The 54,986-nt window shown below is 68.7% G+C and carries 56 protein-coding genes and 4 tRNA genes (2 of these 60 running past the window's edge); 35 read left to right on the top strand and 25 right to left on the bottom strand.

All coding sequences use genetic code 11. From position 1 onward, the window contains the following. Positions 1 to 706 carry the 5' portion of a fatty acid desaturase family protein gene (locus ACK5NO_RS03690; protein WP_416811316.1) on the bottom strand. It extends 368 nt beyond the left edge of the window, so the window shows 706 of its 1,074 coding nt (coding positions 1-706); it begins with the start codon at positions 704 to 706; its stop codon lies beyond the left edge, outside the window. Positions 707 to 881: 175 nt separating this feature from the next. Between ACK5NO_RS03690 and ACK5NO_RS03685 the strand changes: the two genes are divergently transcribed. The 10 genes from ACK5NO_RS03685 to rdgB all read left to right on the top strand — a co-directional run bounded on the left by ACK5NO_RS03685 (position 882) and on the right by rdgB (position 8,716). Then, positions 882 to 1,847, top strand: coding sequence for a calcium/sodium antiporter (locus ACK5NO_RS03685; RefSeq protein ID WP_416811315.1), 966 nt, complete (start codon positions 882 to 884; stop codon positions 1,845 to 1,847). 42 nt (positions 1,848 to 1,889) lie between these two features. Then, positions 1,890 to 2,666 carry an ABC transporter ATP-binding protein gene (locus ACK5NO_RS03680; protein ID WP_416811314.1) on the top strand — a complete coding sequence of 259 codons (777 nt, stop codon included), beginning with the start codon at positions 1,890 to 1,892 and terminating at the stop codon, positions 2,664 to 2,666. Further along, entirely contained in the window at positions 2,648 to 4,285 is a 1,638-nt protein-coding gene (locus ACK5NO_RS03675; protein ID WP_416811313.1) for a hypothetical protein, read from the top strand. Before ACK5NO_RS03680 ends, ACK5NO_RS03675 begins: the two co-directional genes overlap by 19 nt. A gap of 92 nt (positions 4,286 to 4,377) precedes the next feature. Beyond that, positions 4,378 to 4,662 (top strand): DUF3039 domain-containing protein, encoded by a 285-nt coding sequence (locus tag ACK5NO_RS03670; RefSeq protein WP_416811312.1) that lies wholly within the window; start codon positions 4,378 to 4,380, stop codon positions 4,660 to 4,662. A gap of 20 nt (positions 4,663 to 4,682) precedes the next feature. Then, positions 4,683 to 4,970: an ATP-dependent Clp protease adapter ClpS gene (clpS, locus tag ACK5NO_RS03665; RefSeq protein ID WP_416811311.1), complete on the top strand. Its 288-nt coding sequence runs from the start codon at positions 4,683 to 4,685 to the stop codon at positions 4,968 to 4,970. A gap of 7 nt (positions 4,971 to 4,977) precedes the next feature. Next, positions 4,978 to 5,670, top strand: a complete 693-nt coding sequence (locus ACK5NO_RS03660; protein ID WP_416811310.1) for a DUF2017 family protein — start codon at positions 4,978 to 4,980, stop codon at positions 5,668 to 5,670. Next, complete coding sequence (murI, locus tag ACK5NO_RS03655; protein WP_416811309.1) at positions 5,663 to 6,463, top strand: glutamate racemase; 801 nt, start codon at positions 5,663 to 5,665, stop codon at positions 6,461 to 6,463. The genes ACK5NO_RS03660 and murI overlap by 8 nt, the downstream gene beginning before the upstream one ends. Beyond that, positions 6,460 to 7,230 carry an MBL fold metallo-hydrolase gene (locus tag ACK5NO_RS03650; RefSeq protein WP_416811308.1) on the top strand — a complete coding sequence of 257 codons (771 nt, stop codon included), beginning with the start codon at positions 6,460 to 6,462 and terminating at the stop codon, positions 7,228 to 7,230. Before murI ends, ACK5NO_RS03650 begins: the two co-directional genes overlap by 4 nt. A gap of 139 nt (positions 7,231 to 7,369) precedes the next feature. Next, positions 7,370 to 8,104, top strand: a complete 735-nt coding sequence (rph, locus tag ACK5NO_RS03645) for a ribonuclease PH (protein WP_416811307.1) — start codon at positions 7,370 to 7,372, stop codon at positions 8,102 to 8,104. 3 nt (positions 8,105 to 8,107) lie between these two features. Beyond that, complete coding sequence (gene rdgB / locus ACK5NO_RS03640) at positions 8,108 to 8,716, top strand: RdgB/HAM1 family non-canonical purine NTP pyrophosphatase (protein WP_416811306.1); 609 nt, start codon at positions 8,108 to 8,110, stop codon at positions 8,714 to 8,716. Between the two features lie 79 nt (positions 8,717 to 8,795). On the opposite strand, the gene ACK5NO_RS03635 is transcribed toward rdgB, so the two are convergent. Next, the gene (locus ACK5NO_RS03635; RefSeq protein WP_416811305.1) at positions 8,796 to 9,338 is read right to left on the bottom strand and encodes a DUF4916 domain-containing protein; all 543 of its coding nucleotides are present in this window, start codon (positions 9,336 to 9,338) and stop codon (positions 8,796 to 8,798) included. Between the two features lie 130 nt (positions 9,339 to 9,468). Between ACK5NO_RS03635 and trxA the strand changes: the two genes are divergently transcribed. Continuing rightward, the gene (gene trxA / locus ACK5NO_RS03630) at positions 9,469 to 9,849 is read left to right on the top strand and encodes a thioredoxin (RefSeq protein ID WP_416811304.1); all 381 of its coding nucleotides are present in this window, start codon (positions 9,469 to 9,471) and stop codon (positions 9,847 to 9,849) included. A 76-nt stretch (positions 9,850 to 9,925) separates the two neighbouring features. Here the strand turns inward: trxA and ACK5NO_RS03625 are convergent, their stop codons facing one another. The 4 genes from ACK5NO_RS03625 to bcp all read right to left on the bottom strand — a co-directional run bounded on the left by ACK5NO_RS03625 (position 9,926) and on the right by bcp (position 12,090). Continuing rightward, positions 9,926 to 10,966 (bottom strand): permease prefix domain 1-containing protein, encoded by a 1,041-nt coding sequence (locus tag ACK5NO_RS03625; protein WP_416811303.1) that lies wholly within the window; start codon positions 10,964 to 10,966, stop codon positions 9,926 to 9,928. Continuing rightward, the gene (locus ACK5NO_RS03620) at positions 10,963 to 11,307 is read right to left on the bottom strand and encodes a PadR family transcriptional regulator (RefSeq protein ID WP_416811302.1); all 345 of its coding nucleotides are present in this window, start codon (positions 11,305 to 11,307) and stop codon (positions 10,963 to 10,965) included. The genes ACK5NO_RS03625 and ACK5NO_RS03620 overlap by 4 nt, the downstream gene beginning before the upstream one ends. A 171-nt stretch (positions 11,308 to 11,478) precedes the next feature. Continuing rightward, positions 11,479 to 11,560: transfer RNA gene (locus ACK5NO_RS03615), tRNA-Leu, on the bottom strand. 59 nt (positions 11,561 to 11,619) lie between these two features. Beyond that, complete coding sequence (gene bcp, locus ACK5NO_RS03610; protein WP_416811301.1) at positions 11,620 to 12,090, bottom strand: thioredoxin-dependent thiol peroxidase; 471 nt, start codon at positions 12,088 to 12,090, stop codon at positions 11,620 to 11,622. A gap of 101 nt (positions 12,091 to 12,191) precedes the next feature. Between bcp and ACK5NO_RS03605 the strand changes: the two genes are divergently transcribed. Beyond that, entirely contained in the window at positions 12,192 to 16,169 is a 3,978-nt protein-coding gene (locus ACK5NO_RS03605) for an SCO7613 C-terminal domain-containing membrane protein (protein ID WP_416811300.1), read from the top strand. Between the two features lie 78 nt (positions 16,170 to 16,247). Continuing rightward, a tRNA-Lys gene (locus tag ACK5NO_RS03600) sits at positions 16,248 to 16,320 on the top strand. A 160-nt stretch (positions 16,321 to 16,480) separates the two neighbouring features. Here the strand turns inward: ACK5NO_RS03600 and ACK5NO_RS03595 are convergent. From ACK5NO_RS03595 to ACK5NO_RS03585, 3 genes are all read right to left on the bottom strand, one after another. Beyond that, positions 16,481 to 17,488 carry a glycine betaine ABC transporter substrate-binding protein gene (locus ACK5NO_RS03595; RefSeq protein WP_416811299.1) on the bottom strand — a complete coding sequence of 336 codons (1,008 nt, stop codon included), beginning with the start codon at positions 17,486 to 17,488 and terminating at the stop codon, positions 16,481 to 16,483. A gap of 111 nt (positions 17,489 to 17,599) precedes the next feature. Beyond that, positions 17,600 to 18,343: an ABC transporter permease gene (locus ACK5NO_RS03590; RefSeq protein ID WP_416811298.1), complete on the bottom strand. Its 744-nt coding sequence runs from the start codon at positions 18,341 to 18,343 to the stop codon at positions 17,600 to 17,602. Beyond that, positions 18,340 to 19,005: an ABC transporter permease gene (locus tag ACK5NO_RS03585; protein ID WP_416811297.1), complete on the bottom strand. Its 666-nt coding sequence runs from the start codon at positions 19,003 to 19,005 to the stop codon at positions 18,340 to 18,342. The genes ACK5NO_RS03590 and ACK5NO_RS03585 overlap by 4 nt, the downstream gene beginning before the upstream one ends. 53 nt (positions 19,006 to 19,058) lie before the next feature. On the opposite strand from ACK5NO_RS03585, the gene ACK5NO_RS03580 reads away from it, so the two are divergent. Beyond that, positions 19,059 to 19,811, top strand: a complete 753-nt coding sequence (locus ACK5NO_RS03580; protein ID WP_416811296.1) for an ABC transporter ATP-binding protein — start codon at positions 19,059 to 19,061, stop codon at positions 19,809 to 19,811. On the opposite strand, the gene ACK5NO_RS03575 is transcribed toward ACK5NO_RS03580, so the two are convergent. Next, entirely contained in the window at positions 19,808 to 20,632 is an 825-nt protein-coding gene (locus tag ACK5NO_RS03575) for a DUF4126 domain-containing protein (RefSeq protein WP_416811295.1), read from the bottom strand. The genes ACK5NO_RS03580 and ACK5NO_RS03575 overlap by 4 nt on opposite strands. Before the next feature lie 172 nt (positions 20,633 to 20,804). Here ACK5NO_RS03575 and ACK5NO_RS03570 point away from each other — a divergent pair, with 172 nt between their 5' ends. Then, entirely contained in the window at positions 20,805 to 21,089 is a 285-nt protein-coding gene (locus ACK5NO_RS03570) for a GlsB/YeaQ/YmgE family stress response membrane protein (RefSeq protein ID WP_416811294.1), read from the top strand. Between the two features lie 46 nt (positions 21,090 to 21,135). Here the strand turns inward: ACK5NO_RS03570 and ACK5NO_RS03565 are convergent. Both ACK5NO_RS03565 and orn read right to left on the bottom strand, forming a co-directional pair. Next, a tRNA-His gene (locus ACK5NO_RS03565) sits at positions 21,136 to 21,208 on the bottom strand. 67 nt (positions 21,209 to 21,275) lie between these two features. Beyond that, the gene (gene orn / locus ACK5NO_RS03560; RefSeq protein WP_416811293.1) at positions 21,276 to 21,878 is read right to left on the bottom strand and encodes an oligoribonuclease; all 603 of its coding nucleotides are present in this window, start codon (positions 21,876 to 21,878) and stop codon (positions 21,276 to 21,278) included. Between the two features lie 137 nt (positions 21,879 to 22,015). On the opposite strand from orn, the gene ACK5NO_RS03555 reads away from it, so the two are divergent. Genes ACK5NO_RS03555 through ACK5NO_RS03545 form a run of 3 tightly spaced genes read left to right on the top strand, consistent with a single transcriptional unit; the run spans position 22,016 to position 24,014 of the window. Then, complete coding sequence (locus ACK5NO_RS03555; protein WP_416811292.1) at positions 22,016 to 22,372, top strand: GntR family transcriptional regulator; 357 nt, start codon at positions 22,016 to 22,018, stop codon at positions 22,370 to 22,372. Next, complete coding sequence (locus tag ACK5NO_RS03550) at positions 22,369 to 23,256, top strand: ABC transporter ATP-binding protein (protein ID WP_416811291.1); 888 nt, start codon at positions 22,369 to 22,371, stop codon at positions 23,254 to 23,256. The genes ACK5NO_RS03555 and ACK5NO_RS03550 overlap by 4 nt, the downstream gene beginning before the upstream one ends. Further along, entirely contained in the window at positions 23,253 to 24,014 is a 762-nt protein-coding gene (locus ACK5NO_RS03545; RefSeq protein WP_416811290.1) for an ABC transporter permease, read from the top strand. The genes ACK5NO_RS03550 and ACK5NO_RS03545 overlap by 4 nt, the downstream gene beginning before the upstream one ends. Before the next feature lie 79 nt (positions 24,015 to 24,093). On the opposite strand, the gene ACK5NO_RS03540 is transcribed toward ACK5NO_RS03545, so the two are convergent. Next, on the bottom strand, positions 24,094 to 24,561 hold the full coding sequence (locus tag ACK5NO_RS03540) for a hypothetical protein (protein WP_416811289.1): 468 nt from the start codon (positions 24,559 to 24,561) through the stop codon (positions 24,094 to 24,096). Between the two features lie 145 nt (positions 24,562 to 24,706). On the opposite strand from ACK5NO_RS03540, the gene ACK5NO_RS03535 reads away from it, so the two are divergent. From ACK5NO_RS03535 to ACK5NO_RS03525, 3 genes are read left to right on the top strand one after another with little or no spacing between them, the layout of a single operon-like run. Then, entirely contained in the window at positions 24,707 to 25,237 is a 531-nt protein-coding gene (locus tag ACK5NO_RS03535; protein WP_416811288.1) for a PadR family transcriptional regulator, read from the top strand. Further along, complete coding sequence (locus ACK5NO_RS03530) at positions 25,230 to 25,934, top strand: ABC transporter ATP-binding protein (RefSeq protein WP_416811287.1); 705 nt, start codon at positions 25,230 to 25,232, stop codon at positions 25,932 to 25,934. Before ACK5NO_RS03535 ends, ACK5NO_RS03530 begins: the two co-directional genes overlap by 8 nt. Beyond that, on the top strand, positions 25,931 to 28,144 hold the full coding sequence (locus tag ACK5NO_RS03525; RefSeq protein ID WP_416811286.1) for an FtsX-like permease family protein: 2,214 nt from the start codon (positions 25,931 to 25,933) through the stop codon (positions 28,142 to 28,144). Before ACK5NO_RS03530 ends, ACK5NO_RS03525 begins: the two co-directional genes overlap by 4 nt. A 12-nt stretch (positions 28,145 to 28,156) precedes the next feature. On the opposite strand, the gene ACK5NO_RS03520 is transcribed toward ACK5NO_RS03525, so the two are convergent. Beyond that, entirely contained in the window at positions 28,157 to 29,245 is a 1,089-nt protein-coding gene (locus tag ACK5NO_RS03520) for an NADH:flavin oxidoreductase/NADH oxidase (protein WP_416811285.1), read from the bottom strand. A gap of 383 nt (positions 29,246 to 29,628) precedes the next feature. On the opposite strand from ACK5NO_RS03520, the gene ACK5NO_RS03515 reads away from it, so the two are divergent. The 6 genes from ACK5NO_RS03515 (at position 29,629) to ACK5NO_RS03490 (ending at position 36,939) form a co-directional block, all read left to right on the top strand. Then, positions 29,629 to 30,621, top strand: coding sequence for an ABC transporter substrate-binding protein (locus tag ACK5NO_RS03515; protein WP_416811284.1), 993 nt, complete (start codon positions 29,629 to 29,631; stop codon positions 30,619 to 30,621). A gap of 111 nt (positions 30,622 to 30,732) precedes the next feature. After that, the gene (locus tag ACK5NO_RS03510) at positions 30,733 to 32,271 is read left to right on the top strand and encodes a sugar ABC transporter ATP-binding protein (protein ID WP_416811283.1); all 1,539 of its coding nucleotides are present in this window, start codon (positions 30,733 to 30,735) and stop codon (positions 32,269 to 32,271) included. Next, positions 32,268 to 33,326 (top strand): ABC transporter permease, encoded by a 1,059-nt coding sequence (locus ACK5NO_RS03505; RefSeq protein ID WP_416811282.1) that lies wholly within the window; start codon positions 32,268 to 32,270, stop codon positions 33,324 to 33,326. Before ACK5NO_RS03510 ends, ACK5NO_RS03505 begins: the two co-directional genes overlap by 4 nt. Then, positions 33,323 to 34,339 (top strand): ABC transporter permease subunit, encoded by a 1,017-nt coding sequence (locus ACK5NO_RS03500; protein WP_416811281.1) that lies wholly within the window; start codon positions 33,323 to 33,325, stop codon positions 34,337 to 34,339. The genes ACK5NO_RS03505 and ACK5NO_RS03500 overlap by 4 nt, the downstream gene beginning before the upstream one ends. Before the next feature lie 58 nt (positions 34,340 to 34,397). Then, positions 34,398 to 35,912, top strand: a complete 1,515-nt coding sequence (locus ACK5NO_RS03495) for a sugar ABC transporter ATP-binding protein (protein ID WP_416811280.1) — start codon at positions 34,398 to 34,400, stop codon at positions 35,910 to 35,912. A 7-nt stretch (positions 35,913 to 35,919) separates the two neighbouring features. Then, positions 35,920 to 36,939 (top strand): LacI family DNA-binding transcriptional regulator, encoded by a 1,020-nt coding sequence (locus tag ACK5NO_RS03490; RefSeq protein ID WP_416811279.1) that lies wholly within the window; start codon positions 35,920 to 35,922, stop codon positions 36,937 to 36,939. Positions 36,940 to 37,001: 62 nt separating this feature from the next. Here ACK5NO_RS03490 and ACK5NO_RS03485 read toward each other — a convergent pair whose 3' ends face one another. Both ACK5NO_RS03485 and ACK5NO_RS03480 read right to left on the bottom strand, forming a co-directional pair. Then, on the bottom strand, positions 37,002 to 37,637 hold the full coding sequence (locus tag ACK5NO_RS03485; protein ID WP_416811278.1) for an NYN domain-containing protein: 636 nt from the start codon (positions 37,635 to 37,637) through the stop codon (positions 37,002 to 37,004). Positions 37,638 to 37,932: 295 nt separating this feature from the next. Next, positions 37,933 to 38,005, bottom strand: a tRNA-Arg gene (locus ACK5NO_RS03480). 173 nt (positions 38,006 to 38,178) lie between these two features. Between ACK5NO_RS03480 and ACK5NO_RS03475 the strand changes: the two genes are divergently transcribed. From ACK5NO_RS03475 to ettA, 5 genes are all read left to right on the top strand, one after another. Continuing rightward, entirely contained in the window at positions 38,179 to 39,768 is a 1,590-nt protein-coding gene (locus ACK5NO_RS03475; RefSeq protein ID WP_416811277.1) for a hypothetical protein, read from the top strand. Further along, positions 39,765 to 41,096 (top strand): GTP-binding protein, encoded by a 1,332-nt coding sequence (locus ACK5NO_RS03470; RefSeq protein ID WP_416811276.1) that lies wholly within the window; start codon positions 39,765 to 39,767, stop codon positions 41,094 to 41,096. Before ACK5NO_RS03475 ends, ACK5NO_RS03470 begins: the two co-directional genes overlap by 4 nt. A gap of 29 nt (positions 41,097 to 41,125) precedes the next feature. Next, on the top strand, positions 41,126 to 41,950 hold the full coding sequence (gene proC / locus ACK5NO_RS03465) for a pyrroline-5-carboxylate reductase (protein WP_416811275.1): 825 nt from the start codon (positions 41,126 to 41,128) through the stop codon (positions 41,948 to 41,950). Between the two features lie 128 nt (positions 41,951 to 42,078). Then, complete coding sequence (locus ACK5NO_RS03460) at positions 42,079 to 42,624, top strand: single-stranded DNA-binding protein (RefSeq protein WP_416811274.1); 546 nt, start codon at positions 42,079 to 42,081, stop codon at positions 42,622 to 42,624. A 206-nt stretch (positions 42,625 to 42,830) separates the two neighbouring features. Further along, positions 42,831 to 44,513 (top strand): energy-dependent translational throttle protein EttA, encoded by a 1,683-nt coding sequence (gene ettA, locus ACK5NO_RS03455; protein WP_416811273.1) that lies wholly within the window; start codon positions 42,831 to 42,833, stop codon positions 44,511 to 44,513. 158 nt (positions 44,514 to 44,671) lie between these two features. On the opposite strand, the gene ACK5NO_RS03450 is transcribed toward ettA, so the two are convergent. The 5 genes from ACK5NO_RS03450 to ACK5NO_RS03430 all read right to left on the bottom strand — a co-directional run bounded on the left by ACK5NO_RS03450 (position 44,672) and on the right by ACK5NO_RS03430 (position 47,702). Continuing rightward, positions 44,672 to 45,721, bottom strand: a complete 1,050-nt coding sequence (locus tag ACK5NO_RS03450; RefSeq protein WP_416811272.1) for an acyltransferase family protein — start codon at positions 45,719 to 45,721, stop codon at positions 44,672 to 44,674. A gap of 239 nt (positions 45,722 to 45,960) precedes the next feature. Continuing rightward, positions 45,961 to 46,398, bottom strand: coding sequence for a PTS sugar transporter subunit IIA (locus tag ACK5NO_RS03445; RefSeq protein WP_416811329.1), 438 nt, complete (start codon positions 46,396 to 46,398; stop codon positions 45,961 to 45,963). Between the two features lie 14 nt (positions 46,399 to 46,412). Beyond that, positions 46,413 to 46,643, bottom strand: a complete 231-nt coding sequence (locus tag ACK5NO_RS03440; protein WP_416811271.1) for a PTS transporter subunit EIIB — start codon at positions 46,641 to 46,643, stop codon at positions 46,413 to 46,415. A gap of 37 nt (positions 46,644 to 46,680) precedes the next feature. Next, positions 46,681 to 46,923 (bottom strand): glucose PTS transporter subunit EIIB, encoded by a 243-nt coding sequence (locus tag ACK5NO_RS03435; protein ID WP_416811270.1) that lies wholly within the window; start codon positions 46,921 to 46,923, stop codon positions 46,681 to 46,683. Then, the gene (locus ACK5NO_RS03430; RefSeq protein WP_416811269.1) at positions 46,920 to 47,702 is read right to left on the bottom strand and encodes a GntR family transcriptional regulator; all 783 of its coding nucleotides are present in this window, start codon (positions 47,700 to 47,702) and stop codon (positions 46,920 to 46,922) included. The genes ACK5NO_RS03435 and ACK5NO_RS03430 overlap by 4 nt, the downstream gene beginning before the upstream one ends. A gap of 202 nt (positions 47,703 to 47,904) precedes the next feature. Between ACK5NO_RS03430 and ACK5NO_RS03425 the strand changes: the two genes are divergently transcribed. Together ACK5NO_RS03425 and ptsP are read left to right on the top strand one after the other, a co-directional pair. Next, positions 47,905 to 49,224 carry a PTS transporter subunit EIIC gene (locus ACK5NO_RS03425; RefSeq protein WP_416811268.1) on the top strand — a complete coding sequence of 440 codons (1,320 nt, stop codon included), beginning with the start codon at positions 47,905 to 47,907 and terminating at the stop codon, positions 49,222 to 49,224. Further along, positions 49,221 to 50,894: a phosphoenolpyruvate--protein phosphotransferase gene (gene ptsP, locus ACK5NO_RS03420; RefSeq protein ID WP_416811267.1), complete on the top strand. Its 1,674-nt coding sequence runs from the start codon at positions 49,221 to 49,223 to the stop codon at positions 50,892 to 50,894. Before ACK5NO_RS03425 ends, ptsP begins: the two co-directional genes overlap by 4 nt. 31 nt (positions 50,895 to 50,925) lie before the next feature. On the opposite strand, the gene ACK5NO_RS03415 is transcribed toward ptsP, so the two are convergent. Next, on the bottom strand, positions 50,926 to 51,192 hold the full coding sequence (locus tag ACK5NO_RS03415; RefSeq protein ID WP_416811266.1) for an HPr family phosphocarrier protein: 267 nt from the start codon (positions 51,190 to 51,192) through the stop codon (positions 50,926 to 50,928). 205 nt (positions 51,193 to 51,397) lie between these two features. Between ACK5NO_RS03415 and ACK5NO_RS03410 the strand changes: the two genes are divergently transcribed. Beyond that, the gene (locus ACK5NO_RS03410) at positions 51,398 to 51,886 is read left to right on the top strand and encodes an acyl-CoA thioesterase (protein WP_416811265.1); all 489 of its coding nucleotides are present in this window, start codon (positions 51,398 to 51,400) and stop codon (positions 51,884 to 51,886) included. A 234-nt stretch (positions 51,887 to 52,120) separates the two neighbouring features. On the opposite strand, the gene ACK5NO_RS03405 is transcribed toward ACK5NO_RS03410, so the two are convergent. From ACK5NO_RS03405 to ACK5NO_RS03395, 3 genes are all read right to left on the bottom strand, one after another. Beyond that, the gene (locus ACK5NO_RS03405; RefSeq protein ID WP_416811264.1) at positions 52,121 to 53,011 is read right to left on the bottom strand and encodes a glycine betaine ABC transporter substrate-binding protein; all 891 of its coding nucleotides are present in this window, start codon (positions 53,009 to 53,011) and stop codon (positions 52,121 to 52,123) included. A gap of 123 nt (positions 53,012 to 53,134) precedes the next feature. After that, on the bottom strand, positions 53,135 to 54,064 hold the full coding sequence (locus tag ACK5NO_RS03400; protein WP_416811263.1) for an ABC transporter permease: 930 nt from the start codon (positions 54,062 to 54,064) through the stop codon (positions 53,135 to 53,137). Beyond that, on the bottom strand, positions 54,061 to 54,986 hold the 3' portion of the coding sequence (locus ACK5NO_RS03395; RefSeq protein WP_416811262.1) for a quaternary amine ABC transporter ATP-binding protein. Its footprint extends 349 nt past the window's final position; only the last 926 of its 1,275 coding nucleotides appear in the window; the start codon falls outside the window, past its right edge; its stop codon occupies positions 54,061 to 54,063. Before ACK5NO_RS03395 ends, ACK5NO_RS03400 begins: the two co-directional genes overlap by 4 nt.

Below are 54,986 nucleotides of genomic sequence, written 5' to 3'. Positions count from 1 at the left end.
CGAACACCGCCATCTGCACCCCGAGGAACGCGAACGCGAGCCCCACCGGCAACACCCAGAACAGTGCGCCCAGGTAGATCACGAAGTGCGCGGCAATCATCGGCAGTTCGGTCCACCGCTGCTTGCGCGAGCCTTGCGTGACGAGCGACGCCACGGAGCGGTAGTGCAGATTGAGTCCCTCGAAGGTGAGCAGCGGGAAGAACAGCCATCCCTGGCGCTGGGTGATCCAGCGGATCAGGCCGCGCGCCTCACGGGCGTCCTCCTCGAGGAAGGAGATGGTGTCCTTCTCAATGTCCGGGTCCGCGCCGCGCTTGTTGGGGTTGGCGTGGTGGCGCGAGTGCTTGGTCATCCACCACTGGTGGCTGATGCCCACGACCGCGGCGCTCAAGATCCGACCGAGCCGATCGTTGGCAGGGCCGGAAGTGAAGACGGTGCGGTGCGAGGCCTCGTGCCCCAGGAACGCGACCTGAGTCAGCACAATGCCGAGCGCGGCGGCCATCAGGAGTTGCAACCACGAGTCGCCCAGCAGGATGAAGCCCGTGATGACACCACCGAGCGCCAGCACGAGCGCGGCGCCATAGCCCGAGTAGAACCCGTACGCGCGGCGCAGCAAGCCCGTCTCGCGCACGGTCGCGGCGAGTTCGGTGAAGCGGTGGGTGATGGGGTTGGACGGGTATCGGGGCGCCGCGGCCGGGCTGTGGGTCATGCGTCTCCAAGTCGGGGGCGTACGACTTCCCAGCCGCGGAACAGAGCGCACCCGGGGCGCGCGGATGGCCCTACCCTACGCGACCGTAAGTTAGGTGTGTACCCCCATTGTGGGGATATGTGACAAGGCGTGCGGTGCTCGTGTTCGCAGGGCCGATGCGGTTACGCTTCCGTGCATGCTCGTCCCCATCCTCGCCACCCTGGGCGGCCTGGCCGCCCTCGCCTGGAGCGCCGACAAGTTCGTCGCGGGTGCGTCCACCGTCGCCCGCTACCTGGGTATGGCGCCACTGCTGATCGGCATGATCGTCATCGGGTTCGGCACCTCGGCGCCCGAACTGGTGGTGTCGGCTTTCGCGGCCGCCGGTGGGGAGCCGGAGCTCGCGCTCGGTAACGCGTTCGGCTCCAATATCGCCAACATCGGCCTGATCCTCGCGGTCACCGCGATCGTCCTCCCGTTGGCGGTCAAGCGAGGCATCCTGCGGCTCGAACTCCCGCTGCTGCTGGTCGTCACCGCTATTGCGTGGCTGCTGCTCAGCGATGGCACGCTGTCGAGTGGGGACGCGGGCGTGATGCTCATCCTGCTGGGAGTGCTGCTGACGTGGCAGATCCTCTCGGCACGTCAGCACGCCGACGACGACCTGGTGCACGACGTCGAGGAGAGCACCGACAAGCGGGCGATGTCGCGCCGCGCGGCGTGGACCTGGCTCATCGTCGGACTGGTGTTGCTCGTCGTGTCGTCGCGAGTGTTGGTCTACGGCGCGGTCGAGATCGCCCAGGCGCTGGGCTGGTCGGACCTGGTCATCGGTCTGACGGTGGTGGCGGTGGGCACTTCGGCACCCGAGCTGGCCTCGGCGCTCGTGGCCGCGCGCCGTGGCGAGAACGAACTCGCGCTGGGCAACGTGATTGGCTCCAACCTCTTCAATACCTTGGGCGTGGTGGGTGTCGCGGGCCTGATCGCACCCGCGACCGTCAGTGACGAACTGCTATACCGCGACCTACCGGTCGTGGCCCTCATGACCTTGCTGGTCATCGCCTTCGGGTTCCGTTGGCGCCGCGACGGCCGCATCAACCGTGTCGAGGGCGTCGTACTGCTGGTCCTGTGGCTGGCCTACACCGCCTACCTCGTGCTCAACCCGTCCTAAGACGCGGCCGGGCGAACACCGGCCCGGCCGTAGGCTTTCCGCATGTCTGCCCCTGAGCCAGCCAGCGCATCGGCCCTGTCCCTGAGGGGGCTGAGCAAGCGATTCGGCGCGACCATTGCGGTCGCGGGGATCGACCTCGACATCCCCGCTCAGTCGTTCTACGGCGTGGTGGGGCCTAACGGGGCCGGCAAGACGACCACGTTGTCGATGGCGACGGGTCTGCTCGAGCCGGACACGGGCGTGGTGTCGGTCCACGGCGTCGACCTGTGGCGCGAGCCCGAGCGCGCCAAGCCGATGCTCGGCGTACTGCCGGACGGCCTGCGCACCTTCGACAAGCTCACCGGCGCCGAGCTCATCTCGTATGCGGGGCTGCTGCGCGGCATGGACCGCGACGTGGTGCGTGAACGCAGGGACGACCTGCTCGCGGCGCTTGACCTCGCGGGGGCGGGCTCGACGCTCGTGACGGACTATTCGGCCGGCATGGTGAAGAAGGTGGGGCTGGCGTGCGCGCTTGTGCATGCTCCCCGAGTGCTCGTGCTCGACGAGCCCTTCGAGGCCGTTGACCCCGTGAGCGCAGGTGCCATCCGGCGTATCTTGACGGCGTTCGTCGAGTCGGGCGGCACCGTCGTGCTGTCCTCGCACGTCATGGCGCTGGTCGAGCGGCTGTGCGATCACGTGGCCGTCGTGGGCGCTGGCCGGGTGCTCGCCGCGGGGACCCTCGACGAGGTGCGCGCGGGCAAGGACCTTGAGGACCGCTTTGTGCACCTGGTGGGAGACGTCACCGACTCTCGGGACCTGGCGTGGTTGCGACAGTCCTAGGCCTCAAATACCGGGTGGTGCGCCACCAACTCCGGCGCGAGTGGTGGCGTGCGCTCATGCTCATCGCGGGCGGCATTTGGGCGCTCACGCTGATCCCGTCGGTGGTGTGGATGGCCGTCGAACTGTCCACGCAGACCTCTGACTCCCGTGAGCAGATTCTCGTGGGAGCGGCCGCGCTGTGCGTGCTCGGCTGGACTGTGGTGCCGCTGCTGGTGACGGGGCTTGAGGACACGCTCGACCCCGGGCGCTTTGCCATTTTCGGGGCCCCGGTGCGCGCCCTCATGCCGGGCCTGACCATCGCCGCGTTCCTCACGATTCCCGCGCTGTTCTTCCTTGTGGTGTTTGCAGTGTTGGCGCAGTCGTGGAGCTCGGACGGTATGGGCGTGCGCCTGGTCGCGCTCGCGGGAGCCTTGCTGACGGTCGCGGTCATGGTGGTGGGGGCGCGCGTGTCCGTGGCGTGGGGAGCCCGCGCGGTGACGACGCGCCGCACGCGAACCTTGAGCGCGCTCGCGGTCGCCGCTGGAGTGGGCGCTGTGGCGCCTGCGGGGTGGATCATCGTGCGCGGCGGCCTGGAGAACGCCGCGGCCTACGAACTTCCGGTGGTCCTCGAGTGGCTCGGCCGCACCCCGGTAGGAGCGGGCATGGTCGCGCCCGGCGCGCTCGCCCGGGGCGATGAGGCCGGAGCGGCCTGGAGGCTCGCGCTCATGCTCGCCACGGTCGTGGTGCTGTACCTCGCGTGGCGCACCAACGTCGCCTATGCCCTGGTCCATCCCGTCGCGCGCGGCGGCGGACTCCAGCGCCGCGCAGACGCCATTTTGGATGCGCCCGGCACCCGCGCGTGGAGCCGAGGCGCCGCCAAGGTGACGCGCGGCGCTGACCCAGCCCGCGCATCGGCCGTCCTGGCCCGCCGTGCGGTGCGGGCGCGAGCGCTCATGTATTGGGCGACCGACCCGCGCTACCTGGTGGGCGCGATCAGCGTGCTCGTGATGCCGGTGCTGTTCTTCGCGCTCGTGGTGCCCGTGCTCGACCTCGATCCGCGGTGGTCGCTCGCGGCTCCCATCCTGCTGGCTTCGTCGATCGGGTGGGGGCGTCACAACGACCTCGCGTACGACTCGACGGCGCTGTGGATGGACGTGGTTGCTGGCCGGCTCGGGCGCGCGGTCATGGCGGCCCGCATGCAGGCGGTGCTGCTGTGGGCGGGGCCGGCCGTGGCCGTCGCGGCGCTCGCGGTGGTGTGGTGGTCGGGGCTGTGGCATGCGATCCCGGGGCTCACGGGAGCGTGCACGGGGGTGCTGGGGGCGACGCTGGGGATTGCCGCGGTGTCGTCGGTGTGGCTGCCGTACCGGGTGCCGGCCCCGGGCGAGAGTCCGTTCGGCGCCGAGGTGGGCTCCCTCGGTGCAAGCGTGCTGGCTCAGGTGGTGTCGGGAGCGGCGATGCTCGCGGTGCTGCCGCTTGCAACCCTTCCGTTGATTCTGTCGGTGACGCTCGACGCCCGCTGGGGCTGGCTTGCGCTCGTGGCCGGCGTGGGCATCGGTGTGGGGGCGTGTGTGGGCGGCGTGCGTGCGGCTGGGGCGCTGTACGACCGCCGGTCCGGCCGGCTGGTGGCGGCCGTCTCCTAACCCGTCAAATGGATCCATTTTCCTTTTGTAGGCACCCTGAGACGAGGAAAATGGATCCATTTGACGGGAAGGGGGGACGTAGACTGACGCGCATGAGTGAGACCCTCGAACCGCAGCCCGACACCGGCGCCCCGCAGGGCGGTACCGCGACCATCGAGCGCGTCGAGCAGCGCGAACTGGTCGAGCCCGGCGACGCCGAGCGTTTCTCCCATTACGTGCGCAAAGAGAAGATCATGGAATCGGCGATGTCCGGCGAACCCGTGATCGCCCTGTGCGGCAAGGTGTGGGTCCCCGGCCGTGACCCCAAGCGCTTCCCCGTGTGCCCCGCGTGCAAGGAGATCATCGACGCGGCCTTTGGCCCCGAGGGCGACGACTAACCCGGCCGTACCCTAGAGCCGTGTCCACTCAGGAGCAGCTGGGGCGCGAAGGCGCCGTCGCCACGCGGCTCGATGACGTGTGGGTCACCATCGTGTGGAACGACCCCATCAACCTCATGAGTTACGTCACTCACGTGTTCCAGACCTACTTTGGCTTCACGCACGCTCAGGCTCAGGCACGCATGCGGGAGGTGCACGAGCACGGCAAGTCCGTGGTCAGCAGCGGGGGCCGCGAAAAGATGGAGGTCGACGTACAAGCCATGCACGGTTACGGCCTGTGGGCGACGCTGCAGCGCAGCGGCGAGTGAGTGGCGCGTGAGGGCATTTGAGCTGAGCGACGGCCTGGCCGTCGCCGAACTGGACTCAGAGGAACGCGCCGTCATGGCGCGCATCGTGGCCGACGTCGCCATGCTGCTGGGCGCCGAGAACTTCGCGGACTCCGAGGGCCTGAGCAGGGCCGATGCGGGGGTTGGCTCGGGCGCGCACGTGCGCCCCGATGACCCCGATGACATCCTGCGCAGGCTCAGCGGCGCCGAGGATTCGATCGCCGAGCCCGACGATCCGGCGGTGCTGCGCCTGCTGCCGAGCGCCTCTCGGGACGAGGCCGACGTGGCCGATGAGTTCCGCCGCCTCACCGAGGGCGACCTGCGCGACCTCAAGATTTCCCGCCTGCGCGCGATGTGGGCACAGCTGCGCGAGGTGGGCCCGCAGTGGCCCATCCCCGTGGCCGAGGCGATGTCGACCGCCGCCGCGCTGACGGACCTGCGCCTGGTGCTGGGGGCGCGACTGCGCCTGGACTCCGACGAAGCCGCTGACCGACTGCACGAGGAGATCGACCTGGCCACCCACGCGCTGGCCACCGACGATGACAACACTCTGGGGGTGGACCCCGAGCGGGTGTGGCTCGGGATGCTCTACCAAGCGCTGAGCTGGCTGCAAGAGTCGATCGTGCAGTGCGCGATCGAGGCGGCCGGCGTGGCCCACGATGAGGAGGATCAGGATGAGTGACGCGCCCATTGGTGTGTTCGATTCGGGAGTGGGTGGCCTGACAGTCGCCCGCGCCATCATGGATCAGCTTCCCCACGAGTCCATTCACTACGTGGGCGACACCAAGTACGGGCCGTACGGGCCGCTGTCCATCTCCGAGGTGCGCAGCCATGCGCTCGACATCATGGATGCGCTGGTCGAGGACGGCGTGAAGATGTTGGTCATCGCGTGCAATACGGCCTCCGCGGCGGTGCTGCGCGACGCGCGCGAGCGCTTCTCGCGTGAGCGGGGCGTGCCGGTGGTCGAGGTGATCGTCCCCGCGGTGCGCCGTGCGGCGTCGCTGACCAAGTCCGGGCGGGTAGGCGTCATCGGCACCGCAGCGACCATCACGTCCGGTGCCTACGACGATGCGCTCGCCGCCGCCCCCGACATCACCGTGACCTCGCAGGCCTGCCCCCGGTTTGTCGAGTTGGTGGAGGCCGGCATCACCTCCGGCCCCGAAGTCATAGAGGTGGCCCGCGAGTACCTGGCACCCTTGCAGAACGCGCAGGTCGATACGCTCATTCTGGGCTGCACTCACTACCCGATGCTTAAGGGCGCGATCGGCTACGTCATGGGCCCCGACGTCACGCTCGTTGATTCCGCCACCGAGACGGCGATCGACGTGTACCGCGCGCTCACGGCCTCCGGCCTCGAGAGCCCAGCCGATGCGCGCGCTGAGCACCGCTTCTTTGCCACCGGGGAACGGGGTAGGTTCGAGGGGCTTGCCCAGCGCTTCTTGGGGCCGGTGGTGACCGAGGTCGCCGCGCTGTGAGCACCACGCTGACCATCGTGGGTTGTGCGGGCTCGACGGCGGGCCCCGACTCAGCGTGCTCGTCCTACCTGGTGAGCCATACGGACACGGCCGGTCGCACCTGGCGGCTGGTGCTCGACCTGGGCTCCGGGGCGATTGGCCCGCTCCAGCGCTACTGCGAACCGGTGGGGCTCGACGCAGTGTTGGTGTCACACGGACACCCCGACCACTGCGCGGACCTGGGCGCCCTCGACGTGCTGCGTCGCTACGGCCCTGGGCGCGACGTGGACCTGCCGCTGATCCCGCTGCTGGGACCCGAGGGGCTTGACAGGCGCATCGGTCAGATCAGTGGAGACCTCGATGACAGGGGGGCGGAGACGTTCGACTTCCGCCCGTTGGCTCACGGAGACGTCACGCGGATCGGACCGTTCGTGATCGAGGCCGCGCGGGCGTTTCACCCGGTGCCTGCGCTTGCGTATCTGGTGACGGTCGGGCAGTCCTCGCTGCTGTACACGGGGGATACCGCGCGGTGTGCCGAGGTCGATGCGCTCGCGGCCCGCGCGCACACGATCCTTGGCGAGGCCGGCTGGGCCCACCGTGAGATCAACCCGCCCGGCGTGCACCTCAACGGTGACGAGTTGGGCCAGATGGCCGCGCAAGCAGGGGTGTCATCGCTCGTCGTGACCCACGTCGCATCGTGGGTGGACCCCGCGCCCACCCTCGCGCAGGTGCAGCGCCACGTACCAGGTGCCGTCCTCGCCCGCCCCGGTGACGTGATCGCGCTCTGAGCCGGAGCATCGGCCGGGCGCGACGGGTGCGCCGTCGTCACTCACCCGTCCCGGGTTCGCGTAGACCTGGCCCACCTGGGGCCTCGCGGTGCGCGCTACGCGTAGACCAGGGCCATCCGCGCGCCGTTAGGCTCGACCCATGAGTGAGATCACCCGCGCCGACGGCCGCACCCCTGACCAGCTTCGTCCCGTGTCCTTCGAGCGCCACTGGCTCGACAACGCGGAGGGCTCGTGCCTGGTGACCTTCGGCGGCACCAAGGTGCTGTGCGCGGCGTCCTTCACCGAGGGCGTGCCGCGCTGGAAGAAGGGTTCAGGCGAGGGCTGGGTGACCGCCGAGTACGCCATGCTGCCGCGCAGCACCAACACCCGCAACGACCGTGAATCCGTGCGGGGCAAGATCGGCGGCCGTACCCACGAGATCAGCCGCCTGATCGGCCGCTCGCTGCGCGCGATCATCGACGTGAAGGCGCTCGGGGAGAACACGATCGTGCTCGACTGCGACGTGCTCCAGGCCGACGGAGGCACGCGCACCGCCGCCATTACCGGCGCCTACGTCGCGCTCGCCGACGCGATCGCGTGGGGCAAGGCCAATGGAGCCATCAAGCCGACCGCCACGCCGCTGACCGGCTCGGTGTCCGCCATCTCCGTGGGCATCATCGACGGCACCCCCATGCTGGACCTTCCCTACGTCGAGGACGTGCGCGCCGAGACTGATATGAACGTGGTGATGACCGGCGCCGGCGGCTTTGTCGAGGTGCAGGGCACGGCCGAGGGTGCACCGTTCTCCAAGGACGAGCTCGACAAGCTGCTCGCGCTCGCGGCCGACGGCAACGCCGAGCTGGCCCGCCTGCAGGCCGCCGCCCTGGAGGCCTGAACCGTGGCCCGCCTCGCGATCGCGACCCGCAACGCCCACAAGGTCGACGAGATCTGGGCCATCCTCGAGTCGCTCCTGCCGCACCTGCACCGTGATGAGGTCGCGTCCGCGCTGGACCTCGACGCTCCGTCGCCCGTCGAGGACGGCGTCACCTTCGAGGCCAACGCCCTGATCAAGGCCCGGGAGCTCGCGGCATCGACGGGGCTACCCGCGCTCGCGGACGACTCGGGCATCGCGGTGGACGTGCTCGGCGGCTCGCCGGGAGTGTTCTCGGCACGCTGGGCGGGCGCACACGGCGGCGACGCGGCCAACCTCGCCCTGCTGCTCGACCAGCTCGGCGACGTGCCGGACGAGCATCGCGGCGCGGCGTTCGTGTGCGCGGCCGCGCTCGTCACCCCCGACGGGCGCGAGTTCGTCGAGGTGGGCCGCATGCCCGGTCGCGTGGTGCGCGAGTCACGCGGGGCAGGCGGCTTTGGCTACGACCCGATCTTTGTTCCCGACGGATACGACGTCACCACGGCTGAGCTGTCGCCGGAGGACAAGAACGCGATCTCTCACCGCGGAGCGGCCTTCCGCGCCATGGCGCCGCACGTCGCGGCGGTGCTGACCTAGGGCAGCGGTGCTTGGCTCAGAGGCGAGGGGCGGGCCACACCCGGCCCGTGCATCGGCCGTGTGACACCCGCGGAGGGACTTAGTTCAGCACCCCGCAGTGCGCGAGGGCCTGGCGCAGGATCACGTCCTGGCCGCCCATCATGTCCTGCGCGACCTCGTCGCTCGCGGCCTCCTCGGGGCTCACCCACACGATGTCCAGCGCGTTCTGGCTGGGCTCGCAGTCACCATCGACCGGCACGATGAAGGACAAAGCCACGGCGTGCTGACGCGAGTCGTGCAGCGGCCCAAACCCTTCGGTGGGGAAGTACTCCGCGATCGCGAAGGGAGTGGGAGACAGGGGGATCCGGGGAAGGGCCACCGGCCCGAGGTCCTTCTCGAGGTTGCGGATCAGGGCGTCCCTGATGCGCTCGTGGTAGAGCACCCGCCCGGCGACCAAAGCCCGCGCAATCGCGTCGTCGTCCGCACGCAGCAGCAGGCCGATCTCGGTGACCTCGCCCCGCGCATCGATGCGCACAGGAACCGCGTTCACGTACAGGATGGGTAGTTCGCTGCGCACGTGCTTCAGTTCACGATCGCTGAGCCAGCCGGTGGGCTCGGGGGGCAACTCCGCCATGTCGGTCATGGTTCCTTTTTACCGCCGCCGGGCGCGCTGGTCAGGACGCGCGCCGAAGCATGGCAGGGTGGAGCGGAATAGCCCCGCAGGGGACCGCGTTATGCGAGCACGGGGAAGCGACACGAAGAAGGGAATCCCCATGGCTACTGTTGATCTGACACTTGACACTTTTGAAGACATTGTGACGAAGGAAGGCATCGTTCTCGTTGACTTCTGGGCGGAGTGGTGTGGACCGTGCAAGCGGTTCGGCCCCATCTTTGACCAGTCGTCCGAGAACCACCCCGACGTGGTCCACGCCAAGGTGGACACCGAGGCCAACCAGGACCTCGCGGGCCAGTTCGGGATCACCGCGATCCCCACGCTGATGGCCTTCCGCGATGGCATCATGGTGTACAACCGCGCTGGCGCGATGGCCGGCCCCGACCTGCAGAGCCTTGTGACTGCCGTCGAGGGTCTGGACATGGACGAGGTGCGCAAGCAGGTGGCGGAGCACAGCGCCTCGGAGCACGCCGAGGGTTAGTCCCGCACCGGCCTAGATGTGACGAGAGCCCGGAGCCCCTCAGGGGGCTGCCGGGCTCTCGTGCGTCGAGCCCTGCTCAGCCGCGGGAGTTGCGGTAGCCAGCGAGCGCGCTGATGCCGCCAGCGATGGCGCCGAACAACACCGCGCCGATGGGCCACACGATCCACGAGATGTGCCACGCGTTGCCGATGAAGCTCCACGCGAGGAAGCCCGCGGTGAGCAGCGGCCAGTAGAACGCTGCGATGACGCCGATGAGGTTGGAGCCGTCGTCCTCGTCGTCCTCGTCTTGGTCCTCGCCGGCGTTGAGCTTGTCCGCGACGGTGCTTGCCCAGGTGGTCGGCAGGAAGATGCCGAGACCCCCGGCGACCATGGCAAGCGTCAACGCCACGCCGAGTGTGCTCCAGAACTCGCCGTAGGCGGTTCCTTCCGTCGGGATCGACAGCGCGAGGATGGGGGTAACGGCGAGGATCCACATGGTGATCGCGACCTGGAGGGCACGAGTCCTCTTGCGCTCGTGCGCAGCGACAAGGGCGTCCGCCCACGCCGTGACCTCGGGGGAGATGGAGAACTCGCCCTCATTGATCTTGCGCAGCGCTGCGGTGTTCCAGGGGGCGCTGATGCACAGGAGCACTCCTGCGGCGACAAAGACGAGAATCGTGAGGACGCCGAGCAATTCCACGGCGCCCTCAGACCACGCCAGCAGGCCTACCTCCTGGGCCTCGGAGGCCACCATGATGGTCACGGGAGACAGGATGAACAGCGCCACCGCCACCGTCACGCGCCGCGTGCTGCGGCGCTGGGCCTGCGCAAAGTCCTGGGCATCGCCCAAGGTGAGCGGGGGAAGGGCGGGGGTACGGCGGGCGGGGGCGGCGCTCGACCCAGCCGGCGCATCGGCCGTGATGACGGACGTGATGCCGAGCGCGGGCGCCACCTCCTCGAGGTTGCCAAAGTCGCGGATCACCTGGCCCACGGCCTCGTTCTCCGTGTGGCCCTGAGCGATGAGCGACGTGTAGGCGTCCTCCATCATCCCTCGTAGCTCGGTCTTGGCCTCGCTCATCTGGGGGGTCGTGGGGTAGGCGCTGAACATGGTGTCCAGGTAGGCGATGATGACGTTCACGACGTGCCTCCTTCGGCATTCTCATCGACGAATCGGTCCACAAGGGACTTGGTGGCGCGCCACTCCTGCGCCTTGAGGCTCAGGTGCTCAAGCCCCGGCTCGGTGATGCGGTAGTACGTTCGCGGCTTGCCCGAGGGGGAGGTGCCGGGGAAGGCGTCGACGAGCCCGCCGGCCTCGAGCCGTTTCACGGCCGAGTACAGGGTGGTCTGCTTGATCGAGTACTCGTCTCCCGCCATCGCGCCGATGCGCTGGGCAAGTTCGTAGGCATAGGACGGCCCTGGGCGCAGCAGGGACAGGACCATGAGGTCCACGTAGCCCCTGATGGCGTCCGCACTGATCACTGCTGCTCCTCGAGTGGCGTGGCACGGCGTGTGTGCCGATGCCCTGCGACGCATACTACGTCTGAGATAGTACGTGTGTCCAGAGCGAGTTGCGGTGCGGAGATCGCCCCGGGTCCAGGCGCAAGCGAAAGGCCCTGCCCCGGTGATCCGGGGCAGGGCCTTTGCGTCGCGTGCGCGAGGGGGGACTTGAACCCCCACGCCCGAAGACACTGGAACCTAAATCCAGCGCGTCTGCCAATTCCGCCACTCGCGCGCGGTGACCAGGATACTGGGGCGCGGCGGCGTTGACGTCAGGCGAACCTCGCTTGAGCGTTAGTTGATGCCGAGTTCGCGGCGCAGGCGGGCGACGTGGCCGGTGGCCTTCACGTTGTGCAGCGCGAGCGCGACGTTGCCGTCCTCATCGACCACGACGGTCGAGCGGATCGAGCCCTCGATGATCTTGCCGTAGTTGTTCTTCTCGCCCCAGGCGCCGTAGGCCTGCTGGATCGCGAGGTCCTGATCCGACACGAGCGTGTAGGTCAGGCCCTCCGCCTCGCGGAACTGCGCGAGCTTCTCCGGGGAGTCCTTGGAGATGCCCACGACCTCGTAGCCCGCGGACTGGAGAGCTCCGAGCGAGTCGCGGAAGTCGCATGCCTGCGTGGTGCAGCCGGGAGTCATCGCGGCGGGGTAGAAGTACAGGATCACCTTCTTGCCGCGCAGGCTCGACAGGGTGAACGTGCCGGAATCAGTGGGGGCGGTGAAATCGGGCGCGGCGGCGCCAACGGTGAGGGTGGTGGAGGTCATCGGACAAGGCTACGCGAGTTTTCCACAGGTCCGTTGTGCCTGGTCGGCCGGGGCAGTAGCCTTCGATCGAGCCAATCGGACGTAGGGGGTACGCGGTGGGTGTGAGTGGTTCGACATGCCTGGTATGCGGTGAGAGTCTGGCGGCGCGCACGTGCCCCACATGCGGCGTCGACACGCTGGGGTCGCACTACCGGGCCATCCGCGACGCTGACGCGGCCATCGCCCAGTACGACCGGCAGTGGCAACAGCTGTACGCCGCCCGTGAGCAATGGGTCGACTATCGCGCTCGCGCGGTGGACGCCGCGAGAGCTGCCTACGCAGCGCCGGTGGCCGCGCGGGCCGCGGCCCCTGCCGCCGTCGCTGCCGCCGTCGCTGCTCCGACCGTCCCCGATAGCGCCGATGCACGCGCGGGCTCGGGCGCAACGCTCGCCACCGATGCGGATGGCGACTTCTTCTTGCCGATGCAGTCGCAGGCTCGGGTGCAGGCGGCGCCTCCTGCGGCGGCGCGCCTAGCATCATCCCGCGGTGTCCCCGAGGCGCCCTCGGCGGAAATGGGTGCGCTCAAGCGGCTGACCCCGCCCGCCTTGCTCGGCATCGGAGGAGCGGCGCTGCTGATTGTCGCGGCGATCGTGTATGTCGCAGTCACATGGGAGACCCTCCACCCACTCGTCCAGGCGGGCACGGTGGCCGGGCTCGCGGCAGGCGTGGGGGTGCTCGGATGGTGGCTGAGCAAACGTGACTTGGTGGTGACCGCCGGTGCCGTGGGCGTGGTGGCCATGGCGTTCGCGGGCGTCGCGGTCGTTGCCCTCGATAGGGACTTTGCGACGATGGGTGCCTTTGGGCCACCCGCGGCCCTGGGGGTCGTGACGGCCGCGGGTATGGGGCTAGCGGCGGCAGGGCTGCGATGGACCAAGGCCGTGTCCGCGGCGACCCTCGTGGTGGCCGCGACCTGGTGTGCGGTCGCCGCCCCGGTGGAGCTCGTGCCCGTGGGCGGTGAGCCCGCCCTGACGTTTGCGCTCGCGGCCACCGTGATGGCGGCGGTGCTGGCGGTCATCGTGTCGCGTGGTCTGTTCGCCGGTGCGAGTGTCAGGCTCATCCGGGTGTCCGCCGTGGTTCTCGCGTGTGCGGCACAGGTCGCCGCCGCGACCCCGGTCCACGGCTTGTGGCCCGTCGCGATCGGAGCCGTCCCGCTGGCCTTCTTGGTGGCGCTGGTGTGGGTGTGGCCGCGCCCGGCAGGACTCGCGGTCTCCGGCGCCGGTGCCCTGTGGCTAGGGTCGAGCGCCGCGATCGTCGCTCAGGCCATCGCTGGCGCATCGGCCTCGCTTGAACACCCTGCCACTGCTAAGTGGGGATGGGCGAGCACCGGTGTTGCGGTCGCGGCGCTCGTCGTGGTGGTCGTGGGGGCGCGCGCCGATGAGAGCCGCCGTCGCTGGCTTGGGTGGGGACTGGCGGTGCCCGCGACGGTGATCATCGCAGTCGCGGGAGTCCTGGTGTTCGCCCTGGCGGGGGCCTTGCTCCCTCCGTCGCAGGTGCAAGAGCCGTGGGAGCCGTCGCTCGGGGCGGCCTGTGCGGTCGCCGTCGCCGCAGCCGGTGCCATGCTCGCGCAGGGCTGGCGTGTGCCCTCGCGGGGGCGCGAGGCCCTCGCGACGCATGCTGCGGTCGCGCTCCTCATCGCGATCCCGGCGGCAATGCTCGCGCTCACCCCAGGGCGCATCGGTGCGGCTTACCCCATGCCAATGGCCCTCAGCGCGCTCGCCGCGGGGCTGATTCTGGTGGCGATCGCCCTGGTCGAGCGGCTGCCGCTTGCCACGGACGTGGTGCGTGTAGGCGGTTGGGTCTGGGTCTGCCTGGGCGGTCTCCTCGCCGCCACCGCCATCGACGCCAGCCCGGCGTGGGCACTGCCCGCCGTGGCGGTCGCGCTCACGGCCCTCGCGGTCGGTGCGGTGCGCTACCCCGCCATCACGGTGGGCCCAGGGGCCCTGCTCCTGACCGTGGCGGCCGGCTTTGGGGCCCACGCATGTGGGGCAGATGCGCACTGGGCCTGGGTTGTCGCGGCCGGTATCGCCGTCGCTGGTTTGGGCAGTCTCCAGCGCGCACCGCTCACGTGGCACTTGCCGGGGGTCGCGGGAGTGGTGCCCGCCGTCCTGGGAGCAGTCGGTATCGCGTTCCTCGGTGCCGGAGCTGCGGTCCCCTTGATCTTGGGCGCTACGGACGTGTCATGGTCGTGGAGCGCGGCGTCGGCGGCGGCGTGCGCGCTGGTCGCCGTCGCCATGCTGCTGATCCGTCGACTGGTGCGGGAGCGGTGGTGGCCCACTGCGGTGGAGGCCGTCGGGGCGATGGCCGCGACCATGGCTGCGCTGGTGCCGCTCGCGGTGCTCGTGGGCACCTATGTGCTCGTGCCTGGAGCAGGCGAGGGTGCACGGATCATCGCGGCCCATGCAGCATCGGGCCTGGCGGGCCTGGTGGTGCTGTTCGTGGCCGGGCTCCTTCCTGGCGGCCTGCGAGACCGCTCCCGGGTGCGGGTGGGTCTACGGTGGGCCGTCGCAGGCTGGCTTACGGTGCTCGCCGCCTCGCTGGCGGCCCGCCTCGCCTGGAGTGACGTTCCCGTCGCCGCGACTGCGCTCGCGCTGGTGGCCATCGGAGCGGCCGCGCTCGGCGCCGCGCGGTGGTGGCCCGTGCTGTCTGCGGTGCCCGCAAGCCTGGCGCTCATCTCCGTCGCGGGCGCGTTGCCCCTCGCCTTGGGAGCCGAGACCATGGCGGCCGCGGCCTGTGCCGCCATCGCGCTGAGCGTTGCGACGTGGTTCGCGGTGTCAGCCTCGCGGCGGGGCAGGGTGGGCCGGGCGGTAGCCGTGGCGGTGGTGGCTGGCGCCCTGCCCGCCTTCGCCGCTGTGGTGAGCGCGCTGACCATGGTTCTCGCTCAGCTCGTCGCGCAGTGGGCCGCGCTTGCCGGGGGCGGGGGTGTCGCTGTCACCCCATGGCAGCACGTGGTGATCGCGGCGGCCGTCGCGGCGGGTGCGCTCGCGTGGCCGCAGGTGCGTGAGCGCGGACTGCCTGCCGTGGCCGCCTGGGCGGGGCTCACGTGCGCGGGGGCGCTCCCGGTTCCGGTTGCCTGGATAGTGCCGCTCGCGCTGGGTGTCATCGTGGTCGTGGGTGCGCAGCTCCGTGGCCGGCGTGCCGCACGCACCGTCGCCCTGGTAGGCACGGCACTCATCGCCAGCGCTTTCCCGTGGGCACTGGGCTCGTGGGTGGCCTTCGGTGTGTGTAGTGCGGTGCTGGGCGCCGTCCTGACGTGGCAGGCCGCGACGTCGGACAGGCGCACGGCATTGGCCGAACTCGTCGCGGGGGCGTGCTTCGCGGGGCTTGGGGCCGGGCTTGCTGTGGGCCTGGGGTGGGGGGCCTCCGAGGCTGGTGCCGTCGCTGGTGCCGCCGTGGGCCTTGCCTTGGCTCTCGCACCGTGGCTGGCGCGCCGCGACCCTGAAGTCTCGGCGCGGTTCGGTCTGGTGATCGCCGCAACAGCTGTGCCCGCACCGTGGGCGGGATCGCTGTGGGGAGCAGGCATCGTGCTGCTCCTGTGCGCTGCGGCGTGGTGGCAACTGGGCGTGGTCGGTGCGCGATCGCTGCGCTGGGTCGCGGGAGCCGTCGGATCCATCGGAGTGGGGCTGCTCCTGGCGAGTGCCCACGTCGAGGTGATCGAGGCCTACGTGGCCGTGCCCGCCGTCATCGCGCTCACGGCCGGAGCGCGCGCCCTGCGAGCCCGCTCCGAGCTGTCCTCGGTAGCGGCGCTGACGCCCGGCCTCGCGATCGCTCTGACGCCCACCGTGGTGTTGCTTGCCGTGGCCCCTGATCATCTGGCACGAGCACTGGCGCTTACCGCCGCGGTCGCGGCGCTCGCCGTCGCGGGCGTCCTGCTGCGATGGGTTGCCCCCATCGGAGCGGCGTCCATCACGGCTGTGGCGCTCGCGCTCACGCAGGTGGCGGCGAGCGACGCCTTGGTACCGCGATGGGTGGCCTTTGCCATCGTTGGCACCACGTTGATCGTGCTCGCGGCGACCTATGAGAAGGTCCGTCAAATGCGCTGAGCGGCCCTCGTCGGACCCGATTTCACATCACGGCCAGGCCCTGCTAAAGTTGTCTCTCGCACCGCACAGCGGGGCCATGCACCTCTAGCTCAATTGGCAGAGCAACTGACTCTTAATCAGTGGGTTCTGGGTTCGAGTCCCAGGGGGTGTACTGCGAAGAAAGGCCGTCCGAGAGGGCGGCCTTTCTGCTTTCTGCCAGCGCTCGCTTGACGGGTGTTCGCTCTACGGAAGTCCGCGACGGCGCCTGAGCCAGCACGCGCATCGGCCCGGCCCCCTGGAGAGGCAAGCCGGGCCGATGTGAGGCGGGCGGGTTACTCGGTCGCGAGCGCGCCGTCGGAACTGAAGACGAGGCCCACGGCCACCTCGCCAGAGGTGAGCGCGGTCTTGGTGAGCGGGCCGCCAGCGTCGAGCGAGCGGAACTCGTTGACGGTCAGGCCGTAGGTCTCCTCAAGACCGGGCTGGCAGAAGGGGCGCTCGGGGCACTCGGGCGGTCCGCCGAGGACCACTCCGGAGCACGACTCTGCGAGTTCGGACAGGGTCGTCACGCCATAGGCGTCGATGAAGCCCTGGGTGACGGCGAAGGCGTTCTGGTCCTGCGCATCGGCTGGCGAACCCACCACGAGCCCGGCCTCCTGTGCGAGCGGCTCGAGTGCCGCGTAGGTCTCGGTGATGTCTCCGGAGGCGACGGCATTGGCGACGTCGCCCTCGAGGAACTCCGCGAAGGTCGCGGCGTACTCGGGGACGATGTCGATTTCGCCGCTCTTGAGTGCGGGTAGGTAGGTTTCGCGGTTGCCGATCTCGCGCACCTCGGTGTCGTAGCCGGCCTCGTCGAGCACGTCCGCGTAGATCTCCGCGAGCGTGATGTTCTCCGAGAAGTTGGCGGCGCCGATTGTCAGGGGGCCGCTGCCGGTCTCCTGGATGGTGATGCCGGACTGGTCGACCCATTCCTCGGCGACCTCCTCGGACGTGCGCCGGTCGATGTCGACGGCCTTGTTGAGGCTGATGAGGGTCTCGGTGTCGAGGACCGCGGAGACAGCGTCGAGGGCCGCGATCACGTCGTCGCTTGCGGCGTCGGCATTGAGGGCCGGGACGATGTTGTCGGAGGCCTGCAGCATCTGGTCGTCTTCCAGCACCACCAGTTGGTCGCCGGGGACGGGCAGGCAGTTCTGGGCGCCCGCGCCAGAGGTGGCGCCCGTGGTCGAGGTCGTCGTGTCGGTGGGGTCACCGGAGCCTGGGGTGGCGGGATCGGATCCGCTACAGCCGGCCAGTGCCAGGGTGGCGACGGCCATCGCCGCCAACGTTGCCTTGCGAGTGCGCATCGGTGCTCCTTGGGTCGAGGTCGACTGACGGGCAGGCCAACCATGCGAGGCCGGGCTTTCTTCCCGCTCCTACCCCCTCACCTTCCCGCCAAATGGATCCATTTTCATCTTCTACGAGGCGCCAGACGAGGAAAATGGATCCATTTGACGTAGGGGGGAGGGGGTGAGGGCACGCTGGATCGCGGCCATCCCAGCGTCCGTCACGAGCGCGAGGGCGCCCACAAGGATGGCCCCCGCGATGACTTCTCCATAGCGCTGGGTGGCAATGCCACGGTTGATGATGACGCCCAGACCGCCACCGGCGACGAGTGCGGCAAGCGGCACGGTTGCGACGGTCTGCACGGTCGCCGTGCGCAGGCCAGCAGCGATGAGCGGCACCGCGAGTGGCAACTCGACCCGGGTCGCCACCTGAAAGCGGGTGAGCCCTTGCCCAAGCGCCGCCTCGCGAATGTCGGGGTCCACCCCGGCCATGCCGGTGAAGGCGTTGGACAGGATGGGAGGGAAGGCGAAGATAGCCGCGGCCAGGATGACCGCCTGGTTGCCGATGCCGATCACCGATGCGGCGAACAGGGTGAGCAGCGCCAGCGTGGGGATCGCGCGGGTGAGGTTCGAGATGACCACGGTTGCCCCTGCACCCTTGCGGCGATGACCTAGCCACACCCCCAGGGGCAGGGCGAACACCAGCGCGATCGACACTGCCGCGAAGCTCATCCACAGGTGCTCAAGGGTGAGGCCGATGATTGAGTCTTGCGCGAAGCGCCAGCCGCCGTCGAAGGTGGGTGTGGTGATGCCGTTCGCACCGGTCCAACTGGCGGGGTCGGTGAGGTAGGCCCACGCATCGCTCAACGCGCTCATGCGGCGACCCTGCCCCTCGTCCAGGGCGTCGCGAGGCGTCCCGCGAGCACCAGGAGCAGGTCAAGCACCAGCGCGAGTGCAAGGCACAGCAGCGTCGCCGTCATGATCTGGGCTCGGTAGTTCGACTGCAGGCCGCGGAACATGAGCTGCCCGAGCCCGCCGTAGCCCACGACAACGCCCACCGTGACGAGCGCGACGGTACTGACCGCGGCAATGCGCAGGCCGGAGATGATCGAGGGCAGCGCGTTGGGTAGTTCGACCTGAAGCAGCAGCCGGGTGGGGGAGTAGCCCAGCCCGCGGGCGGCGTCGGTCACGTCGCGATCAACGCCTTGCAGGCCCACCACGGTATTGCGCACGAGCACGAGCAGCGCGTACGCGACCAGCCCGATGAGCACTGTCGTGCGGCCGATGCCCGTGTAGGGCGCGAGCAGGCCGAACAGCGCGAACGACGGGATCGTGTACAGCACCCCGGTGACGCCGAGGATGGGCCCAGCGAGCACAGGGACGCGGCGTGCGACCAGCGATAGCGGGAAGGCGATGGCGACCGCGATCGCGAGGGCCTGCAAGGTGAGCGACGTATGGATGACCAGTTGGTCCGCGATCTCTTCCCAGTTGCGCGTGACGTAGTCCCAGGAAAACCATGGGTTGGCGGGGACGTCCACGGGATCGACGCTAGCAGGCCGTGCCTGAGGCCAGGGCAGGATACGGTGACGGGATGGACCACGCCGGGATTGTCTTCGAGCACGTGCGCAAGCAATACCCCGATGGCACTGTCGCGGTGGGCGACCTCAGCCTCACGGTGATGCCAGGCGAGATCCTGTGCCTGGTGGGACCCTCCGGTTGTGGCAAGTCCACGACGCTGCGCATGGTCAACCGGCTGGTCGAGCCCACGTCCGGCACCATCACCGTCGGTGGGGCCGATGTGCTGGCTCAGCAAGCGGTCCAGTTGCGCCGGTCGATCGGTTACGTCATCCAGCACGTGGGGCTGTTCCCTCACCGTACGGTCGAGCAGAACGTCGCGACCGTGCCGGGCCTGCTCGGCTGGGACAAGGCCCGGACCCGCGCACGCGTGCGGGAGCTGCTCGACCTCGTGGGGCTACCTCACGCCCGCTACGGTGGCCGCTATCCCCACGAGCTGTCGGGTGGCGAGCGCCAGCGCGTGGGAGTCGCACGGGCGCTCGCGACTGAGCCGCCCGTCATGCTCATGGATGAGCCGTTCGGCGCGGTGGACCCTCAGCGACGGCGCAACCTCCAGCAGGAGTTCCGTTCGCTCCAGCGAGACCTGGGCACCACCGTGATGATGGTGACTCACGACATTCGCGAGGCGGTCATCCTCGCCGACCGCATCGCGGTGTTCTCCGAGGGTGGGGTGCTCGAGCAGCTCGGCACTCCCGATCAGGTCACGAGCGAGCCCGCAAACGCCTTTGTCGAGGACTTCCTCGCCGACTTTGGCGCGCTGAGCGACTAGGACTTGCGGGAGTCCTCGGCGGAGTCGTCCGGGCTCGACGCTGACGGCCAGGACGACGACGTCCATGACGACGGCGGCACTGACTCAGCAGCGATGCCCGTGGCAGGGGTCACAGCCGAGTCGGCGCTCTGGCGATTGCGGGTCAGGCGACCGGGCTCGCGCCACTTGGAACGCCACCAGGCCACCATGCCGCCTTCGGCCTCTTGCGCCTCGCGTTCGAGGCGCTCCTCGGCCTGACGTATTTCGCGGTGACGGCGGCGACGGCGCCCGGTCGTGACGATCCGGTAGACGGCGACGCCGATGAAGATGAAGACGAAGATGACGAGCACGGGGATGAAGATCGCGACCAGGCAGAGTGCCACCGCAATCGCGTCTTCCGCGAACGACGCCAACGGCGCGCCGGTTCCTCCCGTGGTGGCGTTCACGGCGGGCCGCGACGCGGCCTTGGACACGTGGGTGGCGAGCGCGAGCACCGCGCCGATCAGGCCGCCGATGAGTGGGTTGTCTTGCCAGAATGACGACGAGTCGACGACGGTGGCCGCCGCGGTCGCGGCGAAGATCACGCCGCCGACCAGCGGGCGCACGAGGGTCTGGATCAGATCGTTGACGTGGTCGACCCCGGGGATCTTGTCGAGGATGAGTTCGGCGGTCAGCAGCAGCAGCGAGATGATGATCGCGGGCCACGACTGGAGCCACTCGAGGTGTGCGGGCAGGTCGATGAACTCGGTGAACCGTGCAAACAGCCCGACGATCACCAGCGGAATGAAGGCGTTGAGCCCCGCCGCCGCCGACAGTCCCGCACCCGTGAGCGCTGCGAGCATCCGGTCCTCCGTTCGTGTGGTCGCGCGGCACGGCGCCACTGCAACCGCTCAACGATAGCCGTCGGTGCCCGGCGCGGGGTATTCCGCCTGGTCACGGCGCGCATCGGGCGCGGCCGCGACGTAGCCTGGCTCGAGGGGCTGCGTGCGCGGTCTCGGGCAGGGAGGCACGGTCATGGGTTTTTGGGATTTCGTGGGACTCGCGTTCGCCGGGCTCATCGTAGGCGCGGTGGCGCGGCTGTTTCTAAAGGGCCGCCAGGACATCGGGATGTGCGTGACGGTGCTGCTGGGCATGGCGGGCTCGCTCGCGGGCGGCTGGATTTGGCGTGAGGTGTTCGACGGCGATGACACGTGGGGCGTGGACTGGATCGCCTTCTTCATCGGCGTTGCCGTCGCGGCCGGCCTGATTGCCCTGGTCGTGGCCATCAAGGGCGGGCAAAAGAGAAGGGGCCCATCCTGACGAATCAGGATGAGCCCCTCGCGTCCGTCTAAACGGACAGCACACGGGTGGCTAACGGGACTTGAACCCGCGACCCTCGCGACCACAACGCGATGCTCTACCACCTGAGCTATAGCCACCATTGGCCCGTCGGAACGAGCCGTCATGAATCATACCGTGTCCCGGGCGTTGCCAGGAACCCGGGTGTCAGACGGTGTCGGTGACGGAGGTCGCGGCGGCCTTTGCGGCGTCGGAGTCGGGGCCCGGCAGGGGTACCAGGACGGTCTCACGGTAGTAGCGCAGTTCGCGGATCGAGTCCTGAATGTCGCCCAGGGCGCGGTGGCCTCCGGTCTTGGCGGGAGCGTTGAAGAACACCCGCGGGTACCAGCGACGGACGAGCTCCTTGATCGAGCTGACGTCGACCACGCGGTAGTGCAGGTGGGCCATCAGCTCCGGCATGTCGCGCTCGAGGAAGCGCCGGTCCATGCCCACGGTGTTGCCCGCGAGGGGGGCCTTGCCCGCCGCGGGGACGTGCTCACGCACGTAGGCGAGCACCTGTTCCTGGGCGTCGGCCATGGTGGTGCCAGAGGCGAGCTCCGGAAGGAGCCCGGACTCGACGTGCATGCCGCGCACGAAGTCGTTCATCTGTGCGAGCGCCTCATCGGAGGGCTTGATGACCACCTGGACTCCGTCGCCGAGCACGTTGAGCTCCGTGTCGGTGACCAGGCAGGCCACCTCGATGAGCGCATCGTTGTCGGTGTCCAGGCCCGTCATCTCGCAGTCGATCCAGACCAGGGGAGTGTCAGCCATGGCCCCACTCTATTGCGCGCCTGTGACCTCGACGGCTCCGGAAGTCCCGGCGGCATGCGCCTCAGGGGTTGACGCGCCGCCGCGATGGCGGTTAGTTAGTTACTAGACCAACTAACCAACGAAGTGGAGCGTGACCGATGGACGACGGCCGGCCCCTGTTCCTCCAGATTGCCGATGCGCTGGAGGCCCAGATTCTCGACGGCACCCTGCCCGAGGAATCCCAGGTGCCATCGATTAACGAGCTCGCCGCCTTCCATCGCATCAACCCCGCTACGGCACTCAAAGGAGTCAATCTCTTGGTCGACGACGTGATCCTTTACAAGCGCCGCGGCATCGGCATGTTCGTCTCGCCCGGTGCACGCGAACGACTGCTCGCCGACAGGCGGGCCCAATTCGCCCAGTCCCACATCCGCCCCCTCGCGGAGCGTGCCCTGTCCCTAGGGCTCACCGCAGACCAAGTGCAGGACATGATCAGGAAGGAGATGGCGCCATGACAGCCATCGTCGAGGTCTCGGACCTCACTAAGCGGTTCGGCGACGTGACAGCCGTCGACAGTGCGACGTTCGCCCTTGAGGAGGGCGGCATCCACGGCCTGCTCGGCCGCAACGGGGCAGGCAAGACCACTCTCATGCAGCTCCTGACCGGCCAGGAGTTCGCCTCCTCCGGTTCCGTCAAGATCTTCGGTGAGACCCCGGTCGAGAACGCCGCCGCATTGCGACGCGTGTGCTTCATCAAGGAGTCGCAGGTCTACCCCGACGACTTCAAGGGCAAGCACGTGCTCAAGGCGGCGCCATGGTTCTTCGACAACTGGGACCAGGGCCTCGCGGACCGCCTTGTCGACCTCTTCGACGTCCCGCTCGAGCGGCGCATGAAGAAGATGTCGCGCGGCCAGCGCAGCGCGGTCGGCGTGATCGTGGGCCTGGCCTCCCGGGCAGAACTCACCTTCCTCGATGAGCCCTACGCCGGACTCGACGCGGTCGCCCGCCGCCGTTTTTACGACGTGCTGCTTGAGGATTACGCGCTCCACCAGCGCACCATCGTCATGTCGACGCACCTGATCGACGAGGCGGCCGACCTGCTCCAGCAGATCGTCGTCATCGACCACGGCAGGATCGTCATCAACGCCGACGCGGACGACCTGCGCGGCTCCGCGACCACCCTCGTGGGCAAGGCCAGCGACGTCGAGCGCTTTGCCATCGACCGGTCGGTCATCGACCGCACCACCCTCGGAGGTATCGCCTCCGTGACCATCGCGGGGCTGAGCTCGCACGAGCGGCGCGAAGCCGCATCGGCCGGGCTCGAGACCACCACGGTGTCCTTGCAGGAACTGATCGTGAGCCGCACCGGCGGCTCCCGTGAGGAAGGAGAAGCAGCATGACTGCCATGACCGCAGGCCCCGTCCACGCGACGGCGCCCCGCAGACTCGCCTCCATCAGCCGTCTGCACGTCGCCAACCCCATGCCCACGCTCGTGCTGCCGTGGCTCATCACGGCGGCCATCTTCGCGATCAACCTGGCGATCTGGCTCATGGTGGCCAACGCCGCCGGGGGCGTCGACAACCTCGAACCCGATGCCTTCGCCTACAACGGCGGGATCTCGTGGATCGTGTTCTTCATGACGGTCGTGGCCGTCCAGGCGATGAGCCTGACGTTCCGCTTCGCGTTGGGCTTCTCCGTCACCCGGCGGGACTACTACCTGGGCACGGCGATCTACTTTGTTGCCCTGGCGCTGATCTACTCGACCGGCATCGCCGCGTTCGCCGTCGTCGAGCGTGCCACCGACGGGTGGGGCCTGGGAGCAGCGTTCTTCGCACCCTGGGGTCTGGCAAGCAAGCCCATCGCGCTCGTGTGGCTCCTGTACTTCATGGCGCTACTGCTGTTCCTGTTCCTTGGTGCTGCCGTGGCGACCGTGTGGGTGCGGTGGGGTGCGTACGGCCTGTACGCGTTCTTCATTGGCCTGGCCTTCCTCCTTGTGGGAGGGGCCTGGCTCGTGACCGTCACCGACTCGTGGGGTGATGTGGGCCAGTTCTTCGTCACCACGCCGCTCGCGCAGCTCGCCTTGTGGACCGCGCCCGTGACGCTCGCGTGCGCCGTGCTTGGCTACGTCTTCCTGCGCCGCGCTACCGTACGCGGCTGACCCGGCCGCCCACGCAGAAGGGCCGATGCGCACTCAGGTGAGTGCGCATCGGCCCTTCTCGCCGGGGAAAGTCGGGGGCTCAGGCGCCTTCGGGGGCCACCACCACGGTGAGGAAGCCGGAGTCGCCGCCGGGCTGTGCGGCCCAGGCGACGTCGACCACGTGGGTGCCGTCGCTGTAGCGCTCGCCGCCGACGGCGTCGGAGACGGACACGGAGTTGTCCTCGACAAAGCCGGCGTCGGTCAGGGCCGCGACGTAGTCGGTCATCTCGAGCGAGGAGCCGGAGGCGGCGACGGTCCAGCCGGTGCCGGTGACGGCCGCCGCGGCGAGTTCGCCTTCGGGGGCGGGCACGGTGGCGGGCCAGTCGGCGGGCAGGTTCGCGCCGTCGCCAAAGTTCACGGAGACGTCGCCCCCGGTCGCGTCTTCGACGGCCTGCTGTGCCGCATCCTTGGCAATCTGGCCGACGGCGCCGCCGAGGTCCTCGGCCGAGCAGCCGGCAAGAAAAACGGCTGACAGGGCGGTTGTCGCGGCGGTGGCGGCCAGGCGCATGGGGACTCCTTTGGTTCGATGCGTGGTGGGAGAACGCGCGTGCCGGCGGGGAGGTTCCCGGGACCAGGGGGTCGGTGCTGACGGGGGAAAGATCGGGGCGTGCCCTGATAGACACTCGGGGTATACCTTGTGTTTATAGTTGCCCATGGATCGCTCACTTGCCCTTCTGGGGCTCATGTCATCCGGGCCTACCCACGGCTACGACCTCAAGGGTCGCTACGACGCCGTCTTTGGCGCCGCGAAGGCCATCGCGTATGGCCAGATCTACTCGACGCTGTCGCGCATGACGCGGGATGGGCTCATCGAGACGCTGGGCTCGGAGCCAGGCGCGGGGCCAGACCGCAAGCGCTACGCCGTCACTGAGTCGGGGCGCGAGCGCCTGGCACAGTGGCTGCGCGAGCCCGACCTTCCCTCACCAAACCTGCAAAGCAACCTCTTTGCCAAGACCGTCCTCGCGCTGCTGCTCGACGACGACGCCGACGCGCTGCTCGACATCCAGCGCACCTCCCACCTGGCGCGCATGCGGGCGCTGACTGCCGAGAAGGCAGGCGCGCCTTTGCTTGACCGCCTCGCGATCGACCACGCGTTGTTCCAACTAGAGGCGGACCTGCGCTGGATCGACCTGACGAGCGCACGCCTGTCCGAGATGCGTCAGGAGGTCAAGCGCCATGGCTGAGTCCGTCATTTCCGCCACCAGCATCACCAAGTCCTTTGGCGCGACCCGCGCGCTGCGCGGCATCGACCTGGACGTCGAGCGCGGCGAGGTGCTCGCCGTCATGGGGCCCTCCGGTTCCGGCAAGTCCACGCTCATCCACTGTCTCGCGGGCGTCCTCGCCCCGGACCAGGGCTCGGTGCGCATCGATGGCACCGAGGTCACGGCCCTGAGTGCCGATGCGCGGGCACAGTTTCGTTTGCACCACATTGGCTTTGTGTTCCAGTTTGGGCAGCTACTGCCCGACCTGACCGCCGCGGACAACGTTGCCCTCCCTCTGCTCATGAGTGGTGTGCGTCGGCGTGAGGCGCGCGCCCGAGCCCTGGACGGGTTGGACCGGCTCGGCGTGGGGCCGCAGGCGATGCAGACCCCCGGGGACATGTCGGGTGGTCAGGCTCAGCGCGTGGCGATCGCACGTGCGCTCGTCGCGCAGCCGCCCGTGTTGTTTGCCGACGAACCGACGGGCTCGCTCGACTCCGTCGCGGCAGAGCAGGTGCTGGGCGCGATGCTCGAGGTCGTGCGCGACAGCGGCACCACCGTGGTGCTCATCACCCACGATGCCCGTACCGCAGCGCATGCGGACCGCGAAGTGATCGTGCGTGATGGCGCGCTGAGCGGCGTGGGCTCTGTCGCCCACTCGGTCCCCGGACGCGCGCGATGAAGCCCGCGGCGGCGCGCTTGCTGCTCCTGAACGGCTCCCGCGCCTACGGCCGCCTGGCCGGGATTGTCGTGGGAGTCGCAGCGGGAACGGCGATGATGCTCATCCTGCTCGCGGCCTACCTGCATTTGCCTGAACGTGACGCGAGGGCGGCGTGGCTCACTCCAGATGGCTTCGAGGCACAGCTGGACGACGAGGGCAACGCCATGCCCCGAGCACGGGACGATGCAGCGATGATCGCCTCGCCGTGGGTGGACGTCTATGAAGGCCAAGCGATTGAGGTGCTGCGGGTCGCGGTCACCGACGACACGACCGTCGAGATGCCCGCAGGGCTCGCGGCCCCGCGTGACGGCGAGTTCTACGCGTCGCCCGCAGTGATCGAGTTGCTCGAGGCGGCGCCCGACGACCAACTCGCGGACCGCTGGGGCACCCTGGTGGGGCAGTTGCCGCCGTCGATGTTGCTTGGTGGCGACCAGTTGGCGGTGCTGGCAGGCGACAACTGGGAGTCGCTCGACGCCGTTCCCCAGTCGCACCTCCAAGAGCAGATGCGCTCCACAGGCGTCAACGCCACTGCGGTGACGTTCCGCATCGTGATCGCGATGGGCGCCATCGCGCTGCTCGTGCCCATCGTCCTGCTGATCTCGATCGTGGGGGGCCTGGGAGCGGCGCAGCGCCGCGAGCAGCTGTCAACGGTGAGGCTCATCGGTGCGGGCAGGCGCGCCGTGGCGGCGATGTCCGCAGCAGAGATGGCGGTAGCCACCGGCGTGGGTGCGCTGCTCGGGGTGGGCGCGGCGTGGGTGCTGCGCCCCGTCGCGGCCGCGCTGCAGGTCAACGGCGCGAGCCTGACCGTTGCCGACGTCTCCGCACCGTGGCCGTGGGCGGTAGCGACCGTGGTGGCGGTCACCGCCGTGGGGTCGGCCACCGCCTATTGGCGAGCCTTCCGCGACGACGTGGGAGCGCTCGGCGCCGCGCGGGAGCGCCCCGAGGCGCCCGTGACCGCGTGGCGTAGCGGGGCACTGCTGGCGGGTCTGGTCTTGTTCGCGGCGTCGGCCGCAGCGATTCGCTGGGTGGACAGCCTGGCGATGTTGGGCATGTTCGGCGTCATCGCAGGCTTCGCGTTGATCGCCTTTGGCATGGTGGCGATCGGTCCGTGGCTCACCCGGGTGACCAGCGTCGTGCTGGGCAGGCGCACCTCAAGCGCGGCAGGCGTGGTTGCTGCCGGTCGCCTCCAGCGCCATCCCCGGGCCACGTTCCGCTCCGTCGGCGGGCTCGTAGTGGCGGTCTTTGCCGCGAGCGTGTTCGCGGGCGGCTCGAGCGCTGTCACACTCGCCGGTACCCCTGCCGAGTTGCCGGGCCGCCTGGCACTTGGCACCCTCACCGTCGGAGTCGACGACGGCCGTGACCGCGCTGACCTCGCCCAGGCCGTGAGGGTCATCGAGGCAGTCGACGGTGTCACCGGGACCGTCGTAGCGTCCTGGCCGGCCGATCCGAACGACATACGGGTCGTGCTCACCGCCGATGACGCGCGCGCGATCGGAGCGGTGGATGTTCCCGACTCGGCCCTGGTGTCAGTGGACCTGTATTCGATGCGTTCGGATGCGCCGATCGTGGAGGACGAGGTGCCAGGGCAGGCGCGCGCCGTCGACGGCGCCGTGAGCGACCTTGAGGACCTCGAACCGGCCTATCTGCTGATCACCACCGACGGCTCTCAAGCGGCCATCGAACGGGCACGCACGGCCGCGCTCGTGTCGCTCGAGCCGTGGCAAGTGCCCGCCACCCGCGCAGACGTAGCCGCGCTCGGAGCCACGGTTCTCAACAGCGAACTGGCGGTGATGGCCTACATCGGCATGGCGATCGCCATTGCGATCTCCGCACTGGCGCTGTCGATTGCCGCCGTGTCCGCGATGCTTGACCGCAAGCGCACGTTCGGGCTCTTGCGCCTGAGCGGCATGCCCTTGGCGCACCTGCGCCGCACGGTCATCACCGAGGCCGCCGTCCCGCTCATCGCGACCGTCGCGCTCGCCGCGTCGCTGGGCATGGCCGTCGCGTGGGGCGTACTGGAATCGCTCAGCGACGACCTCACCTTGGGATGGCCGGACGGCCGCTACTGGGCCGCGCTCGCGGTAAGCCTGGCGGTGGCCGCCATCGGCATTGGCGCCACGTTGTCCACGGTGCGGCGCTCGACCGAGGTGGAGTCCACGCGCTTCGAGTAGCGCCGATGCGCCTCAGGGCCGGGCAGCGAACGTGCCCCGTGCGTACTGGAACGGCCAGTAGTCGATGTCGTGCCCAAGCTCGTGGGCCGCACGCAAGGCGAAGTGCGGGTCACGCAAGAACTCACGGCCGGCCATGACCGCATCTGCCTGGCCGCTCGCGACAACGTGTTCGGCGAGGTGGGGGTCCGTCACGAGGCCCACCGCGCAGGTGGGCACCTGGGCGCCCTCGCGGATGGCTGAGGCGAAGGGCACTTGATAGCCGGGGCCTACCGGAATGGTCGCGTCGGCCACATTGCCGCCGGTCGAGACATCGATCAGGTCGGCCCCGGCATCTCGCAGCCAGCGCGAGACCTCGACGGTCTGGTCGAGCGTCCAGCCCTCGGGCTCCTTCCAGTCGGTGGCCGACAGGCGCACCAGCAGCGGGACTCGGTCGCCGGCCACCGCGCGCACCTCCCGGACCACCTCAAGCAGCAGGCGGGCGCGACCGGCCAGATCGCCGCCGTACTCGTCGGTGCGGTCGTTGCTCAGCGGCGACAAGAACTCGTGGATCAGGTAGCCGTGGGCGCCGTGGACCTCGAGTACATCGAAGCCGGCCTCGAGCGCGCGGCGAGCGGCCGCGCCAAAGGCGGCCACCGCATCGGCGATCTGGGTGTGGGTCATGGCCAGTGGCTGGGCGAGCCCGGGAAAGGGCAGTGCCGACGGTCCCAGCGGGTCCCAGCCACCGTGCTCAGGGGCGACGGGGCCGTGCCCCTCGATGCCGCGGTGCGTCGAGGCCTTGCGGCCCGCGTGGGCGAGCTGAATGCCGGAGGCGGCGCCCTGTGCGCGGATGAAGTCGGTGATGCGGCGCCACGCTGCGACCTGCTGGTCGTTCCACAGGCCCGTGTCCCACGGGGAGATCCGTCCCTCGGGCACCACGGCAGTCGCCTCTGCCATCACCAGGCCTGCGCCGCCGCGCGCCATGCCGCCCAGGTTGACCAGATGCCAGTCCGTGGGGACGCCGTCGCGTTGCTCGACCGAGTACTGGCACATGGGCGCGACCCACAGGCGGTTGCGCAAGGTCACGCCGCGCAGGGTCAGCGGCTGAAATAGGGCAGGGGTCATGGGGGAGGCCTTCCGACGGTGAGGGGGTGCGTGCTGCGGCGGCGCAACAGCGTCTCGTGCGACCGTACCTCTTGCCGTGCGGCTGGGAGCGCGCTGGTGGGACATGAGGGTCACTTTTGGCGCGAAAGTGGCACTCATGTCCCACTGGGAGGTGTGGGGTGGCAGGTGCGCGTGTGAGTGCTCTCAAGGGACGGCCGTCATGCACCACCTGTCCCAGTTTGTGCGTAAGTGAGGGTTCACATCTGTTATCCAAACGTGATGCTGAGGCCTTGCGGGGCCCCCAAATGTGAGCGCTAATATGACGACACGGCCCGCGCTGCGGTGCCGAGGGAAACACCGCTAACCCGGCGACGAGGCCGGGCAGAACGAGGAGGTTCTGGAGCATGAACAAGCGTTTTCTGTCCACCATCGCGATCGCGGGAGCTGCCGCCCTGGCATTGACCGCGTGCTCGTCCGACTCGGACGCCGACCCTGGTGCCACCGGTGACGGGGGCTCCGGCGACACCATCACGGTCGGCTTCGCTCAGACCGGCGCCGAGTCCGGCTGGCGTGCCGCCAACACCGAGTCCATGGAGAACGCGTTCTCCGAGGCCAACGGCTTCGAGCTGATCTTCAACGCCGCGGACAACGACCCCGCAGCCCAGATCAGCGCCGTGCGCAACTTCATCAACCAGGGCGTCGACGCCATCGTCATCGCGCCCGTGGTCGAGGACGGTTGGGACGACGTGCTCGAGGAGGCCAAGGAGGCCGGCATCCCCGTGATCCTCGAGGACCGCACCGTGTCCGCTTCCGAGGACCTGTACGCCAGCTGGGTGGGACTGGACTTCCACGCCGAGGGCGTCAAGGCCGGCGAGTGGGCCGCTGAGCAGTACGGCGACACCGCCACCAAGATGGTCGTGCTCGAGGGCACCACCGGTTCGGCGCCCGCGAACGACCGCGCTGCCGGATTCGCGGAGGCCATCGAGGGCACCCAGATCGAGCAGATCGCCACGCAGACCGGTGACTTCACCCGCGACGGCGGCAAGTCGGTCATGGAGGGCTACATCGCCCAGTACGGCATCGACGGCATCGACCTGGTCTTCGCTCACAACGACGACATGGGTCTGGGCGCCATCGAGGCCATCGAGGCCGCTGGCGGCACCCCTGGTGAGGACATCAAGATCATCACCATCGACGCCGTCAAGGACGGCATGCAGGCGCTCGTCGACGGCAAGATCAACTACATCGTCGAGTGCAACCCGCTGCTGGGCGACAAGGCCGCCGAGCTCGTCAAGCAGGTCATCGCTGGCGAGAGCGTCGACAAGTCCTACTACGTCGAGGACCAGGCGTTCGACCAGGCCGCCGCGGCCGAGGTCATCGACACCCGTCCCTACTGAGTCCAGGCCCTAGCCTGACCTCAGCGGTTCATCCGCTCCGCCGAGGGGCCGGTCGCCCAGCGATTGGTTCCTCGGCGGACGGGCCACTACAACCGAAAGACGGCCTTCAGCATGACCACGGACACTGACGTCCCCGCCCTCGTCCAGATGCGCGGCATCACCATCGCCTTCCCCGGTGTGCTCGCTCTGGACCATGTCGACTTCTTTCTGCGCCCCGGCGAGGTGCACGCGCTCATGGGGGAAAACGGAGCGGGCAAGTCGACGCTCATCAAGGCACTGACGGGCGTGTACGCCGTCGACTCGGGCACCATCGAGATCGCGGGGAAATCGCGCAGCTTTTCAGGTACGGCCGATGCGCAGGCGGCTGGGATTTCGACGGTTTACCAAGAGGTCAACCTCTGCGCCAACCTGTCGGTGGGTGAGAACGTCATGCTCGGTCACGAGCCGCGCGGCCTCACGGGGATCGACTGGAAGGCCGTCCACGTCGAGGCGGACCGCCACCTCGCGAGCCTGGGGCTCGACCTTGATACCCGCTCGCTCCTTGCCAGCCACTCGATCGCGATCCAGCAACTCGTCGCCATCGCGCGGGCGATGGTGCTCGACGCCAAGGTGCTGATTCTTGACGAGCCGACCTCGAGCCTCGACAGGGGAGAGGTCGACCAGCTTTTCGCCGTCATCCGCGACCTCAAGGCCAAGGGTGTCGCGATCCTGTTCGTGAGTCACTTCTTGGACCAGGTCTACGAGATCTCCGACCGCATCACCGTGCTGCGCAACGGAAAGCTCGTGGGCGAACACCTGGTGGCCGACCTCCCGAGGGACGCCCTCGTGACGGCCATGATTGGCCGCGAACTCACGGACCTCGCCGCCATCTCGAGCGCGGGTGAGCGGGAGATCGACCGCACCGGCCAGCCCGTGCTGCGTGCCACCGATGTGGGTCGCAAGGGCGTCATCGAACCCGCTGACATCGACGTCTACGAGGGTGAGGTGGTCGGCATCGCCGGCCTGCTCGGCTCGGGTCGCACCGAGATGGTGCGGTTGCTGTATGGCGCGGACAAGGCCGACACCGGCACCATCACGGTGCGCGGTGACGAAGCCAAGATTCACGCGCCCCGGCAGGCCATGGGCCACCGGATCGCCTTTTCGTCAGAGAATCGCCGTGCCGAGGGTGTGGTGGCTGACCTGTCCGTCGCGGAGAACATGATCCTGGGCATCCAGGCGCAGCGCGGGTGGCTCAAGCGCGTTCCCAAGGCCGAGCAGGACGCGGTCGTGGCCGAGTACATCGACGCGCTCGGGGTGCGCCCCGCCGACCCGAACACGCCCATCGGCAACCTCTCGGGCGGCAACCAACAGAAGGTGCTGCTTGCCCGGTGGCTCGCCACTCAGCCCGAGCTTCTCATCCTTGATGAGCCCACGCGCGGCATCGACGTGGGAGCCAAGGCCGACATCCAGCGCAAGGTCGCCGAGCTGTCCGCGAAGGGCCTGTCCGTCATCTTCATCTCGTCGGAACTCGAGGAGGTGCTGCGTATCGCTCAGCGCGTGGTCGTCATGCGCGACCGTCGCCGCATCGGCGAGTTGGCGTCCTCGGACGTCGATATCGACGGGCTCATCGACTACATCGCCAATGCTCAAGAAGGGAGCGTGGCCTCGTGAGGCTCATCAAGCATCGGCTGTTCTGGCCGCTGGCGGCCCTGATCACCCTGGTGATCGTCAACGTCATCGCGAACCCCTCGTTTGCCAAAGTCACGATGCGCGACGGAGACCTGTACGGCAACCCCGTGACGATCCTGCGCGAGTCCACGCCGCTGATGCTGGTGGCCTTGGGCATGACACTCGTGATCGCGACGCGTGGCATCGACTTGTCGGTGGGCGCCATCATGGCGGTCTCTGGCGCCGTGTCGCTGACCATCATCGACGGCTCCGGAGACCCCGACTCGATCGTGACGGTCGGCATCGCGATGCTCGTGGGAGTGCTCGTCGCGCTCGTGCTGGGAGCATGGAACGGCTTCCTGGTCTCTGTGCTGGGAATCCAACCCATCATCGCGACGCTCGTGCTGATGCTGGCCGGACGCGGCGCGGCACTCCTGATCACCGAGGGCAAGATCACCACGGTCAACTCGGATCCGCTCGCGTTCCTGACCGACGGCTACCTGATCTTGCTGCCCTTCGCGTTCTTCCTGTGGCTCGCCGCGGTGATCGTGGTCGGTCTCATCGAGCGCCGCACCGCGCTCGGCATGCTGACCGAGGCCGTGGGCATCAACCCCGAGGCGAGCCGCCTCGCCGGCGTGCGTTCGCGCGGGATCATCTGGACGGCCTACATCGCCTCCGGGGTGCTCGCGGGCATCGCGGGCCTGGTCTACGCCTCCAACATCAACGCGGCCGATGCCAACGCGGCCGGCTACCTCATCGAGCTGTACGCGATCCTCGCGGTCGTGCTCGGTGGCACGTCGCTCATGGGAGGCAAGTTCTCGATCGCTGGCACGGTGATCGGCGTGCTGACCGTGACGACACTCGACAAAACCCTGCAGTTCTTTGGCGTCGCGCCAGCCCAGGCGCCCGTGTACTTCGCGATCGTCGTGATCGTCGTGGTGTTGGTGCAGTCGCCCCGCGTCCACCGCTGGGGCAGGTCGCTCACGGGCAAGCGGCGCGTCGAGCCCGTCACCGACCCCACCGCGTCAGTCGAGCCCCAGAAGGAGGTTGTCCGATGACCGCCGTCGAGACCCCGCGCGCCGAGCGAGCTGGCCTCAAGGCCACGGTCGCGACCTTCACGACCCGTCACGCCTCCGTGCTGCCCACCTTTGCCGCCATCGCGATCCTGATCGTGCTGCTGTTGGGCGCGCAGGTGCGGTTCGGCAACTTCCTCAGCCCCGGCAACATCTCGGCGTTGCTGTACGACCACGCGCACCTGTTGGTGCTTGCGGTGGGCATGACGTTCGTCATCATCACCAGCGGCATCGACCTATCGGTGGGCTCGGTGATGGCCTTCACCGGCATTCTCGGGGCAAGCTTGCTCACGAGCGGCGTGCCGGTGTGGATCGCGATTCCCGCGATGCTGGTCGCTGGCGCCTTGATTGGCCTGCTCATCGGAGTGCTCGTGCAGTACTTTGACGTGCAGCCCTTCATCGCATCGCTCGCTGGCTTGTTCCTCGGGCGCGGCCTCGCCTACGTGGTGAGCCTGTCGTCGATCCGCATCGAGGACCCGGTCATGGATTGGCTGCGCACCCGCTTCGCCTTCGCGGGCTGGTACATCACCCCCACGGGCATCATCGCGGTACTCACCGTCATCGTCGGGGCCGTGATCCTGCACAAGACCCGCTTTGGCCGCACCGTGTATGCCGTGGGTGGCTCGGAGCAGTCGGCTCGCCTCATGGGCCTCAAGGTCGCCCGTACCAAGGTGATGGTGTACGTCATCTCGGGCCTGTGCGGAGGCCTTGCGGGACTGGTGCTGACGGCGTACTCGTCGGCGGGCTATCCCCGCAACGGCATCGGCACCGAGCTCGACGTGATCGCGGCAGTGGTCATCGGCGGCACGTTGCTGGCTGGAGGTCGCGGGTACGTGCTCGGGTCGTTCGTGGGCGTCATGGTCTTCGCGACCATCAACACGATCATCTCGTTCATGGGTGCAGACCAGTCGTGGACCCACATCATCGTGGGGGCACTGCTGCTGCTGTTCATCGTGGTGCAGCGCGCCATCGTGGCACGGTCCGAACGGGGGACCTGACCTGCGCGCCACGCCCCAGGGGGAACGCGTCGTGCCTCGTCCATGCCATCTTGGCGGCGTGGACGAGGCGCGGCCGCTCGTGGAGCTGAGGGGCGCGACCGTGCGCTTTGGCTCGACGGTCGCGCTCGACAACGTGGACTTTCGCATGTTCGCAGGCGAGGTCCACTCCCTCATGGGCGAAAACGGCGCAGGCAAGTCCACGCTCATCAAGGCGCTCACGGGAGTGCTCGCACCCGACGCTGGCGTGCTGATCCTCGACGGGCAGACGCTGCACCTGAGTTCGCCGCTGGATGCTCAGCGCGCGGGCATCTCCACGGTCTACCAGGAGATTGACCTACTGCCCAACCTGTCGGTGGCGGAAAATCTGCAGCTGGGCAGGGAGCCGCGACGGCTGGGCCTCATCGACGTGCGGCGCATGCGCTCCCGGGCGCGCGACATTCTCGCGGACCTGGGCCTCGACATCGACCCCACGGCGCCGCTCGGGACGTTCCCGCTCGCGGTTCAACAGTTGGTCGCGATCGCCCGCGCCATCTCCACGGACGTCAAGGTGCTCGTGCTCGACGAACCCACCTCGAGTCTCGACCTCGACGAGGTCGCCGAGCTCTTCCGGGTGATCCGGGAACTGAAGCAGCGTGGCGTCGCAATCCTGTTCGTCAGTCACTTCCTTGACCAGGTCTACGAAATGAGTGACCGCATCACGGTGCTGAGGGACGGGCGCCTGGTCGGGGAGTACCTCACCACGGAACTGCTGCGCATCGACCTCGTGGAGAAGATGCTGGGCAAGCAGATGCCCGTCCTGACCTCGCGCGAACGCGGCGAGGTCGACGACGTCGACCATGAGGCCTTTTACAGCGCCCGCGCCGTGACGACCTCGGGCATTGCCGATGCGGATGTTGACCTGGCGCCGGGCGAGGTGCTGGGCGTGGCCGGGCTTCTGGGTTCGGGACGCACGGCGCTCGCGCGCGCGCTCACCGGTGTCGACCGGCTCGGCGCCGGGATCATTCGCTTGGAACGAGAGGATGTCGACCTCGACTCGCCCCGCACGGCGCTGTCGCTTGGCGTCGTGTACTCGTCGGAGAACCGCCGCACGGAGGGTCTCGTGGGCGACATGAGCATCGCTCAGAACATCGCCCTCGCGTTGCAGGCACAGCAGGGCGCGCTCAAGCGCATCGCGCCGGAGCAGGTGCGCGAACTGGCCACCAGTTGGGTGGAGGCGCTCAACATCAAACCCGCCAATATCGACACCCCGGTGCGGACGCTGTCGGGTGGCAACCAGCAGAAGGTCATGCTCGCGCGCCTGCTCGCGGTCTCGCCGCGGCTGTTGGTCCTCGACGAACCCACGCGTGGCATCGACGTGGGCGCGAAGGTGGAGATCCAACGGCTCGTGGGTGAGATGGCGGACAATGGCCTGTCCGTGGTGTTCATTTCTGCCGAACTTGAGGAGGTCTTGCGCGTGGGAGATCGCGTGGCCATCCTGCGCGACGGCCGCATTGTCGAGACCACCCACTCGGCCGACCTCAACCCCGACACCCTGCTCGCCCTCGTGGCCCGGCCCGACCTTCCGGAAGCCTGAGGCGAGCGTGGCGGAAGCGAAGCAGCCCAGGGCGGCCAACATCTTCGATGTGGCGCGGCTGGCAGGCGTGTCCCACCAGACGGTCTCTCGCGTCATTAACGGCGTCCCCAACGTCAGGCCGGCCACCAAAGAGCGGGTCGAGAAGGCGATCGCGCAGTTGCGCTACAGCCCGTCTCCTGCGGCACGCGCCTTGGTCACCAGGCGTACTCGTGCCATCGGCCTCATCACTCCGTCGGTCACCACCTACGGGCCCACGTCGATCACGATGCACTTCACCATGGCGGCGCGGGCGGCGCGCTACTCGGTGGACTCGATCAGCACCGCGCCGGACGATCCCGCAGCGGTGCGCGCCGCCGTCGAGGCGCTGCTGCGCCAGCGTGTGGACGCGATCGTGATGGTCGTGGCCGACCTCGCGGTGCTCGAACTCGCGCGGGGCCTTGACCTGGGCGTCCCGCTGGTTGTCACGTCATCGTCAGCGACCCGCGGCCCGCACCTGGTCTCGATCGACCAGTACCGCGGCGCACGCGCCGCCGTGCGGCACCTGATCGACCTGGGACACGAGCGCATCGTCCATCTCGCCGGGCCCACGACGGCGGCCGATGCGGTGGAGCGGTTGCGGGGGTGGAAAGACGAGCTCGCCGCGCATCGGCTCGACGCGGCACCTCCGCGCCACGGTGACTGGAGTGCGGCCTCCGGCCACAGCATCGGCCTGGAACTGGACCTCAGCAACGCGAGCGCGATCTTTGTCGGCAACGACCAGATGGCGATCGGTGTGCTGTCCGCCCTGCGCGAGCGCGGGCTTGCCGTGCCGGAAGACGTGTCCATCGTGGGCTTCGACGACCTCCCCGAGGCGGGCTACCTGTACCCGCCGCTGACGACGATCCGCCAGGACTTCGAGGCGCTGGGCCGCATGACCATGCAAAAAGTGCTGGTCGCACTCGAAGAGGACCAGCAACTCACGGAGGACACCCCGCTGCCGACCGAACTCATCGTGCGGCGCTCGACGCGGGCGATCGAGATGGCCTGAACCGGCGGGCCCCTCCGCCGACGGTCGTGGAAGGCCTCACACCGGTCTCCATAGACGCGAGTTCAGGAGACCTGCTTGCTGCCCCATTTGGTAGGTCGAGACCATGAGGCCCCTGCCCTGTCCGTGACGGTCTCTGGCAACTGCGACTGGCGGATCTTCTCGTGGCCGATGTGCATCGAACGGGGCATGAGCTTGTGGAGTTCGGCTGAATAGCGCTTGGGAGGGAATGCTGCAGCAACGAATAGACGGGGATTGACTTGGCGCGCAGTCCGGATCGCCGGGGCGAGATCGCTGTCGGCAGAGATAATGATCGCGGAGTCCATTCGGCCGATGGCAGCATCGCTCACGAGGCGAACCGCGATGTTCACGTCGGTTTCCTTTTCCTCGTACCGCGTGTACGTTGCTCCGCACGTCCGGCAGGTCATCAACTTTGCCTGATAGCGACCTTGGATGACGTCAACGGCGCCCTCGCTGTGGGCCTTGAGTGCCGCCTGATAGTCGCTCTGGCGGCTGGCAGCTCCGGCGTCGTTGAGGACCGGAGCGGTGAAGTAGTTGACCTTGAGTAGCGTGCTCCGAGGGCGGAGACTGGTGGCGAGCGCATGGAGATCGAGCCACAGTTGTTGGCACTTCCACTTGTCGTGCAGCCCGTGGTAGAGGTTGAATCCATCGACGTACACGATGAGTCTGTCAGTGTCCACGTTGCCCCCGCTGTCAACATCGAAGCGCCCCGTCGATGCCGCTTGCATGCGATGCGCGTACGCGCTAACGTACACGCATACCCCGCCAGTGGCTCCGGTCACTGGCTCGACGGCCCCGCAAGGGGCCGTCTTTGTTTGTGCGGACAAGGGTCTGGCCTGATGCTCCTGGATATCGGGTGAGCCTTGCGCACCGTTGGGCCTTCTTGGGTCACTTGAGCCTGCCACATTCGATGCGCGCGTTGAGGCCTCCCAGATCGTGCCGATCGAGATGGCCTGAACCGGGCCATCGGCCAGGCGCCCCCGGCAGGACTCGAACCTGCAACCTACGGATTAGAAGGCCGTTGCTCTATCCATTGAGCTACGAGGGCATGGCGCCACAGCGCCGCCTTCAAGGGTAGTGCCGTGCGAGAGGGGTCACGCGTCATGCCTGCCAGAACGCGTGGCATGGGTCACGTCTGGCGGCGCTCGCGAGCTCGGTCACGGTAACCTGAGCAGTGCTGTGTGCGCACTCGCGCGCCCGATGACTGGAGGATTGCTGGGGATGACCATCCGGCCGATCAAGACGTGGTCGTACCCTGGCGCGCTTCTCGACGCGCTGGTCGATACTCGCGCCGTGGTCGCCGACCTTCAGTTCCCCATCCCCCTGGGCGATTCCGACGACACCGCGCGCCTGCGCGAGCACATGGTCGAACAACTCGATCACCACCTGATTCCGCGCGTGCGCGAGGAGGCCTCGCCCGCCATCGTGGTAGTGGCGGGGTCGACGGGTGCGGGGAAGTCGACCGTGGTGAACGCCCTGCTCGGGGAGCAACTGACGGCCTCCGGCGTGCTGCGGCCCACCACCAAGGTTCCGCACGTGTTCCACCATCCCTTGGATGCAGACGTGCTCAGCACGATCGCCCAAGAGGCCACCGTCATCTCGACCGAGGCCGTCCCGCGAGGGCTCGCGATCATCGACTCTCCCGACCTCGACTCGGTGCGCGGCGAGAACCGGGACATCGCGGAACGACTGCTTGAGGCCGCCGACCTGTGGATCTTTGTCACGACCGCCGCGCGCTATGGCGACGCGGTGCCGTGGGAGGCACTGCGCCGTGGTTCCGAGCGAGGGGCCTCCATCGCGATGGTGCTCAATCGCGTGACCGTCGACGTGGCCGCTCAGGTACGCCGCGAGCTCGTCGAGCGGCTCGCCTCCGAGGACCTCGAATCGTTGCCGTTGTTCGTGATTCCTGAGGACACCGAGGGCGGCATTCGCTTGCCGCAAGACGTGGTGGGCGGCCTTGGCCGTTGGCTCGACTCTGTGGCGGCCGCGTCAGCTTCGACCATCGTCGAGCGCACCATGCACGGCGCGACCGAATCGCTCAAGGAATGGCTCGAGGCGCTCGCAGAGCGCATGGACGACCAGGCCGCGGCCGCCAAGGAAGTGCGCGCCGAGGTGCGCCGCTGCGCCGCCCAGGCAGAACACATGGGCGGCGAGCAGTGGTACACCGAGATCGCGACGGGCACTCTTGGCGCGCGCTGGCGAGCCGCACGTGCGGACGGGGGGCCACTCAACAAACTCCGTCACAGCGCCTGGGGCAAGCGGCGCAGCGCGCGCGAGCAGCGCGATGCCGTGTTTGCAGAGATGCGTGCCGACCTGCTCGAGGCCGTCGAGGCCTCGTTGGCCTCGGCAGCCGCACGCGCATCGGACGCTATGGTGTTCGCCCTCAGTCGCGGCGAGGACTCTCCGGGAGCGTGGCTCGCCTCTCAGCGCGACCCGCGTGAGGCCCGTGTGGTGCGCGAACGGCGTGCGGCCGATGCGACCAGGGCTTGGCTCGCCAAGGTCGCCGAGCAGGCCATGCGTCTTCCAGGAGCGCAACGTGGCGCGGAGATGATTGGCGAGGAGGGCGTCGCGGTGGCACTGGCCTGCGCCGCGCTCGGCATCGACGAGGCCCGTGCGGTGCTCGGGGTGCTCGTCAACCCCACGCTGGGTGACGCCGTCCACCTTGCGGGAGCAGAACTGACGGGTGCGCGTCGCTACTGCATCAACCGCGAGGCGCTGGACCTCATGAAGCCCACGGACATTCCGAGCCTGCTGCCAGAGGCGTCCTCGACGGTGCGCCTGCGTCGCGCGGAGCTCAGGGGCCTGATGTGAGCATCCAGTTCGAACACCTCGCGCCGCGCGACGAGCCCACCTTGCTCCGGGAGCGGGTCGACCGCCTACGCGCGTCCATGGAGTGGGCCTCTGACGCGATTCCCGCTGACGTGCGCGTCCAGGTGGAAGAGTCCATCGCCCGCTGCGAGGAGCGCCTCGCGATGGGAGTGGACCACACGGTGGTGGCGCTCGCAGGCGGCACTGGTTCGGGCAAGTCGAGCCTGTTCAACGCCATCGTGGGACGAGAGTTCGCGGTCCCCGGCGTGGCCAGACCCACGACGTCTGAGGTGAGCGCCGCAGTCTGGGGCGGTGGCGGTGACACGCTGCTGGACTGGCTGGAGATTCGCGCCGACCGGCGCCTGAGCCGCGAGATCGACTCGCTCGACGACGCGGACGAGGCGAGCCTCGACGGCATGGTGCTGCTCGACCTGCCCGACCACGACTCCATCAATGCGGAGAACCGGGCCGTCGTGGACCGCGTGGTGCCTCAGGCCGACCTCTTGCTGTGGGTCGTCGATCCCCAGAAGTACGCGGACCACGCGCTGCACCAGTTCTACCTGCGTACCGCCTCCGAGCGCTCGCGGCCGTCGCTCGTGGTGCTCAACCATGTGGACCGACTCTCGACAGAGGATGCGTGGGCAGTGGCGCGCGACTTGCAGCGCCTGCTCGCCGTCGACGGGATGACTCAGGTGCCCGTGATGCCCGTCTCCGCTCGCACGGGGCACGGCATGGACATTCTGCGTGCCGAACTCGCTGGCGCGGTCTCCGCCCGCACCGTCGCGGCCGAGGCCGTCAGGGCCGAGCTGGTGAGCGCGGGCCGTGCCCTCACCGGCGCGCTGGCCAAGGGCGCCGAGCCCACGCTGCCGAGTGCCGATGACCTGGTCGCCGCGCTGGCTCGTGCCGCGGGCGTGGACGCGCGTGCGGAGGCGGCGGCGGCCTGGGCGCGTGGCGCCCGCGCCGACGAGCCGGGGCCGTGGCGCATCGCGGTGGCCACCGCCGAACGCGAACGCCTGGACTGGATCGACGCCGCGACGGCCGGACTGCCGCCCACGTGGCGCAAGGTCGTGGCCGAAGCCGTCGAGAGCGCGCCCGAGCTCGCCCGCCGGATCGAGGAATCCCTTGAGGACGCGCCCTGGCCGGCCGTGGCGCCGGCCCAGGGGTGGAAGGCGCTTCTGGGGCGTGCCCGACTGGCGTCCTCGGCCCGCAAGCGCACCCTTGAGGTGGGCCGCGCCGCCGTCGCGCACGAGCTGCGGCCCTCGGTCATCGAGCCGACCGAGACCATTCACCAGGCGTACCGCGCGCTCGACGAGCTCACTGAGCTCGACTGACGACCCGCCTCTCAGGGAAGGACCCCCCCATGCCCGCGACCGCATCGGCCGTTGCCATCATCGGCGCAGGAAACATGGCGGGGGCGATCGCCCGCGCGCTGCTCAGTGCGGACCGGCCGCCGCTGCTGACCGTCACGACTCGCACGTCCGTGCCAGCGTGGGCCGACGCCCCTGGCGTGACGCACCTCGCCACGAGTAAGCGGCCTGAGGCGAACTTGGAGGCCGTCCAGGGTGCCCATGCGGTGGTGCTCGGGGTCAAGCCCAAGGACCTGGTCGCGACGGCGGCGGCCATCGCCCCTGCGCTTGAGCCTGGGGCGCTGGTGATCTCGGTGGCCGCGGGAGTCTCGCTCGCCGAGCTCGCCGCCGTGCTGCCCGCCCACGCCGTGGCCGTGCGCGCGATGCCCAACACACCGGTCGCCATTGGCAGGGGAGTCACCGCCGTGACCGTGGCCGATTCCTGCCCGGCCGATGCGCTCGCTGGGGTGCGCTCTCTGCTCGCCCCCACGGGGGACGTCGAGGAGATCGCCGAGGCCGACTTCGACGCTTTCGCGGCCGTCGCAGGGTCGGGCCCCGCCTATGTGTACTTCCTGATGGAGGCGTTGCGGGCCGCTGCGGCCGACCAGGGACTCGGCGAGGATCTGGCGGCGCGGATCGTGCCGCGCATGGTCGCGGGCGCCGCAGAGTATTTGCTTGAGACCGGACGCGAACCGGCAGACCTGCGAGCCGAGGTGACCTCGCCGGGTGGCATGACTCATGCCGCGATCACGACGATGGACGAGCAGGGTATGCCCCAGGCGGTGCGGGACGGCATCGCCGCTGCCGTGCAGCGGGCGCGCACGCTGTCGCAGGGCTAAGCGCGTCCCCAGGCCGCTGCCGGTCCTGGTCTATCCCCAGTGCGCGGGTCGCCCGCGTGCATGGTCGACGCAGACGGGGGAGCGTGGCTCACAGCCGTGACACTCGCGGCGCGAGCCCGGGAGGCGACATGAACGACCTGAACCTGACGATCATCGGCTGGGTGGCCACGGAGCCCAGACTGGTGTTGTCCCGCGACATCCACGGCAAGGACATGTGCTCCTTCCGTGTCGCACAGTCCGCACGCTACTTTGACCGCAACGCCGGCCAGTGGAAGAACGGCAAGACCGAGTGGTTCTCCGTCCGAGTGTTCAAGGATGCGGCCCATCTCGTGTTGCGCTCCGTGCACAAGGGCCAGCCGGTCATCGTGCATGGACGGATGCGCACCGACGAGTGGACCGGCGCCGACGATCGGTTGCGTTGGGACCTGCAGGTTGACGCGACGTGCGTGGGCCACGACCTCACCCGCGGAGTCGCTGACTTCAGCCGTGCCACCATGAGCGACGACGAGTCGGGAGACGCCCCGCTCGACACGGACCCCGCCGACCTTGCAGGCGGCGTGCCCGATGCGACGGACGCGGAGATCGCCGCCGCGCTCGCCGCACAGGACTACGAGACCGGTGGTGCTGTGGGTGACGAAGGTGCTGACGACGAGGAGCTCGTCCCCGCCCGCTGACCCCCTCGCGCCTGGCCAGGCGCCCCCAAGCCGTCCCGCGTGCCGACACCACCCCTCAGCCGGCACGCGGGACTTGGGTGCGTGGCGCATCGGCCCTCCGGGGAAGGACAGACGCGACAGTCCTGGACGTGCGCGCGAGCGCGTAGGCTTGACCAGGTATGTCCGCAGGCGCTTGAGCGCCATTCCTCACGACCGACGGAGCAGCAGTGGCTGAGTTCATCTACTCGATGTATAAGGCGCGCAAGGCGCACGGTGACAAGGTCATCCTCGATGACGTGACCATGTCGTTCTACCCTGGCGCGAAGATCGGCGTGGTGGGTCCCAACGGCGCCGGTAAGTCGACGATCCTGAAGATCATGGCAGGGCTTGAGCAGCCCTCGAACGGTGAGGCTCGGCTGAGCCCCGGCTACACGGTGGGCATCCTGCTGCAGGAGCCCCCGCTCAACGAGGACAAGACCGTGCTGGGCAACGTCGAAGAGGGCGTCGCCGAGATCAAGGGCAAGCTCGACCGCTTCAACGCCATCTCCGAAGAGATGGCGAGCCCTGACGCCGACTTCGACAAGCTGCTTGCCGAGATGGGTCAGCTCCAGGAGGAACTCGACCACGCCGACGCGTGGGACCTCGACGCTCAGCTTGAGCAGGCGATGGACGCCCTGCGCTGCCCGCCGCCGGACGCCGACGTGAAGGTGCTCTCCGGTGGCGAGCGTCGCCGCGTCGCGCTGTGCAAGCTGCTGCTTGAGAAGCCTGACCTGCTGCTGCTCGACGAGCCCACCAACCACCTTGACGCCGAGTCGGTGCTGTGGCTCGAGCAGCACCTGTCCAAGTACCCCGGCGCCGTCATGGCCGTCACCCACGACCGCTACTTCCTCGACCACGTCGCGGAGTGGATCTGTGAGGTCGACCGCGGTCACCTGTACCCGTACGAGGGCAACTACTCGACCTACCTCGAGAAGAAGCAGGAGCGCCTGCAGGTCCAGGGCAAGAAGGACGCCAAGCTCGCCAAGCGCCTCAAGGAGGAGCTGGACTGGGTGCGCCAGAACGCCAAGGGACGCCAGACCAAGTCCAAGTCGCGACTGGCTCGCTACGAGGAGATGGCTGCCGAGGCGGAGAAGACCAGGAAGCTCGACTTCGAGGAGATCCAGATCCCGCCGGGCCCGCGTCTGGGCAACGTCGTGATCGAGGCCAAGAACCTCAAGAAGGGCTTCGATGGCCGCACCCTCATCGATGGCCTGTCGTTCTCGCTGCCGCGCAACGGCATTGTTGGCGTGATCGGCCCCAACGGTGTGGGTAAGACCACGCTGTTCAAGACCATCGTGGGCCTCGAGCCGCTCGACGACGGTGAACTCAAGGTCGGCGAGACCGTGGCGATTTCGTACGTGGACCAGTCGCGCGGTGGCATCGACCCCAAGAAGACCCTGTGGGAGGTCGTCTCCGACGGTCTCGACTTCCTGCAGGTGGGCAAGGTGGAGATGCCCTCACGTGCGTACGTCAGCGCGTTCGGCTTCAAGGGTCCGGACCAGCAGAAGCCCGCGGGCGTGCTGTCGGGCGGTGAGCGCAACCGCCTGAACCTCGCGCTCACGCTCAAGGAGGGCGGCAACGTGCTGCTGCTTGACGAGCCCACCAACGACCTCGACGTCGAGACCCTTGGCTCGCTTGAGAACGCACTGCTCGAGTTCCCCGGCTGCGCCGTGGTGGTCAGCCACGACCGCTGGTTCCTCGACCGCGTCGCGACCCACATCCTCGCCTACGAAGGCACGGAGGAGAACCCGGCCAACTGGTACTGGTTCGAGGGCAACTTCGAGGCCTACGAGAAGAACAAGGTGGAGCGCCTGGGCGCCGATGCGGCTCGTCCGCACCGCGTGACCTACCGCAAGCTCACCCGCGACTGAGGCAGGTGCGGGGGCTTCGGCCCCCGCACCCCGCGCGCGGCTCGGGTCCGGACCGCTCCGGCCCCCACACCGCCGTCCTCTCCTGCCTTAGCGCCCCACAAGGACGTGGTGGTCGGTTTTCGGCAGTGTCGTGCACCCTGGCAGGCACTCAGGTCCGCTCAGACGACTCGCGCTCGAACCCTGGCCTCGTGCAGGCCGTCGACCTGGCGGCGCCAACGGCGTTGCAGCGGCGCGTACCCGTAGTGGGTGGCCACCGCGAGACCAAAGGACACTGGATACGCCCACCACCAGATCGCGTTCTCGGTGGTGCCGAGCGCGAGTGCCCCGCCTATGAGCACGGTGGGATGCCACAGGTACAGCTCGTAGGAGATTCGGCCGACGAAGGTCAGCGGCCCAGAGCCGAGCACTCGCGACGCGGCCGTGGCCCGGCCAGTGAGGATACTCAGGATCATCGCGATCGATCCGAGAGCGGCGAACAGGGGCGCGAGTGAACCCCACACGCCATGCATGGCGACTACGCAGGCCAGCACAAGGCAGGCGAGAGCGCTCCCCGCGAGCAGGCGCGCGTTGCCGCGACGTGTCGTATGGCGCAAGACGATCGCCAGCCCGCAGCCGAGGGCGATCCCGCCTACGCGCAGTAGTTCGAGCGGCGCGTCTCGCACAAAGTACGTCGCGATGTAGGCACCGTAGAGGGCCACTCCGCCAGCGAGCATCAGGACGCCCCGGGTCTTCCAGGTGAGGCGCAAGTGCAGCAGCATCACAAAGGCCACCGGCCACGCGAGGTAGAAGTACTCCTCGAAGGCGAGGGTCCACAGGTGGCCATAGAACACCGACGGCCCCTGAATGATCTCCGCGATGGGGTTGAGGTACACGCTTGAGGCGGCAGTGGCGATGAGGAAGGCGCGAATGTCGTCGACGAGCAGCAAGCCGAGGGGAATCGTCGCGGCGAGGTACGTCAGCAGTGCTGGGTACAGGCGAATGAAGCGCCTGACGTAGAACCTTCCGAACGCGATGCGCCCCGAGCCCTCCCATTCGAGAATCAGCAGACTCGTGATGAGGTAGCCCGACAGCACAAAGAAAATGTCGACCCCAAAGCCGCCGGGCCACGAGTACGGACGCGCGCCGTGAGTCACGAGGACCAGCAGCACGCCCACGGCACGCATGCCGTCGAGCTGCGGCACATATGCCATGCGGCGCGACTCAGCCATGGCCCCCCCTTGGCACACCGGACTCGTTGACCCCTGTGTGATGTGTATCACATCAGGCGTCCACTTGGGCAGGCCCGGTCTTCACTGCCACCACGGCCGATGCGCCGGCTGGCTCGGGTGAGCACGCATCGGCCGGGCGGAACTGAGCGCCTGCCAGGGCGCCCCGGACCGCCCGAAACCGACCGCCACGTCCTCGTGGGACGCTCAGAAACGGGGGGCGGGGGAGGGGGCGCCGTGCGTCAGTTCCAGGTGAACAGTGGTGCGGCGCCGATCGAATTGCCGTCAGCAATGACGAGCGAATCCGCCGCGGCGTCCAGGGCGACCACCGGGCACACGACTGACCGTCCGGTCGCCGCGACGGCGTGGATATCCCAGGTGAGGAGCACCTGTCCGGCGGTCACCTGGTCGCCTTCCTCGACGGCAAGCGAGAAGCCCTCGCCATCGAGTTGCACGGTGTTGATTCCGAGGTGGACCAGGACGGCGCGCGTGTCCGGAGCCTGCACGACGAAGGCGTGCGCGTGGAGCTTCACCACGGTTCCGTCGATGGGACTGCGCACTTCAGCGCGCGCATCGCGGTCGGGGTCGATGGCGACGCCGGGTCCCACCAACGACGCCGAGAATACGGGGTCGGGCACCTCGCTCATGGGAATGGCGGTCCCTGTGACGGGGGAGAGCACGACCAAGGGTGCGCTCAACGCAGGTCCTCAATGTCCGAGGCGATGGTGTCGGCCTGGGGGCCCACGATCACCTGCACGACCGTGCCCTGCTGCATGACGGCGATGGCGCCCGCGGCCTTGAGCGTGGGTTCCGAGACGGCGCTCGGGTCCTCGACCTCGACGCGCAGCCTGGTGATGCACGGTTCGAGGTCAATGATGTTGGCGTCGCCGCCAAGGCCGTCGAGGATCTTCTGAGGGTCAGCCATGATGGTGCTCCTTGTGGTGGGTCGGGGTGAAGGGGTGTCAGAGGAGGTCGTTGATCTCGGCGGCCACGATGTCGACGTCGGGGCCAACGACGACTTGCACCACGCGGCCGTTGATCATGACGCCAAAGGCGCCCAGTTCTCGCAGTCGCGCGGAGTCCACCTGTGCGGGGTCATGGACGAGCGAGCGCAGACGCGTCGTGCAGGGCTCGATGTCCTCGATGTTGCTGGCGCCGCCCAGTGCCGCGAGGTACTGGGCGGCTCGCGGTTCGGATGGGGTCATGAGTCCTCCTTGGACGTCTTTGTCGGGGGTTGCTCCGGGGTGGTCGTGAGGCGAGGTCGGGGAGGGGCCAGCGGAACCCATACCTGGTAGCGGTCGCCGCGAAAGCACGCGCGGGAGAACATGATCGCGCCGTGCTCGCCATGGGTGCGCCGCGTGGTCCGCATGACGGCGGTGCGCTCGCCCATGTGCAGGAGTGCCCGTTCCTCGTCCGATGCGGTGTCGGCCGCCAGGGTCTCCTCGCCCCACGCAGGGTCTTGGCCCTGCGCGCGCAGCGCCTCGTACAGGCTGCTGGGCGGGCCCGCTTCGAACAACGTGGGGGCGACCGAGACGGGGATCCAGGCCTCTTCGATCGACATGGGGGCCGAGTCGGCGAAGCGCAGCCGTCGCACATGGTGGACAGCGGCGCCGGGGGTGACTCCGAGGACCGAGGCGACCTCGGCGGGAGCCGGGATGGCCCCAGAGTCGAGGACTTGGGTCGAGGCGCTCAGCCCCAAGCGGTGCATCTGCTCGCCGAAGGTCGACAGCCTCACCTCGAAGTCCATCCGAGGGGCGCTGACGAAGGTGCCGCGCCCTTGGACCTTCTCGAGCACGCCTTCGGACACGAGCGAGTCGATGGCGTGGCGGATGGTCATGCGTGACAGGCCGAACCGCTGGGTCAGTGCGCGCTCCGAAGGGATGGGGTCGCCGACCTTGAGCTCGTTCGCGGTGAGGGTGACGAGGTAGTCGCGTACCTGCAGGTACTTGTGTGCGGCTTGTGGCGACTCGTCTTCGGTCGGCATCGGTGCCCCCTTCGAGTTGATGTGGTCCAGTCCACGTGCGTCGATCATATTGCACCGCCGCGCTTGACAACATCATGGGGTCTAGACCACTCTGTTGGCAACTGGTCCAGACCAGAGGTCCTTCGTCAACGTCGATGGGGCCGGCGGCGCGACACTGATGGCCGTCTTGCACACAGGTGAAATACGCAACGAGGAGTGTTTCATGACTACTGCAGTCGAAACCCCGCGCCGAGGCCTTCCTGGACTCGCGCAACTACAACGCATGGGCCGCTCGCTCATGCTTCCCATCGCGGCCCTACCGGCGGCCGCTCTGCTGCTGCGCTTGGGCCAGCCAGACATGCTCGGCGCCGATGGCGTGGCGAGCTTCTGGTCGTGGATGCAGCCCGTCGCCGACGTCATCGGCGCGGCCGGAGATGCCCTGTTCGCCAACCTTCCGCTGCTGTTCGCCGTGGGTGTCGCCGTGGGCTACGCCCGCAAGGCGGACGGCTCCACTGGCCTGGCTGCGGTGATTGGCTACCTGGTCTTCACGTCCGTGACGGACGCCATGTCGCCCATCGTGCTGCCCAAGGCGGACGGTGCTGACCAAGAGCTCATCAACTACGGCGTGCTGGGCGGCATCGTCATCGGTATGACCGCCGCACTCCTGTTCCAGAAGTACTCGCGGATCAAGTTGCCCGCCTGGTTGGCCTTCTTCGGAGGACGTCGCTTTGTGCCGATCGTCACGGCCGGCGCGGCCGTGCTGATCGCGGTGGGCATGTCGCTCATCTATCCCTGGTTCGACGCGGGCTTCACGGCCGTGGGGACGTGGGTTACCGGCCTGCCCGTGATCGGCGGCTTCGTGTACGGCACGCTCAACCGTCTGCTGCTGCCCTTTGGCCTGCACCACCTGCTCAACGCGTTCCCGTGGTTCACCTTTGGCGAGTACACGGATGCCTCTGGCGCCGTGTGGAACGGCGACATTGCACGCTTCTTGCACGGCGACCCCACGGCAGGCGCCTTCATGACGGGCTTCTTCCCCATCATGATGTTTGCCTTGCCCGCCGCGGCGCTCGCGATCGTTCACACCGCCAAGCCAGCCAAGCGCAAGCTCACGGCAGGCATCATGGGCTCTGCCGCGCTCGTCGCCTTCGTCACCGGAGTGACCGAGCCGCTCGAGTTTGCCTTCGTGTATGTCGCCTACCCGCTGTACGCGATCCACGCCGTGCTGACGGGAACCTCGCTCGCTCTCGTCAACGCCTTGGGAATCCGCGACGGCTTTGGCTTCTCGGCAGGCGCGATCGACTATCTGCTGAACTTCCGGATCGCGGAAATGCCGCTGTTGTTGATCCCGATCGGGCTGGGCTATGCGGTGGTCTACTACTTCCTGTTCCGCTGGGTGATCACCAAGTGGAACCTCAAGACGCCAGGTCGGGAAGACGATGACACCTCCACAGGCTCGGACGTGCCGGTGGTCGTGGCGGAGTCCGCTGAGGCCGACGTCGTCGTGGAGGCCTCGACCACGTCGGGAGGTGACCGCAGGTGACCGAGGTGCTGCGCGGCGTCGGTGTCAACAGTGGGCGCCGCGCGGCACCGGTCGTGCGCATGGCCCCCCCGGTGACGCCTCCGGACGCCGAGGGGCCACTGGCTGCCGATGAGCGCGAGAGCGCCGTCGAGGCCATCGCGTTGGCCGGCCAGCAGGTCAGGGATGACCTGCTGGCCGCGGCCGCGGCCGCCTCGGGCACCGCGGCAGAGGTACTCGCCGTGACGGCTGCGATGGCGGCCGACCCGAGCTTGCTCGCCGGGGCCCAGGGCCTGGTGCGCGCCGACGGGCTGGCCCCCGCATCGGCCGTGTGGCGCACCGCCGATGCGCTGGCTGAGCAACTGGCCACGCTCGGGGGCAATATGGCTGAGCGGGCAACGGACGTGCGTGACGTGCGCGACCGCATAGTCGCTCACTTGACGGGGGCACCCATGCCGGGCGTGCCCCGGCGTGACCTTCCCTTTGTGCTGGTCGCTGACGATCTGGCGCCGGCTGACACCGCAACGCTGGATCCTGCGCGCGTGGTGGCGATCGTCACGAGCGGTGGAGGCCCCACCTCGCACACCTCGATCCTCGCGCGATCGCTGGGGATCGCGTGCGTGGTGGCCGTCGAAGGGGCGCAGGGCTTGCGCGACGGCCAGGTGGTACTCGTCGATGGGGGAGCCGGTACCGTCCACGTGGATCCCGACCGGCAACTCGTCGACCGCGCCTCGAAGGCTCGCGCCGTGCCGATGAAACTGAGCGGGCCTGGCGCCACCCACGACGGCCACGCCGTCGCGCTGCTGGCCAACATTGGTCGCCCCGACGATGTCCCCGCTGTGGTGGCCGCTGGCGCCGAAGGTGTGGGACTGTTCCGCACGGAGTTTTGCTTCCTGGGCAGGTCTGACGCCCCAACGGTGGACGAGCAGGTGGAGCAGTACGCCGCCGTGCTCAGCGCCTTCCCCGGTCGCAAGGTGGTGATCCGGACTCTTGATGCGGGGGCGGACAAGCCGTTGCCGTTCGTGACAGCGGACGACGAGCCGAACCCTGCGCTCGGCGTGCGTGGACTGCGCACCTCATGGGCCAGCCCTGGGGTGCTTCAGGCGCAGCTGGAGGCCATTTCGACCGCCGCCCGCGATGCCAGTGCCGAGGTCCATGTGATGGCGCCCATGGTCGCGACCATCGGAGAGACCAGGGAATTTGTTGAGGCGTGCGCCCAGCACGGCCTCGACAGGGCCGGAATCATGATCGAGGTTCCTGCCGCGGCGCTGCGGGCGCGTGACCTACTCGAGGTGGCGACCTTCGCCTCCGTGGGAACCAATGACCTGACACAATACGCGATGGCCGCCGACCGCGAGCTCGCTTCCCTCGCCGCCCTGTCGACGCCGTGGCAACCTGCCGTGCTCGACCTCTTGGCGCTCGCGGGCGAGGGTGCGCGACGTCACGGACGGCCGCTCGGCGTCTGTGGCGAGGCCGCCGCCGATCCCGCGCTCGCGCCTGTCCTGGTAGGCCTGGGTGTGACGTCGTTGTCGATGGCGCCCCGGGCCCTGGGAGCGGTGGGCGCGGTCCTCGCGACGCTCACTCTCGCGCAGTGCCAGGAACTCGCTCGCGTGGCCCGCGAGGCCGACTGCGCCGAGGACGCTCGCGTGGCCGTGCGGTCGGCCATTCCTGCGATCGATCACTGGGGACTGTGAGGTGGGGGTGCGCAGCACCCCCACCTCGCGCTCAGGACACGACGGTCTGCTGAAGAAACCCTTCGAGTGCGTCAAGCGCTGCGGCGTCCGCGTCGGTGTCGGTGGCCGTCGCCAAGCGAACGGTGTCGCCGGCCTTCGCGCCCAGCGTCATGACCGACAGGATCGACGCGGCAGGCACGGGCTCACCATCCTTCGCGATCGTCACGGGGGCGCCTGCGGCTTGTGCGGCTGCGACAAAGAGGGCGGCGGGACGGGCGTGCAGGCCCTCCTCGATGGCAATGATGACGGTGCGCTCCATAGCGTCCTCCCAAGGTTGTGTCGTCCCAGCCTACCGGTCTAGACCAGTACGGTCCAGGCGACCGGCCCCACCCCTCCCCACTCGCCCCACCCCTCCCGAATCTGAGCGCCCCACAAGGACGTGGTGGTCGGTTGTGGCCCATGCGGTGCGCCCTGGAAGGCACTCAGGTCCACGTCGGGCGCCCAGCGGCGGCTACCGTGAGGCCATGAGTCGCATCCACGTCCCCATCTCGCTGCGCTGGTCCGACATCGACGCCTACGGGCACGTCAACAATGCGGAGATGCTGCGCCTGCTCGAGGAGGCCCGCATCAGGGTCTTTTGGGCCGACGAGACGGACGATGCGCTCGCGGGCTCAGGCGAGCCCGTCCCCACCGCGGTGCTCGCCGGCGGCCCGGGTGCGAGTACCCACACGCTCATTGCCGCCCAGCAGATCGAGTACCTGGCACCCGCGCCGTTCCAGCGCCGGCCGCTCGACGTGCAGTTGTGGATTGGACGGCTCGGGGGAGCGAGCATCGAGATTTGCTACGAGGTGTTCTCGCCGCAGGACGAGTCCGAGCAGGTGCTCTACGCGCGTGCCTCCACGACGCTGGTCCTCGTCGACGCTGCCAGCGGCTCGCCCCGTCGCCTGGGTGAGGCTGAACGCGAGGCATGGTCGGCCTACCTCGAGGAGCCCGTGAGGTTCCGTAGCCGCTGAGGTGACGAGCGCATCGGCTGGACCTGGCCGGGCTGGCCGGACGGACCTGGCCGGACGGAACTGGCCGGACCTGGCATGGCGGACGTGAGTGCCTGCCAGGATGCACGACACGGCCCACCACCGACCACCACGTCCTTGTGGGGCGCTCAGGTAGGGACAGACGGCGCGGCACTCCGCGAGACGCGACAGCGCCGGCCACCCCCCCCAGGTGACCGGCGCTGTGAGCGGCAGGGCTTACGCGGTGAGCGAGTCCACCCACTCCTGGTGGGCGGCGATCCAGTCGGCCACGATCTGCTCGTGGTCGGACGAGTCCGCGCCCTGCAACTGGTTTTCAAGGTCGTACAGCAGCTCGGCGTCCATCGAGAAGTTGCCGAACCACTCGGCGACCTCGGGGAAGTCGGTGTCGATGCCGGTGCGACCGTAGGTCACGATCTGTTCGGCTTCGCCCATGACGCCCTCGGGGTCCTCGAGGTTCTTGAGGTCGTACGCGCCGTAGGCCCAGTGCGGCTCCCACAGCGTGACGATGATGTTCTCGCCGTTCGAGGTCGCGGTGTCGAGCTCCGAGAGCATCGCGGCGGTCGACGAGGTGATGAACTCGAAGTCTGACAGCCCATAGGTCTCGATGGCCGTCTCGGTCGCGGCGGTCAGACCGGCGCCGGGCTCGATGCCGACAATCTGGCCGCCCATCTCCTCGACGTACTCGGGCAGGTCGGCGATCGAGTCGACAGGGGCGTCCGCATTGACGGCGATGGTCAGCGCGGCCGAGTCGAACCACGCGCCCAGCTCGACCATGTCGTCGCCAAACTCCTCGATGTAGGCGGCGTGGGTGAGCGGCAGCCACACGTCGGTGACGATGTCGTAGTCGCCGTCGGCAACGCCCTGGAACACGACGGCGGGGTCGGCGTATTCGAGTTCGACGTCAAAGCCCTCGCCCTCGAGGATCTGCTGCCACAGTAGAGACGTGGCGAGCGACTCGTCCCAGCCGTTGAAGACGGCGAGGGTGAGTTCCTTGGGCGCCTCGGCGTCATCGCCGCCAGCGGCGTTGGAGTCGTCCGACGCGCATCCGGCGAGCGTGATGCCGGCCAGTGCGGTCACCGCGAAGGCGGTGGCGGAACGCTTGAACATGGTTCTTCCTTTCTCGGCGAGGGAATCTCCGCAAGCCGTGGAAGCGCTCCGCCGTCCGGTTCAGGCGGAGCACCCGCGGCCCTCAGCAGGCCGCGAAGTGTTGGGCAGGGCCGATGCGCGGGCTCAGGCCGCGGGCACCGGCACCTGGGAGGTGAGAGAGTCGAGTCGCGCCTGCTCCTGTGCCTCGCGCGCCGCCTTGCGGCGCCGAGCGATGGTGGAGTACAGGCCCATGCCCTTGCCGAACGAGGCGGTGAAGCGGTCCAGCAGGATCGCGAGCACCACGACCGACAGGCCTGCCTCAAAGCCAAGGCCAACGTTGAGGGCCGAGATGGACTGCATGACGTCCTGACCCAAGCCGGGTGCGCCGACCATGGAGGCGATGACGACCATGGACAGCGACAGCATGATGACCTGGTTGATGCCGGCCATGATCGACGGCATCGCGAGGGGCAGCTGGATCTGGCGCAGAATGCGGCGCGGGTGGGCGCCGAAGGCCTGGCCGGCCTCGACCACTTCCTTGTCCACTCCTCGAATGCCCAGCTCGGTGAGCCTCACCCCGGGGGCGATGGCGAACAGGAACGTCGCGATCACGGCGGGAGCCACGCCAATGCGCAGCAGCGCGATGGCGGGAGGGAGGTAGACGAAGGCGGGCAGCGTCTGGAGGAAGTCGAGGATGGGCTTGACGATCGCCGACACGCGGTCGTTCTTGGCCGCCCAAATGCCCAAGGGGATGGCTACGGCGATGGCGAGGAAGGCCGCCACCAGCACCAGGGAGAGCGACGCCACGGCGTTGTCCCACTGGTCCACGCCCACAATGAACAGCAGTCCAAGCGCGGAGCCGACAGCGAACTTCCAGCCCCGGGCAAAGAGCGCGGCGACCGCGACCACGGCGATCATCACCAGCACCGGTGGGGTGGCGAAGACCCACGAGACCGCGTCGAACATGGCTAGGAACAGGCTGCGCAGGACCTCGAAGAACCCGCCGAACACGGCGTCGACCCAGTCGAAGAAGCTCTCGATCCAGTCGCCTACGGGAATGCGGAAGTCCATCACACGGCTCCCTTCGTCGGGCTAGCGTCGAGCACCTTGTCCACCACCGCGACGGGGAGCGGATCGGGGCGCGGCGAGGCCTGGGCCGCGGCGTCTGGCTCGCCGCCGAGCGTCGCGAGCAGCGTCACGCGGGGGATGACACCCACGAGCCGTCCGCGTGCGTCGGTCACGCCGAGCGGGAGGGCGGCCTCGAGGGCGGGGATGAAGACGTCGGACAGAGCGGTGTCATGGGCGACCGCGCCATGGTCGGGGCGCACGATGGTCTCGAGCGATCCCTCGCCTCGGCGCACCGCGTCGAGGGCATCCCGGTCGTTGACCCAGCCCACGAGGGTGCGGTCGCGTCGGGTGACGTAGACGGCGGACAGTTGCTCGTCGCGCATGACCTGCAGTGCTCCGCGCGCACCAGCGGAGGGGTGCACGATCGCGCGGGGCTTGCGCATGACGGACTCGGCGGTCAGCACCTTCGACCGGTCGACGTCCTGCACAAACTGCTCAACGTAGTCGTTGGCGGGGCTGGTGAGAATGTCCTCTGGCGAGCCAATCTGGACGATCCGTCCGTCACGCATCACGGCGATCCGGTCCCCGAGGTACATGGCCTCGTTGAGGTCGTGGGTGATGAACACGATGGTCTTGCCCAGCTCGGACTGCAGTTCAAGCAACTGGTCCTGCATTTCGCGCCTGATGAGGGGGTCGAGTGCGGAGAACGCCTCGTCCATGAGGAGCACCTCGGTGTCGGCGGCGAGCGCACGGGCAAGTCCCACGCGCTGCTGCATTCCTCCCGACAACTCGCTGGGGTGCTTCTCCTCCCAGCCCTTGAGGCCCACCAGTTCGGTGACCTTGAGGGCGCGGCGCAGCCGCTCGTCCCTGGCGACACCCTGGATCTCGAGGCCGTATGCGACATTGTCGATCACGGTGCGGTGCGGAA

The sequence above is a fragment of the Demequina sp. genome (assembly GCF_047975725.1).
Taxonomy (GTDB): Bacteria; Actinomycetota; Actinomycetes; order Actinomycetales; family Demequinaceae; genus Demequina.
Note: the sequence above shows the minus strand (reverse complement) of the source record. Positions and strands in the feature narration are given on the sequence as shown.

Bases quoted from the DNA above. Each gene is read 5' to 3' on its own strand.
- ACK5NO_RS03685 (WP_416811315.1), top strand. From the start codon at position 882: ATGCTCGTCCCCATCCTCGCCACCCTGGGCGGCCTGGCCGCCCTCGCC.
- ACK5NO_RS03680 (WP_416811314.1), top strand. From the start codon at position 1,890: ATGTCTGCCCCTGAGCCAGCCAGCGCATCGGCCCTGTCCCTGAGGGGG.
- ACK5NO_RS03670 (WP_416811312.1), top strand. From the start codon at position 4,378: ATGAGTGAGACCCTCGAACCGCAGCCCGACACCGGCGCCCCGCAGGGC.
- murI (WP_416811309.1), top strand. From the start codon at position 5,663: ATGAGTGACGCGCCCATTGGTGTGTTCGATTCGGGAGTGGGTGGCCTG.
- rph (WP_416811307.1), top strand. From the start codon at position 7,370: ATGAGTGAGATCACCCGCGCCGACGGCCGCACCCCTGACCAGCTTCGT.
- ACK5NO_RS03635 (WP_416811305.1), bottom strand. From the start codon at position 9,338: ATGACCGACATGGCGGAGTTGCCCCCCGAGCCCACCGGCTGGCTCAGC.
- trxA (WP_416811304.1), top strand. From the start codon at position 9,469: ATGGCTACTGTTGATCTGACACTTGACACTTTTGAAGACATTGTGACG.
- bcp (WP_416811301.1), bottom strand. From the start codon at position 12,090: ATGACCTCCACCACCCTCACCGTTGGCGCCGCCGCGCCCGATTTCACC.
- ACK5NO_RS03595 (WP_416811299.1), bottom strand. From the start codon at position 17,488: ATGCGCACTCGCAAGGCAACGTTGGCGGCGATGGCCGTCGCCACCCTG.
- ACK5NO_RS03590 (WP_416811298.1), bottom strand. From the start codon at position 18,343: ATGAGCGCGTTGAGCGATGCGTGGGCCTACCTCACCGACCCCGCCAGT.
- ACK5NO_RS03580 (WP_416811296.1), top strand. From the start codon at position 19,059: ATGGACCACGCCGGGATTGTCTTCGAGCACGTGCGCAAGCAATACCCC.
- ACK5NO_RS03575 (WP_416811295.1), bottom strand. From the start codon at position 20,632: ATGCTCGCAGCGCTCACGGGTGCGGGACTGTCGGCGGCGGCGGGGCTC.
- ACK5NO_RS03570 (WP_416811294.1), top strand. From the start codon at position 20,805: ATGGGTTTTTGGGATTTCGTGGGACTCGCGTTCGCCGGGCTCATCGTA.
- orn (WP_416811293.1), bottom strand. From the start codon at position 21,878: ATGGCTGACACTCCCCTGGTCTGGATCGACTGCGAGATGACGGGCCTG.
- ACK5NO_RS03555 (WP_416811292.1), top strand. From the start codon at position 22,016: ATGGACGACGGCCGGCCCCTGTTCCTCCAGATTGCCGATGCGCTGGAG.
- ACK5NO_RS03550 (WP_416811291.1), top strand. From the start codon at position 22,369: ATGACAGCCATCGTCGAGGTCTCGGACCTCACTAAGCGGTTCGGCGAC.
- ACK5NO_RS03545 (WP_416811290.1), top strand. From the start codon at position 23,253: ATGACTGCCATGACCGCAGGCCCCGTCCACGCGACGGCGCCCCGCAGA.
- ACK5NO_RS03540 (WP_416811289.1), bottom strand. From the start codon at position 24,561: ATGCGCCTGGCCGCCACCGCCGCGACAACCGCCCTGTCAGCCGTTTTT.
- ACK5NO_RS03535 (WP_416811288.1), top strand. From the start codon at position 24,707: ATGGATCGCTCACTTGCCCTTCTGGGGCTCATGTCATCCGGGCCTACC.
- ACK5NO_RS03530 (WP_416811287.1), top strand. From the start codon at position 25,230: ATGGCTGAGTCCGTCATTTCCGCCACCAGCATCACCAAGTCCTTTGGC.
- ACK5NO_RS03525 (WP_416811286.1), top strand. From the start codon at position 25,931: ATGAAGCCCGCGGCGGCGCGCTTGCTGCTCCTGAACGGCTCCCGCGCC.
- ACK5NO_RS03520 (WP_416811285.1), bottom strand. From the start codon at position 29,245: ATGACCCCTGCCCTATTTCAGCCGCTGACCCTGCGCGGCGTGACCTTG.
- ACK5NO_RS03515 (WP_416811284.1), top strand. From the start codon at position 29,629: ATGAACAAGCGTTTTCTGTCCACCATCGCGATCGCGGGAGCTGCCGCC.
- ACK5NO_RS03510 (WP_416811283.1), top strand. From the start codon at position 30,733: ATGACCACGGACACTGACGTCCCCGCCCTCGTCCAGATGCGCGGCATC.
- ACK5NO_RS03500 (WP_416811281.1), top strand. From the start codon at position 33,323: ATGACCGCCGTCGAGACCCCGCGCGCCGAGCGAGCTGGCCTCAAGGCC.
- ACK5NO_RS03475 (WP_416811277.1), top strand. From the start codon at position 38,179: ATGACCATCCGGCCGATCAAGACGTGGTCGTACCCTGGCGCGCTTCTC.
- proC (WP_416811275.1), top strand. From the start codon at position 41,126: ATGCCCGCGACCGCATCGGCCGTTGCCATCATCGGCGCAGGAAACATG.
- ACK5NO_RS03460 (WP_416811274.1), top strand. From the start codon at position 42,079: ATGAACGACCTGAACCTGACGATCATCGGCTGGGTGGCCACGGAGCCC.
- ACK5NO_RS03450 (WP_416811272.1), bottom strand. From the start codon at position 45,721: ATGGCTGAGTCGCGCCGCATGGCATATGTGCCGCAGCTCGACGGCATG.
- ACK5NO_RS03440 (WP_416811271.1), bottom strand. From the start codon at position 46,643: ATGGCTGACCCTCAGAAGATCCTCGACGGCCTTGGCGGCGACGCCAAC.
- ACK5NO_RS03435 (WP_416811270.1), bottom strand. From the start codon at position 46,923: ATGACCCCATCCGAACCGCGAGCCGCCCAGTACCTCGCGGCACTGGGC.
- ACK5NO_RS03430 (WP_416811269.1), bottom strand. From the start codon at position 47,702: ATGCCGACCGAAGACGAGTCGCCACAAGCCGCACACAAGTACCTGCAG.
- ACK5NO_RS03425 (WP_416811268.1), top strand. From the start codon at position 47,905: ATGACTACTGCAGTCGAAACCCCGCGCCGAGGCCTTCCTGGACTCGCG.
- ACK5NO_RS03415 (WP_416811266.1), bottom strand. From the start codon at position 51,192: ATGGAGCGCACCGTCATCATTGCCATCGAGGAGGGCCTGCACGCCCGT.
- ACK5NO_RS03410 (WP_416811265.1), top strand. From the start codon at position 51,398: ATGAGTCGCATCCACGTCCCCATCTCGCTGCGCTGGTCCGACATCGAC.
- ACK5NO_RS03405 (WP_416811264.1), bottom strand. From the start codon at position 53,011: ATGTTCAAGCGTTCCGCCACCGCCTTCGCGGTGACCGCACTGGCCGGC.